This window comes from Rhodopseudomonas sp. AAP120, from assembly GCF_001295845.1.
In the GTDB taxonomy this organism is placed as follows: domain Bacteria; phylum Pseudomonadota; class Alphaproteobacteria; order Rhizobiales; family Xanthobacteraceae; genus Rhodopseudomonas.
The window spans coordinates 1-44,631 of the sequence record NZ_LJIC01000119.1 but is presented as its reverse complement, the minus strand read 5'-3'; the positions used below and the strand labels follow the sequence as shown (position 1 = coordinate 44,631).

Annotated in this window: 40 protein-coding genes and 1 tRNA gene; 33 read left to right on the top strand and 8 right to left on the bottom strand. The window is 66.3% G+C overall.

Annotated elements, in window-relative coordinates; translation table 11 throughout:
• Both IP86_RS18465 and lipB read right to left on the bottom strand, forming a co-directional pair.
• Positions 1–2,581, bottom strand: a 2,581-nt coding sequence (locus tag IP86_RS18465; protein WP_054163887.1) for an EAL domain-containing protein, incomplete at its 3' end; no start/stop codon positions are given.
• Between the two features lie 257 nt (positions 2,582–2,838).
• A complete protein-coding gene (gene lipB, locus IP86_RS18460; protein ID WP_054163886.1) occupies positions 2,839–3,582 on the bottom strand; it encodes a lipoyl(octanoyl) transferase LipB in 744 nt (247 codons plus the stop codon).
• A gap of 64 nt (positions 3,583–3,646) precedes the next feature.
• Between lipB and IP86_RS18455 the strand changes: the two genes are divergently transcribed.
• The 22 genes from IP86_RS18455 (at position 3,647) to IP86_RS18350 (ending at position 29,564) form a co-directional block, all read left to right on the top strand.
• Positions 3,647–3,889: a FliM/FliN family flagellar motor switch protein gene (locus tag IP86_RS18455; protein WP_011503482.1), complete on the top strand. Its 243-nt coding sequence runs from the start codon at positions 3,647–3,649 to the stop codon at positions 3,887–3,889.
• 78 nt (positions 3,890–3,967) lie between these two features.
• Positions 3,968–4,052, top strand: a tRNA-Leu gene (locus IP86_RS18450).
• 412 nt (positions 4,053–4,464) lie between these two features.
• Positions 4,465–5,433 (top strand): helix-turn-helix transcriptional regulator, encoded by a 969-nt coding sequence (locus IP86_RS18445; RefSeq protein ID WP_054163885.1) that lies wholly within the window; start codon positions 4,465–4,467, stop codon positions 5,431–5,433.
• Between the two features lie 455 nt (positions 5,434–5,888).
• On the top strand, positions 5,889–6,674 hold the full coding sequence (locus IP86_RS18440; protein ID WP_054163884.1) for an ABC transporter permease: 786 nt from the start codon (positions 5,889–5,891) through the stop codon (positions 6,672–6,674).
• 37 nt (positions 6,675–6,711) lie between these two features.
• On the top strand, positions 6,712–7,707 hold the full coding sequence (locus tag IP86_RS18435) for an ABC transporter substrate-binding protein (RefSeq protein WP_054163895.1): 996 nt from the start codon (positions 6,712–6,714) through the stop codon (positions 7,705–7,707).
• On the top strand, positions 7,704–8,534 hold the full coding sequence (locus tag IP86_RS18430; RefSeq protein ID WP_054163883.1) for an ABC transporter ATP-binding protein: 831 nt from the start codon (positions 7,704–7,706) through the stop codon (positions 8,532–8,534). The genes IP86_RS18435 and IP86_RS18430 overlap by 4 nt, the downstream gene beginning before the upstream one ends.
• A 60-nt stretch (positions 8,535–8,594) precedes the next feature.
• Complete coding sequence (locus IP86_RS18425; RefSeq protein ID WP_054163882.1) at positions 8,595–10,268, top strand: carbon-nitrogen hydrolase family protein; 1,674 nt, start codon at positions 8,595–8,597, stop codon at positions 10,266–10,268.
• A gap of 78 nt (positions 10,269–10,346) precedes the next feature.
• The gene (locus tag IP86_RS18420) at positions 10,347–11,288 is read left to right on the top strand and encodes a LysR family transcriptional regulator (RefSeq protein WP_054163894.1); all 942 of its coding nucleotides are present in this window, start codon (positions 10,347–10,349) and stop codon (positions 11,286–11,288) included.
• A 169-nt stretch (positions 11,289–11,457) separates the two neighbouring features.
• Positions 11,458–12,720: an ABC transporter substrate-binding protein gene (locus IP86_RS18415; protein WP_054163881.1), complete on the top strand. Its 1,263-nt coding sequence runs from the start codon at positions 11,458–11,460 to the stop codon at positions 12,718–12,720.
• A gap of 20 nt (positions 12,721–12,740) precedes the next feature.
• A complete protein-coding gene (locus IP86_RS18410; protein ID WP_054163880.1) occupies positions 12,741–13,463 on the top strand; it encodes an ABC transporter ATP-binding protein in 723 nt (240 codons plus the stop codon).
• The gene (locus IP86_RS18405; protein WP_054163879.1) at positions 13,460–14,161 is read left to right on the top strand and encodes an ABC transporter ATP-binding protein; all 702 of its coding nucleotides are present in this window, start codon (positions 13,460–13,462) and stop codon (positions 14,159–14,161) included. The genes IP86_RS18410 and IP86_RS18405 overlap by 4 nt, the downstream gene beginning before the upstream one ends.
• A complete protein-coding gene (locus IP86_RS18400) occupies positions 14,161–15,087 on the top strand; it encodes a branched-chain amino acid ABC transporter permease (RefSeq protein ID WP_054163878.1) in 927 nt (308 codons plus the stop codon). The genes IP86_RS18405 and IP86_RS18400 overlap by 1 nt, the downstream gene beginning before the upstream one ends.
• A gap of 3 nt (positions 15,088–15,090) precedes the next feature.
• Positions 15,091–16,623 (top strand): branched-chain amino acid ABC transporter permease, encoded by a 1,533-nt coding sequence (locus IP86_RS18395; RefSeq protein WP_082364081.1) that lies wholly within the window; start codon positions 15,091–15,093, stop codon positions 16,621–16,623.
• 10 nt (positions 16,624–16,633) lie between these two features.
• A complete protein-coding gene (locus IP86_RS18390; RefSeq protein WP_054163877.1) occupies positions 16,634–18,949 on the top strand; it encodes a N,N-dimethylformamidase beta subunit family domain-containing protein in 2,316 nt (771 codons plus the stop codon).
• A 22-nt stretch (positions 18,950–18,971) separates the two neighbouring features.
• The gene (locus IP86_RS18385) at positions 18,972–20,414 is read left to right on the top strand and encodes an APC family permease (RefSeq protein WP_054163876.1); all 1,443 of its coding nucleotides are present in this window, start codon (positions 18,972–18,974) and stop codon (positions 20,412–20,414) included.
• A gap of 230 nt (positions 20,415–20,644) precedes the next feature.
• Positions 20,645–21,658 (top strand): phosphonate dehydrogenase, encoded by a 1,014-nt coding sequence (locus IP86_RS18380; protein WP_054163875.1) that lies wholly within the window; start codon positions 20,645–20,647, stop codon positions 21,656–21,658.
• 26 nt (positions 21,659–21,684) lie between these two features.
• Positions 21,685–23,175 (top strand): NADH-ubiquinone oxidoreductase-F iron-sulfur binding region domain-containing protein, encoded by a 1,491-nt coding sequence (locus tag IP86_RS18375; RefSeq protein ID WP_054163874.1) that lies wholly within the window; start codon positions 21,685–21,687, stop codon positions 23,173–23,175.
• Between the two features lie 32 nt (positions 23,176–23,207).
• On the top strand, positions 23,208–25,904 hold the full coding sequence (gene fdhF / locus IP86_RS18370) for a formate dehydrogenase subunit alpha (protein WP_082364083.1): 2,697 nt from the start codon (positions 23,208–23,210) through the stop codon (positions 25,902–25,904).
• A 75-nt stretch (positions 25,905–25,979) separates the two neighbouring features.
• Positions 25,980–26,870: a phosphate/phosphite/phosphonate ABC transporter substrate-binding protein gene (locus IP86_RS18365; RefSeq protein ID WP_054163872.1), complete on the top strand. Its 891-nt coding sequence runs from the start codon at positions 25,980–25,982 to the stop codon at positions 26,868–26,870.
• Positions 26,871–26,988: 118 nt separating this feature from the next.
• Complete coding sequence (gene phnE, locus IP86_RS18360; protein WP_245290661.1) at positions 26,989–27,801, top strand: phosphonate ABC transporter, permease protein PhnE; 813 nt, start codon at positions 26,989–26,991, stop codon at positions 27,799–27,801.
• Entirely contained in the window at positions 27,794–28,612 is an 819-nt protein-coding gene (gene phnC / locus IP86_RS18355; protein ID WP_197279879.1) for a phosphonate ABC transporter ATP-binding protein, read from the top strand. The genes phnE and phnC overlap by 8 nt, the downstream gene beginning before the upstream one ends.
• 91 nt (positions 28,613–28,703) lie before the next feature.
• On the top strand, positions 28,704–29,564 hold the full coding sequence (locus IP86_RS18350; protein WP_082364080.1) for a LysR substrate-binding domain-containing protein: 861 nt from the start codon (positions 28,704–28,706) through the stop codon (positions 29,562–29,564).
• A 48-nt stretch (positions 29,565–29,612) separates the two neighbouring features.
• Here IP86_RS18350 and IP86_RS18345 read toward each other — a convergent pair whose 3' ends face one another.
• The gene (locus IP86_RS18345) at positions 29,613–30,902 is read right to left on the bottom strand and encodes a polysaccharide deacetylase family protein (protein ID WP_054163870.1); all 1,290 of its coding nucleotides are present in this window, start codon (positions 30,900–30,902) and stop codon (positions 29,613–29,615) included.
• Positions 30,903–31,017: 115 nt separating this feature from the next.
• The gene (locus tag IP86_RS18340; RefSeq protein WP_054163890.1) at positions 31,018–31,839 is read right to left on the bottom strand and encodes a polysaccharide deacetylase family protein; all 822 of its coding nucleotides are present in this window, start codon (positions 31,837–31,839) and stop codon (positions 31,018–31,020) included.
• Positions 31,840–32,012: 173 nt separating this feature from the next.
• On the opposite strand from IP86_RS18340, the gene mgtE reads away from it, so the two are divergent.
• The 3 genes from mgtE (at position 32,013) to IP86_RS18325 (ending at position 35,250) form a co-directional block, all read left to right on the top strand.
• Positions 32,013–33,434, top strand: a complete 1,422-nt coding sequence (gene mgtE, locus IP86_RS18335) for a magnesium transporter (protein WP_054163889.1) — start codon at positions 32,013–32,015, stop codon at positions 33,432–33,434.
• 128 nt (positions 33,435–33,562) lie between these two features.
• Positions 33,563–34,381 carry an aldo/keto reductase gene (locus tag IP86_RS18330; RefSeq protein WP_054163869.1) on the top strand — a complete coding sequence of 273 codons (819 nt, stop codon included), beginning with the start codon at positions 33,563–33,565 and terminating at the stop codon, positions 34,379–34,381.
• Between the two features lie 74 nt (positions 34,382–34,455).
• Positions 34,456–35,250, top strand: a complete 795-nt coding sequence (locus tag IP86_RS18325) for a YdcF family protein (RefSeq protein ID WP_054163868.1) — start codon at positions 34,456–34,458, stop codon at positions 35,248–35,250.
• A 15-nt stretch (positions 35,251–35,265) separates the two neighbouring features.
• Here the strand turns inward: IP86_RS18325 and IP86_RS18320 are convergent, their stop codons facing one another.
• Together IP86_RS18320 and IP86_RS18315 are read right to left on the bottom strand one after the other, a co-directional pair.
• Positions 35,266–35,691: a GFA family protein gene (locus tag IP86_RS18320; protein WP_054163888.1), complete on the bottom strand. Its 426-nt coding sequence runs from the start codon at positions 35,689–35,691 to the stop codon at positions 35,266–35,268.
• Positions 35,692–35,790: 99 nt separating this feature from the next.
• Positions 35,791–36,066 carry a DUF3253 domain-containing protein gene (locus IP86_RS18315; protein WP_054163867.1) on the bottom strand — a complete coding sequence of 92 codons (276 nt, stop codon included), beginning with the start codon at positions 36,064–36,066 and terminating at the stop codon, positions 35,791–35,793.
• A gap of 116 nt (positions 36,067–36,182) precedes the next feature.
• Between IP86_RS18315 and IP86_RS18310 the strand changes: the two genes are divergently transcribed.
• From IP86_RS18310 to IP86_RS18295, 4 genes are all read left to right on the top strand, one after another.
• Positions 36,183–36,839: a glutathione S-transferase family protein gene (locus IP86_RS18310; RefSeq protein WP_054163866.1), complete on the top strand. Its 657-nt coding sequence runs from the start codon at positions 36,183–36,185 to the stop codon at positions 36,837–36,839.
• 211 nt (positions 36,840–37,050) lie between these two features.
• Complete coding sequence (locus tag IP86_RS18305) at positions 37,051–37,242, top strand: hypothetical protein (RefSeq protein ID WP_054163865.1); 192 nt, start codon at positions 37,051–37,053, stop codon at positions 37,240–37,242.
• A 137-nt stretch (positions 37,243–37,379) separates the two neighbouring features.
• The gene (locus IP86_RS18300; protein WP_054163864.1) at positions 37,380–38,372 is read left to right on the top strand and encodes a hypothetical protein; all 993 of its coding nucleotides are present in this window, start codon (positions 37,380–37,382) and stop codon (positions 38,370–38,372) included.
• A gap of 35 nt (positions 38,373–38,407) precedes the next feature.
• The gene (locus IP86_RS18295) at positions 38,408–38,845 is read left to right on the top strand and encodes a DUF1489 family protein (protein WP_054163863.1); all 438 of its coding nucleotides are present in this window, start codon (positions 38,408–38,410) and stop codon (positions 38,843–38,845) included.
• A gap of 58 nt (positions 38,846–38,903) precedes the next feature.
• Here the strand turns inward: IP86_RS18295 and panC are convergent, their stop codons facing one another.
• A complete protein-coding gene (gene panC, locus IP86_RS18290) occupies positions 38,904–39,755 on the bottom strand; it encodes a pantoate--beta-alanine ligase (RefSeq protein ID WP_054163862.1) in 852 nt (283 codons plus the stop codon).
• A gap of 229 nt (positions 39,756–39,984) precedes the next feature.
• Between panC and IP86_RS18285 the strand changes: the two genes are divergently transcribed.
• From IP86_RS18285 to IP86_RS18270, 4 genes are all read left to right on the top strand, one after another.
• Positions 39,985–40,908: a division plane positioning ATPase MipZ gene (locus IP86_RS18285; protein ID WP_054163861.1), complete on the top strand. Its 924-nt coding sequence runs from the start codon at positions 39,985–39,987 to the stop codon at positions 40,906–40,908.
• Positions 40,909–41,191: 283 nt separating this feature from the next.
• On the top strand, positions 41,192–42,022 hold the full coding sequence (locus IP86_RS18280; protein WP_054163860.1) for an alpha/beta fold hydrolase: 831 nt from the start codon (positions 41,192–41,194) through the stop codon (positions 42,020–42,022).
• Between the two features lie 110 nt (positions 42,023–42,132).
• The gene (locus tag IP86_RS18275) at positions 42,133–42,873 is read left to right on the top strand and encodes a vWA domain-containing protein (RefSeq protein ID WP_054163859.1); all 741 of its coding nucleotides are present in this window, start codon (positions 42,133–42,135) and stop codon (positions 42,871–42,873) included.
• Positions 42,874–42,934: 61 nt separating this feature from the next.
• The gene (locus IP86_RS18270; protein ID WP_054163858.1) at positions 42,935–43,663 is read left to right on the top strand and encodes a DnaJ domain-containing protein; all 729 of its coding nucleotides are present in this window, start codon (positions 42,935–42,937) and stop codon (positions 43,661–43,663) included.
• A 358-nt stretch (positions 43,664–44,021) separates the two neighbouring features.
• Here IP86_RS18270 and IP86_RS18265 read toward each other — a convergent pair.
• Positions 44,022–44,631: SPOR domain-containing protein (locus tag IP86_RS18265; protein ID WP_197279877.1), on the bottom strand; the 610-nt coding region annotated here is incomplete at its 5' end.

Below are 44,631 nucleotides of genomic sequence, written 5' to 3'. Positions count from 1 at the left end.
CGGGCGCCGCGGCCCGGCCGAGCCGCCGCGCCAGAGCGCTGGCGCGCTGCGCCGTATAGTCGAGCAGCCAGTGCTCCAGTTCGCAGGGCCGCAGCGCCGGCGCATAGAGAAAGCCCTGGACCACGTCGCAGCCGAGCTCGGTGAGCAATGCGAGCTGGCCCTCGGTCTCGACGCCCTCGGCGATCACCGTCAGCCGCAGGCTCTGGCCGACCCGCACCACGGTGGTGACGATCGCGAGCGTGCTGGCGTTGGTCTCGATATCGCGCATGAAGCCGCGGTCGATCTTGAGTTCGCGGATCGGCAGTTGCGCCAAACGGCTGAGGCTGGAATAGCCGGTGCCGAAATCGTCGAGCGACAGGCCGACGCCGAGCGCCCGCAGCACGTTCATCGTCGCCAGCGCGCCCGAGCGTTCGTTCTCCACGACGCCCTCGGTGACCTCGAGCATCAGCACGTCGGGCGGCAGCCCGTGCTCGGCGAGGCTGTCGGCCACCACGGAGGGCAGGTTCGCGTTCTGGAAATTGATCGGCGACAGATTCACGGAGATGCAGGGAATATCCAGCCCCTGATTGCGCCACAGCAGCATCTGCCGGCAGGCCGCGCGGATCGACCACAGCGCGATCTGTTCGATCAGTCCGCAATCCTCGGCGAGGGGGATGAATTTGGACGGGGAGATCTCGCCCAGCAGCGGATCGCACCAGCGCGCCAGCGCCTCGACGCCGTGGATGGCGCCGTCGGCGGTGCTGATCTGCGGCTGATAGCGCAGCTCAAGTCCATCCTGCGCGACGGCGCGACGCAGCGCCGCCGTATAGGCCATCCGCTCCTCGGCCAGGCCGTTCATCTCGGCGCTGAAGAACCGGTAGGTCGACCGGCCGGCGCGCTTGGCCTGGTACATCGCGGTGTCGGCCTGCCGGATCAGCGTGTCGAGATCGGTGGCGTTGTCGGGATACAGGCTGATGCCGATGCTTGCCGACATCGGCACCTGCCGGGTGCCGATCCGAAGCGGCATCGTCAAGGCTTCGGAGAGACGCTCGGCGATCCGTCCGGCCGCGGCCGCGTCGCGGTTGGGCATCACGACGACGAACTCGTCGCCGCCGAGCCGGCCGAGCATGTCGCCGGGCTGCACCTGATCGCGCAGGCGCGTCGCGAACTCGACCAGGAATTCATCGCCGGCCGAATGGCCCAGCGTGTCGTTGACGTCCTTGAAATTATCGACGTCGAGAAACGCCAGCGCGACGTGCTGGTCGGCCGCGCAGGCCTCGGTCGCCTCGGCGATCAGGTCGCGCAGCCGCGCCCGGTTGGGCAGGCCCGTCAGCATGTCGTGATAAGCGAGCCTGGCGATCTGCGCGCTGGATTCCTTGCGCTCGATCGCCAGCGCGCCGAGATCGACGCAGGCCTCGATGATGCGCTGATGCCAGCGGCTCGGCGCGCGGGATTCGCGGAAGTAGAAGGCGAAGGTGCCGATCACCCGGCCGTCCTTGGACTTGATCGGCGACGACCAGCAGGCGCGCAGACCGATCGCGAGCGGGCGCGCCTTAAAAGGCTGCCAGCGTGGATCGGTGTCGATGTCGATCGCCAGCACCGGCGTGCCGTAATAGGCGGAGCTGCCGCACGAGCCGACCTCGGGACCGATCGCAACGCCATCCAGCGCCTGCGAGTAGTCCGCCGGCAGGCTCGGTCCGCCGAGCGGGTGAATGAGGCCCGCGGAATCGATGTGGAGCAGGGAGGAGACGACGTCGGGCGCGATCGTCTCGACCTGCCGGCACAGCCGATCGGCGATCTCCGCGATCTCGACCTCGTCGGCCAGCGCGGCCAGCGTCAGTTGCTGCAGCGAGCGGAGCTGTTTGGATTCCGAGATGTCGGTCAGCATGGCGAAGCCGTGCCGGATCTGTCCTCTCGGATTGCGCAGCGCCTTGACCTCGGCCTGCACCCAGATCTCGTCGCCGTTCTTGTCGTAGAGCAGGATCTCCCGCTCGCCGCCATTGTCGTCCCGGCTCCAGGCTTTCACGTTCTCCTGCGCCGCCTGGTCGGTGTAACGGCCGGTGAGCAACTCGCTGGCGTCGCGTCCTTTCGCTTCCTCGGACGAGTAGCCGAACAGCGCGGTGAAGGCCGCGTTGGAGTAGACGATGTTCTGATGGTGGTCGGTGACGACGACCGCGCGGCTGGTGCGGTCGGAGATCGCGGTGAGCAGCGCCATCTCTTCGCGGCGTTCGACTTCGCGGGTGATGTCGCGCACGAACGCGATGGTGCAACCCTCGCAGCCGAACTGCATGTGCGACACCGACATCGTCGCGCGGATATGGCTGCCGTCCTTGCGGCCGATCTCGACCTCGGAGTTGCGGTTGCAGGCCGCTTCGCACGGCGTCCGCGGCGCGTGACCCGGCGCTTTCAGTTCGCCCAGGCCGAGCGAGTCGACGTTGCGCCCCAGCACTTCGGAGCGAGCGACGCCCCAGACCGACTCGGCCGCTTCGTTGAAGTAGCGAACGTGACGTCGGCTGTCGACGATGACGACGGCTTCGCTCGACCGTTCGAGCGCCGCCAGACGGATCGCCGGATCCTCGTTGAAGTCATCGCTACTGCTCATCGTTGGTCCTGGTACCAGGGATATTTACGAGGTTCCGCGAGGAACTCTGCTAAGCTCCAACTACGCGCCGAAAGTGAGCAAAGCGTTGTTAGTTGCCGGGCGCCACCCGGGCGGCCATTCATCCTTAGGAATCCGTTGCCGGATGCACGCGAGATTGCGACAGTCGCGCGCGGTCCGATCGATGGATCGCACCGGTCGCCCTCTGCCGACGCATCGCGAGCGGCGCGGCGCCGCTCTGGCGACGTCGCGCAGGGGCGTCAGGCGGATGCTGCGGCGCGCGCGGCGTCGGTCGTCGGACCGAAGATGTCGGTGAAGGCTGCGCGCAGCGCGAGGTCGACGTCGGGCATCGTCACCGGCAGGCCGAGATCGACCAGGCTGGTGACGCCGTAGCGCGGATCGCTGATGCCGCACGGCACGATCGCCTGAAAGTGGGAGAGGTCGGGCTCGACATTGATGGCGATGCCGTGCAGCGACACCCAGCGCTTCAGCCGGACGCCGATCGCCGCGATCTTGTCCTCGAAGCCGGCCCCCTTGTCGGGGCGGGCGACCCAGACGCCGACGCGGTCCTCGCGCCGCTCGCCGCGGACGTTGAAGGCATCCAGCGTGGCCATGATCCATTGCTCCAGCGCCGCCACATAGGCGCGCACGTCCGGCCGCCTGCGTTTGAGGTCGAGCATCACATAGGCCACCCGCTGGCCGGGGCCGTGATAGGTGAGCTGGCCGCCGCGGCCGGTGGCGAACAGCGGGAAGCGCGGATCGAGCAGGTCGGTGGCCTGGCCGCTGGTGCCGGAGGTGTAGAGCGGCGGGTGCTCGAGCAGCCAGACCAGCTCGGGCGATTCGCCGGCGGCGATCGCAGCGGCCCGCGATTCCATCGCCGCCACCGCCTCCGGATAGGGAATCGGGGCGTCCGAGATCAGCCATTCGGCCGGCGGGCTGCCGGCGCGCGGCGCAAACCCGGCCAGATTCAGCGTCTGGCGGGCGTTAACGGGGTCGTTAATCATTGGATAACCATAACATGGTCAGGTTCGCACACATTCGTTCCACAGCCTGCCAGTCCGGGTTCCAGTGCCAACACTCGATAAAGTCTCGGTCGACCTCATGGTGGTGCTCGGCACCACTTCGATGCCGATTCACCAAGTGCTTCGGCTGAGCCGCGGCGCCATCATCGAACTGGACGCCACCGAGGCCGACGAGGTCAAGATCCTCGCCAACAACATGCCGATCGCCAGCGGCGTGGTGCTGGTGGATCGCAACCGGATCGCCGTCGAGGTCAAACAAATGTTGACGCGGTCGCCTGATCGCCGATGACGGTCTTGTACCCCCATCATTGATTTGTTAAATGGGCGCCGTCGATCCGGTCGGGCGCTCAGCCCAGACTGATCCCAAGCGCTCGTGGCGGAATTGGTAGACGCGCTGCCTTGAGGTGGCAGTGAGTAAAATCGTGGGGGTTCGAGTCCCTCCGAGCGCACCACGGACTTTACCTTGGTTCGTGCGGGCAGCCCGAGAGCTTCCCCGAACTTCTGAAAGCACCCGAAAAACTGGCATTTTCGCACCATTGGCCGTGGGCAGCGGTCATGCGCGCGTTGGCGCGCCAATGATCGCCCGTGCCCCGCCGGGATGGTCGAGAGGCCCTTTGCCGGGGCCCGCCGTCGCGATGATGTCCGAATCGACAGCGCGGGAGGACGAATCGCATCGGCGAGCGGCGTCGGTCGCTCCGCGACGGTCGCGACATCGGCTCGCAAATCGCTGGACGTCGTTCCGTCCGCGGCGCAAGCTGGCGGAAAATGTCAAGTTGCCAAATCGTCATGGCACTAAAGTTGCATTAGTTGCACGGGTCTCGAACGAGCGGGCCGGGCAGCCGCCCGTTCTTCCTGGGAGCAGCGATGGGTGCAGTCACCGACGTCAGCGCCTTCAGCGATTTCGTGCTGCGGCTTCACGAGCGCAGCCGGAGCGAAGACCCGGCCGCGTTGCTGCATTGGAGTATCGCGGAGCTCGCGGACATCCTGCACGCCGATTGCGGCTGGGCCGGCTGGGCCGATCTGTGGAACGGCAACGATGTCGAGGTCTGTGGCGCCGTCGCTTACGGCCTGCCCGACGATTTCCAAAGCTTCTGGGACGGCATCCGCCGCGAGGATCTGCTCGCCCGCGATGTGATCGCGACCGGCAGTGCACACGCCTGCTACGATCGCCAGGGCAGGCGCCACACCGACGGCATGATCGCGCTGTCGGACCGCTACAACATCCGCAAGATGACGGTGGTCTGCGAGCTGCGCGCCGACGGCGAGCCGTCGCTGTTCATGTCGTTCTATCGCGGTGACCGCGGCGCGCGGCCGCTCGACGATGCGGAGACGCGGTTCGTGCGCTGCGCGATCGATCATCTGGCGCGATTGTCGGCACGACGCTGCGAGGCGGACAGCGGCCGCGCCGCGCTGCTGGTGAACGACGAAGGTCGGATCGTGTTCGCCCCGCCGGAGTCGCTGCGCTTCCTGCGCGAACGCTGGCCCGACGCGCGCGCCAACTATCTGCCGTTCGCCTTCACGTCGCCGTCCGCGGAGCCGACGCGCAGCGTCACCGACGGCGTCGTGGTGCAGAGCCGCCGGCTCGGCGGTTACTTCAGCCGGCCGTTCCACCTGGTCAATCTGCGGCCGGCAGCGGCGTTCGACACGCTGACGCCGCGCGAGCGGCAGGTCGCCGACGAGATCGCCAAGGGGCTCACGCACAAGGAGATCGCCCGGCTGCTGGCGATGTCGCCCAACACCGTGCGCAATCACACCCAGACCATCTTGGGCAAACTCGGACTCAGCAACCGCGCCATGCTGGCCTCGATGGCGACGAGCTCCGCGACCAGCTAGCAGGCGTCGTCGCTGGATCGAAGCCGCAGGGCTGCTCGGGCGCCGTCATGCCGAGTGTCGGGCCGAGAATTCAATCCGTGAAATGAGGCCGTGAACGTCGTCATGGCGAGGGACGAAGCGACGAAGCAATCCAGGAAAGAACCGGTTTGCGGCCTCTGGATTGCTTCGCTTCGCTCGCAACGGCGGAGCTGACGTAGCAAGCTCGCCCGTGTCACGCCCCGCCGTTTGGAGCACCTGCGTCCGCGCCGCGTCGCGTGAACGTCGCCCTCTGCAGCAAATCTGCGCGCATTGCTCACGAATTGGTCTTTGTATGATTACCAATTGATCGGGGCGCGGCAGCATTTCAATATGCAGGTTTGCACATTGTGTTGCACAATTGGGCGTTTTCACCCGGCAACAATGCGCGATGATGAGCGCACGAACTTGCTGCCGATTAGTACGGACATCGAAGCGCCATGCGGAATCCGATCTCGCAACTCACCACCAAGCGGCTGCGCCACGCGGGCGAACTCGCGTTCGGGCCGATCGCGCTGTTCGTGGTGTGGTGGCTCGCGGCGCGCGGCGGCTGGGTCAACAAGGATCTGCTGCCGCTGCCGACCGACACGCTGCGCGACACCGCGATCAATCTGTGGTCGGGCAGCATGAGCAAGGACATCGCGCACACGATGGTACGCGTCGGCTATTCGATCGCCATCGCGATCGTCGCCGGCGTGCCGATCGGCATCGTGCTCGGCGCCAAGGCGGCGGTGTATCGCTCGGTCGAGTTCATCGTCGACTTCTTCCGCTCGACGCCGGCGACCGCGATGTTTCCGCTGTTTTTGCTGCTGTTCGGGCTCGGCGATCTCGCCAAGATCGCAGTGGCGGCGTTCGCCGCCTGGCTGGTGATCGTGTTCAACGTCGCCTACGGCGTGATGAATGCGCGGCAGACGCGGGTGCTGGCCGCGCGCTCGATGGGCGCCTCGTCGCTACGCATCTTCCGCGACGTGATCTTCTTCGAGACGCTGCCGCAGACCTTCGTCGGCCTGCGCACCGCGGTGTCGCTGGCGCTGGTGGTGATCATCGTCGCCGAGATGTTCATCGGCGCCACCGACGGCATGGGCCACCGCATCATCGACGCGCAGATCTCGTACTCGCTGACCGACATGTACGGCTCGATCCTGATCGCCGGCGCGCTCGGCTACGGGCTGAACCTGGTGCTGCTGTTTCTCGAACGCTCGCTGATTCACTGGTCCGGCAAATAAGCCGCGCCGCTTGCCGTCACTCGAAGGAGACCTCGCGATGAAGACATCCGTTCTGTGCGCCGCTGCTATCGCCGCCGCCGTATCGGCGACGTCCGGCCAGGCCTCGGCCGCCTGCGCCAAGATGGACAAGGTGTCGGCAGCGTGGCTGCCGATCATGCAGACCACCGCGTACTACGTGGCGCTCGATCAGAAGCTGTTCGAGAAGGCATGCATCGAGATCGACTCCGCCAAGATGGAATCGCCGAACCAGATCATCGACGCGCTGATCGCCGGCCGCGCCGATTTCGGCCCGCCCGGCGCGGCGGCCGGCATCGCGATGATCGCGGAGGCGAAGTTTCCCGGCAAGCTGAAGATCTTCGGGCTGCAGGGCGGCGGCATCAAGGTCGACCGCATCAATGACGGGCTGATCGTCAAGCCGGACAGCGAGATCAAGAGCTTCGCGGATCTGAAGGGCAAGACGCTCGGCCATGTGCCGGGCATCCAGTGGCGGACGATCTCGCGCCACATGGTCAAGGCCGCCGGCCTCGATCCGGACAAGGACGTCAAGCTGGTCGATCTCGCGGTCGCCATGCAGGTCCCGGCGGTGGTCGGCGGCACGGTCGATGCGACGCTGTCGCTGGAGCCGGTCGGCTCAATCGCGGTGGCGTCCGGCAAGGCCAAGCGCGCGATGACCAACCCGGTCGCCAGCGTGATCGCCGATCCATTCTATTCGGGCGCGTCGGTGATGACCACGAAGTTCCTGACCGAGCGGCCCGACGTCGCTCGCCGCGTCGTCGCGGTGATCGATCAGGCGACCGATCTGGTGAACGCCGACTTCGCCAAGTACAAGGCCGTGCTGCCGGCCTACACGCCGATGAAGGCCGACCAGCTCGATCTGGTGGCGCAGCCTTATCTGCGCGGCTTCAAGGATCTGAGCGACACCGACATCAAGTCGTACCAGGCGCTGGTCGATGTCTTTATCAGCGAAGGTGTGGTGCAGGGGCCGATCAACGTCCGCGACAAGATGCTGACCAAGGCGGACCTCGGCGAATGAGCGCCCGCAGTGTCGTCCAGTTGCGGCCGGAGCCGATGACCGAACCTGCACCAGCCGCCGCCAAGTCCGCACGGCAGCGGAAGATGACGATCCGCGGCCTGCGCAAGACCTTCAACGATGCCGTCGTCTATGACGGCTTCGATCTGGATCTGCCGCTCGGCCAGTTCATCTCGGTGTTCGGACCCAACGGCTGCGGCAAGAGCACGCTGATCAACATGATCTCGGGCCTCATGCCGATGGACGCCGGCGAGGTGCTGTACGACGGCCAGCGCATCAGCGAAACGCGAATCTCTTACGTGTTCCAGAATTATCGCGAGGCGCTGTTTCCCTGGGTGAAGGCGATCGACAATATCCATTACCCGCTGAAGGTGATGGGCGTGCCGCGCGCCGAGCGCAAGCGCCGGATCGAGAAGCTGCTGGCGGAGTTCGAGATCCGCATCGACCTCAACGCCTATCCGTACACGCTGTCGGGCGGGCAGCAGCAGACGGTGTCGATCCTGCGCGCGCTGGTGACCGAGCCGGAGGTGCTGTTTCTCGACGAGCCGTTCTCGGCGCTCGACTACGAGATGACGATGTCGATGCGCGAGCAGCTGCAGAAGATCTTCATGAAGACGAAGACCACGATGCTGCTGGTGTCACACGATCTCGACGAGGCGATCGAGCAGGCCGACAAACTGGTGTTGCTGACGCGGCGGCCGACCCAGGTCGCGGAGATCGTCGAGATCGGCCTGCCGTGGCCTCGTGATCGCGCGGTGACCACCGGCGACGACTTCATGGCGATCAAGCGTCACTGCCTCGATCGCTTCTGGCAGGAAGTGAAGAAATGACGGGCGCCGGCTGAGCCGGGCCTGAAAGATCAGAACCAACTATAAAATCTGGAGACTGACATGACGAAGCGCCGGTTTCGCGCCGCTGCGGTGCAGACACTCGCCAAGTTGGGCGATTTCGACTTCAACATCGCGCTCGCGACGCGTTACGTTGAGGACGCCGTCCGCCAGGGGGCCGAACTGATCGTGTTCCCCGAATGCATGGACACCGGCTATCTCTTCGACTCGCCCGAGCATTGTCGCGAGCTCGCTGAGACGCTGACCGACGGCCCGTTCGTCAAGGCACTGGCGGCGCTGAGCCGCAAGCACGGCGTCTATATCGCCAGCGGCATCACCGAATGGGATCCGGCCAAAGAGAAGATCTTCAACACCGGCGTCATGTTCGACCGCAATGGCGAGGTGGCCTGCCACTATCACAAGCAGTTCCTCGCCACCCACGACCAGAACTGGTTCGCGTTCGGCGAGCGCGGCTGCCCGGTGGTCGATACTGATATCGGCAAAATCGGCCTGTTGATCTGCTTCGACGGTCGCATCCCGGAAATCTTCCGGTCGATGGCGATGCAGGGCGCCGAGGTGATCGTCGACATGGCCAATTTCTTTGCGATGGATCAGGCGGACATGTGGGGGCCGGCGCGCGCTTACGAGAATGGGCTGTGGCTGGTCGCCGCCACCAAGGCCGGCTACGAGCGTTCGATCTACTATCCGGGCGGCAGCATGATCGTCGATCCGAAGGGGCGGGTGCTGTCGAAGGTGCCGTACGACACTCACGGGATGTCGATCGCCACCATCGATCTCGACGAAGCCGCCGACAAGTCGATCTACACCGCCAACGACAAGATCGCCGACCGCCGCCCCGAGACATACGGCATCATGGCGCTGCCGTACGAGGAGACGCCGGTCAACGGCGTCGCCGATCGTCCGCTGATCCCGTCGAAGTCGGTGACCAAGGTCGCTGCCGTTCAGATGCACGTGACGTCGGAATGCAGCGTCGCGGAGGTGCTCGACATGGTCGACCACACCGCCAAGCTCGGCGCCAAGGTGATCGCGCTTCCCGAATACGCCTTCAGCGCGCACTACATCCTGACGCCGGCGGAAGCGGCGGCCGCCGCAGATCAGGCCGCGGCGAACCTTGCGGCGGTGGCCAAGATCGCCGGCCGTTACGGCTGCCTGATCGCCGCGCCGATCGTCGAACGCGCGGCGGCGGGGCTATATGTAACCACGGTGCTGATGGGGCCGGACGGCAAGGAGATCGGGCGCTATCGCAAGACGCATCTCACCGCCGAAGAGCGCAAATGGGCGGTGGCCGGGTTCGACTATCCGGTGTTCGACACGGTGTTCGGCCGCATCGGGGTTATGTCCGGCTATGACGCGGTGTTTCCGGAAACCTCGCGCTGCCTCGCGATCGGCGCGGCCGACATCATCCTGTGGCCGGCGGCGCTGCGCGAGCCGTTCGAACGCGAACTGCTGGCGGTGCCGCGCGCCGAGGACAACCGCGTCGCCGTCGTGCTCGCCAACCGGGTCGACAGCCCGTATCCGGGCGGCAGCGTGGTCATCCCGCCGACCGGCTTCCCGCAGTGGGACATCAACGTCGCGGCGCCGCGGGTGATGAAGCTCGGCGCGGTGATGCCCAAGCATATCGATCTCGCGGTGTGCCGGCAGAAGATGATGATCCCGAAGGTCGACATGTTTGCAAACCGGCTGGTGGAGACGTACGCTCCCATCGTCGCGGCGTAGTCCCGAAGGGTGGCTGTCCGCACACAGACGGAAGGCCGGCGCATCGGCGCCGGCCGTGCCGGGGAGACGGCGGCGGGCGTGGCGAAGACTCAGCGCACCATCAGGTACGACTGGAACGACGTCGTGTATTTTCTCGAGGTGGCGCGGCAGCGCAGCCTGGTCCGCGCCGCCGCCAAGCTGAAGGTCGACCACACCACGGTCAGCCGCCGCGTCCGCGAGCTGGAGCGCAGCCTCAATTCGACGCTGTTCAAGCGCAGCAAGTCGGGCTTCACCCTGACCGAGATCGGGATGAGGCTGCTGCAATATGCCGAGGGCATGGAAAGCCAGGCGAACTCCATCGTCGAGGCGCTCGGCACCGATACGGCGGATGCCGGCGGCGCGGTGCGGATCGCCGCGATGGAGGGCATCGGCAGCTTCTATCTGACCCGCTGCATCGCCGACTTCAACCGGATCTACCCGTCGATCCAGATCGAGCTGATCACCGATACCCGGCTGCTCGATCTCAGCCGGCGCGAGGCCGACATCTTCGTCAGCTTCTTCCGGCCGCAGGGCAAGCGGCTGTCGATCAAGAAACTCGGCGAGTTCCGGATCTCATTATATGCCACCGACGCGTATTTCGCCCAGCGCAGCCCGCCGACGACGGTGAAGGAGCTCGAAACCCACGCCTTCATCGATTTCATCGAGGACTACATCTACAGCAAGGAAAACCGCTGGCTGTCCGACGTGCTGCGGCCGCCGCACACCATCTTCCGCAGCACCAGCCTGGTGGCGCAGTCGATCGCGGTGGCCGAAGGGCAGGGCATCGCGATGCTGCCGTCTTATGTGGCCTCCGCCAACCCGGCGCTGCGGCCGGTGATGCCCGAGCTGTTCACCACCCGTGATATTTGGCTGTCCGTCCACGAAGACTTGCTCCACATTGCGCGGATCAAGGCGGTGACGACGTATCTCGAGAAGCGGATCGAGGCCGATCGGGCGTTTCTCACCGCGGTGCAGAACAAGCCGGGCCGCAAACGGCGCTGAGCTCACTTCCCTCGTTGCGCGAGGCCGCGTTGCAGCAAACGTCGCCTGATACGTAACAAACAGTTCCGAAGGATTAGCAAGCGCCCCGCCGGGGGATGCATTCGCATCATGGTCAGCCGCGAACGGCGTTGCTTATGATTTGCACCGTCAGTAAAGCGGAGGGCAGCGCATGAGCTCGGGTATCGGACGTCGGGAGTTACTTCTCGGGACAGCCAGCGCGATGCTGGCGGCGCCTTTCATTCGGCCGGCGCAGGCCGCGGACGACATCCTGATCGGCGTGCCGACGGCGCAGTCGTCGCCGGTCGGCGTCGGCGATCACAAGGACTGGCTCAACGGCAGCACGCTGGCGGTCGACGAGATCAACGCCGCCGGCGGCGTCAAGGGTCGCAAGCTCCGGCTCGAAGTCGTCGATATCGACGTGCTGTCGCCGGAGGGCACGGTGAGCGCGTTCCAGGCGCTGAACGGCCGCAAGGTCCACGCCATCACCTCGGCCTTCGTGCTGATCCCGCAGCCGGCGATGGATGCCGCCGCTGCAACCGGCGTGCCGTATCTGCACGGCAATACGGGGCAGGCGTCGCTCGACCTCGTCAAGGGCAACCCGACCAAGTACAAGAACATCTTCCAGATCGACGGGGCCGAGACCTGGTATGGCTACGGCTTCATCCGCTATCTCGACAAGCTGGTCGAGAGCGGCGCCTGGAAGCCGAAGAACAACAAGATCCACATCGTCCAGGAGCAGATCGCCTACACCCAGGTGATCTCCAAGGCGACCCAGCAGGCGATTGCCGAGTCCAAAGGCAAATGGGCCGTCGGCGCGGTCACCGATATCCAATATCCCGTCCAGGATTGGGCGCCGGTGCTGCGCGCGCTGCACGACACCGACGCCGGCGTGCTGTTCATCGATCACTGGGTGGCGGCGGAGCTGGCGGCGTTTGCGCAGCAGTTCTCCGGCGATCCGGTCAAGGGTTCGCTGGTCTATCTGCAATACGGCCCGAGCCAGCCGGAGTTTCTCAGCCTCGCCGGCGGCACCGCCGAAGGCATGGTGTGGGGCACGGTGATCGGCACCCACGCGACCGGCCCGGCCGCCACCTTCCGCACCGCCTACAAGAAGCGGTTCGGCGACAACATGGGCATCGTCTACACCGGCAGCGGCTACGACATGACCAAGATGCTGGCGCAGATCTGGGGGAGCGTCGATCCGAGCAATTTCGACGGCGTCGGCGCGGCGATCCGCAAGGCCAAGTACACCGGCGTGTGCGGCACCTACACGTTCGACCGGCCCGAACAGTGCCCTCTGGTGCATCCGTGGCAGACCGAGGACGCCAATGCCGGCATCAGCCATCTGCTGCTGCAGGTGCAAGACGGCAAGCACACCATCATCGCGCCGGACGGGCTCGCCGAGGCCAAGCTCAAGCCCGCGCCCTGGTTCTGAGCGGGCCGGCGGGCAGGGCGATGATCGAGGGCGCGCGGTTCGGCTGCGAAGGAGTCAGTCTGTCGCTCGGCGGCAGGCAGATCCTCAAGAACGTCGGGCTCGCGGTGCGGGGCGGCGAGATGCTGGGGCTGATCGGGCCGAACGGCGCCGGCAAGACGTCGCTGTTCGAAGTGCTGTCCGGCCGCTACGTGCCGCAGCGCGGCGAGGTGTTTCTCGATCAGCAGCCGCTCGGCAAGCTCGACATCTTCCAGCGCGCCCGCCGCGGCGTGGCGCGGACCTATCAGAGCCCGGTGGTGCCGAACTCGCTGACGGTCGGCGAAGTGTTCCGTGCCGCCCGCAAAGCGTATCGGCCCTATATGTCGGTGCACGACGCCGAATGGGCGGCGCGCCTCGTCGGCCTCGAAGTGTCGTGGTCGCGGCTCGCCGGCACGCTCGACACCTTCGATCGCCGCAAGCTGCTGCTCGCCTGCCTGATGATGCGCCGCCCGCAGGTGCTGCTGATGGACGAACCGGCGTCGGGGCTGATCAACACCGAGATCGCCGAACTCGACCTCCTCCTGCGCAAGCTGGTCGACGAGTATCACATCGCTGTCATCCTGATCGAACACCGGCTCGAACTGCTTGGTGCGATCGCCGACCGCATCGTCGTGCTCGATCTCGGCGCGGTGATCGCCGAGGGCGATCCGGAAACCGTGTTCAAGGACCCCAAGGTGCGTGCCGCCTATTTCGAGGGCGCGGCATGAGTAAGCACCTGCTGAAGATCGAAGGCCTGTCGGCCGGGTACGGGCCGCTGCGCGTGCTGCACGAGATCGACTTCGCGGTGGCCAAGGGCGAGCGGCTCGCCATCGTCGGGCTCAACGGCCACGGCAAGACCACGCTGTTCCGCGCCATCATGCATCTGGTCGGCTGGCAGCGCGGCTCGGTGCGGTTTGAGGAGGCCGAAATTGGCGGCTCGCGCTCGCTCGGCGAGGGGCGGCGCACGCCCGGCATCGTGCGGATGGGGATCGCGATGACGCCGCAGGGCGACGCGATCTTCCCGGGCCTGACTGTGCGCCAGCACCTCGATTGCGGCGCCTACACCAAAGACGCCTGGCACGGCCGCGACGCGCGGGCCGATAAGGTCTTCGACCTGTTTCCGCCGCTGCGCGAACTGCGCGACTCGCTGGTCGGCAAGTTGTCCGGCGGCGAGCGCCGCATGGTGTCGATCGGCCGCGCCCTGATGGCCGACGCCAAGCTGTATCTGATCGACGAACCGTCTCTCGGCCTCGCGCCGAAGATCTCGGAGCGCGTCGTCGATGCGCTGATGAACATTTCGCTCGACGGCAAGGCGATGGTGATCGCCGAGCAGAACGTCGAACTCCTGTCGGGCAAGGTCGATCGCATGATCGGCATGCACGCCGGCCGCCTGCGCGGCGAAGTCGGCCACGTGGATCTCGTCTGATGGATGCTGGGCTGGTTCTGTATGCGCTGTATCTCGGGGCGATCTACGGCCTGATGGCGATCGGCATCTCGCTGCTGTGGTCGAGCGTCGGCATGGTGAACATGGCGCACGGCGCGACCTTCGCCGTGTCCGGTTACGGCGCCTTCCTCGCCGCGCAATGGTTCACGCCGCTGGTCAAGGCGGCGATCACCACCACCGCGTGGTCGAACCCGGCGCTGGCGGTGCTGCTGGCGCTGACCGGCATCGTCGTCGGCGCGCTGTGCGGCGTGGTCATCTATCTGATCGCCTTCCTGCCGATCCACGACAAGCCGAACTTCGCGGTGCGCAGTCTGATCATCACCATGGCGATCAACCTCGCCACCGTGCAGGCGCTGCTGTGGTGGTTCGGGCCGCAGCAGAAGAGTCTGCCCAAGGTGTTCGGCATCGGCCGCACTGATATTCTCGGGATGTCGCTCCGGATCGATCAGATCGTCACCATCCTGACGACGATCGCGGTGCTCGGCCTGACGCTGCTGTGGCTGCGGCGCAGCCGGATGGGGCTCGAGATCCGCGCGGTGATGCAGAACATGGAGGGCGCGGCGCTGTCCGGCATCTCGGCGCGGCGCACCGCGCTGCCGATCATGATGCTGACCGGCGCCTTCGCCGGGCTCGCCGCGGTGCTGCTGTCGCAGACGGTGTTCGTCAGCCCGACCGCCGGCGCGATCCCGCTGGTGAAGGGCCTGACCATCGCGCTGCTCGGCGGCCTCGGCTCGGTGCCGGGCGCGGTGGCCGGCGCGGTGCTGATCGGCTTCGTCGAGGCGATCACCGGCATCGTCCCGTTCCTCGGGCAGCGCTACGTGCTGTTCGTCCAGTTCGCAGTCATCATCGCCGTCCTCGTCGCGCGCCCGCGCGGACTTGGCGGCCTGCTCGACGAAACGCGGGAGTAGGGCGTGGCCGATCAGACGCCGGATCGCACTTATTATCAGGTCGGACGCCGGCCGCACGAACTGACGCTGAAGCCGGCCGGAGCGGCGGCGTGGGAGCGCTGGCGCGTGCCGTTCACCAAGCGGCACTGGCTGGCGTGGCGCGGCCGGATCAACCCGCGTTCGCTGGTGCGCGAGCGCAGCCTCGACGACAAGCGGCCGCTGTGGTGGACGCTCGGCCTCGGCGCGCTGCTGGTGACGACGCCATTCCTCAGCGACCAGGGCATCACGGTGGCGTCGATCTTCTGCATCTATGCGGCGATCAACGTGATCTGGACGCTGATCATCGGCACCGCCGGCATCTTCTCGCTGGCGACGATGGCGGTGGTCGGGCTGTGCGGCTATGCGGCCGCCGCCGCCAACGTCTATCTCGGCGTGCCGTGGCCGCTGCTGATCCCGATCGGCGCGCTGGTCGGGCTCGTCATCGGCGCCATCCTGGCGCTGCCGTCGACCCGGCTCGACGGGCTGTACTACGCGCTGCTGACGCTCGGCGTCGCCGAGATCTGCCGCGTATTCGTGTCGCAGATCAAGGCGCTGGCGCCGTCGAACGGCAGCATCAATCAGGTCGCCTCGTTCATCCCGGCCGACTGGCTGCTGAAGCGACCGGGCCTGTTGCTCGGCTTCGCCGGCGCCTTCGTGCTGCTGCTGTGCGCGCTCTTGGTGTTCCGCCTCGTCAACAGCGAAAGGCTCGGCATCCTGCTGCAGTCGGCGCGCGAGGACGAGGCGTTCTCCGAGGCGGTCGGCATCGACTATCGCCGCGCGCGGCTGTGGGTGTTCATCATCTCGTCGGCGGCGCTGGGCGCGATCGGCGCATTCTACGCGATGTTCTATCGCTCGATCTCGCTCACCGTGTTTTCGCTCGATCAGCTCTTGGTGATGTTCGCCATGATCGTGATCGGCGGGCTCGGCCGCTCCGAAGGCGCGGTGGTCGGCACCGCGATCGTGGTGCTGATCGACAAGGGGCTGATCGACCTCGGGCCGCTGCGCATCATCCTGATCGCCGCCGTGATGGTGCTGGTCGCTACCACCGCGCACAACGGCCTGGTCGGCGTGCGCGGTCAGTTCCGCAGTTTCCGCAACCGCAAGAAGAGCGAGCGCCGCGCGGTGCGGACCGAGAAGGGGGGTGAAGTGATGCCCGAAGAAGCCACCGAGATCGCCGACAAACAGCAGGTCTATTACCGGCTGTTCGACAAGCGCATCCGCGACCAGCTCAAGACCATGATCACGCCGGAGCTGATCGCCGAGCACAAGATGAAGCCGCTCGGCCAGCATTCCGACGCGCTCGACCGCGTGCTGAACTACTTCCGCCGCGCCGACCTGGCGGACAAATACGCCATCATGCGGGTCGGGCCGTTCCGTAGCTGCTCCTACAAGGTGATGGCGTTCTCCGGCCGACCCGGCCATCCGCCGCGCGTGGTCGACGACAAGCTCTACGCCACGCTCGACGAGGTGTACCACGCGGTGTTCCTGCTCCGCGTCAACGATCTGCTCGAAAGCTGAAGGCCCGGCGATGGCGACGAAACGTATCCATGGTTATGCAGACCCGCTGTCGGTGAAGGCCGGCCAGACGGTCTCGTTCATGATCTCGGGCGAGGGCACCGACCACGTCGACGCGCAGCTCGTCCGCTTGCTGCACGGCGACGAAAGCCCGGAGGGGCCCGGCTTCGTCGAGCAGGAGGTCGTCAGCACGATCCCTGCGACGATCGCGGTGAAGCGGCAATTCACGCAGCTCGGCGGCCATGCCGTGGTCGACGACCCGCGGCAGCTGCTGATGCCGACCGGCGATTTCACGCTGTATGCGTTCGTGTATCCGACCAAGCCCGGCATCAAGCGGCAGGCCATCCTGTCGAAATGGGACGTCGTTGCGAGTAAGGGCTACGGCCTCGGCATCAGCGCCGAGGGGAAGCTGGAATTCTGGGTCGGCGACGGCGCGCAGATCGATCACGTCGCGGCCGAGATCCCGCTGGTCGAGCGGGTCTGGTATTTCGTCGCGGCGAGCTACAGCGCCGCAAGCGGCGAGGTGCGGCTGCATCAGGTCGGCGTCGTCAACCGTTACAATTCGCTGACCGGTCCGGTCGTGCCGCGTGACTACGACTCTCACGTCACCGAGACGCTCAAGGTGAAGCCGGCAGATCCGGGCGCCGCGATCCCGTTCCTGTGGGCCGGCGGCAGCGAGGAGAACGACCTGCGCGGCCGCTTCGTCAGCATCCTCTACAACGGCAAGATCGACCGCGCCGGCGTCGCGGGCGCGGTGCTGTCCGATGCCGACATTGCCGAGATCCTGCGCAGCGGAACGCCGCCCGCCGCGGTGCCGTGCATCGCGCATTGGGACACGACCGCTGGCTACACCGACAGCGGCATCGGCGACACCATCGTCGACACCGGCCCGAACGGGCTGCACGCGCAGGGTGTCAATCGCCCGGTGCGCGGCATGACCGGCTGGAACTGGGCCGGCCGCGACGATTGCTATCGGCTCAACCCGTCGCAGTATGGCGGCATCGCATTTCACGACGACGCGCTGACCGACGCCAAATGGCAGCCGACTGTCACGCTGACCATCCCGGATGATCTGAAGAGCGGTGTCTATGCGCTGCGGCTACGCGCCGGGGACGCCGAGGATCACATCCCGTTCTTCGTCGCCGCCGCCAAGCCGAAGGCGCCGCTGGCGGTGCTGATCGCGACGTTCTCGTATCTCGCCTACGCCAACGAGCAGCTCGCGTTCGGCTCGCCGGTCGCGCAGTCGATCGTGGCGCACACGCCGATCCTCAGCGAGGAGGACATCGAGAACTACAAGCTGCAGGAATTCGGCCTGTCGACCTACGACCACCATGGCGACGGCGCCGGCTGCTGCTACACCTCGTGGCGGCGACCGATCATCAACATGCGGCCGAAATTCCGCGCCGGCTCGATCGGGGTGCCATGGGCGCTGCCGGCCGACCTGTCGCTGATCTGGTGGCTCGATCATGCCGGCTATGATTTCGAGGTGCTGACCGATCACGATCTCCACGAAGGCGGCGCCGCCGCGCTGGCGCCGTATCGGACCGTCATCACCTGCACGCATCCGGAATACTATTCCGAAAAGATGCTGGACGGCACCGAGGACTACATGCGCGCCGGTGGCCGGCTGATGTATCTCGGCGGTAACGGCTATTACTGGGTCTGCGGGCTGCGCGAGGACGAGCCGCATTGCATGGAGGTGCGCAAGCTCGACACCGGCTCGCGCGCGTGGCAGGCCGATCCGGGAGAGGGCTATCTCGCCACCACGGGCGAACGCTCCGGCCTGTGGCGCTCGCGCGGCCGGCCGCCGCAGAAGATCGTCGGCGTCGGCTTCACCTCGGAGGGCATGGACGAGTCGCAGCCGTTCGAGCGGATGCCGGACTCGTTCCACCGCCGCGCCGCCTGGATGTTCGAGGGCATCGGGCCGCAGGAGAAGATCGGCGATTTCGGCCTCGGCCTCGGCGGCGCCGCCGGCCTCGAGATCGACCGCTACGACCTCGCGCTCGGTACGCCGCCGCATGCGCTGCTGCTGGCGGCGTCGCACGGCCATTCCGACAACTACCCGCTGGTCTCCGAAGAAGTCGCCTACGCCTTTCCGGGCCGCGGCGGCACGCAGGATCCGCAGGTCCGCGCCGACATCACTTACTTCACCACGGCGAACGACGGCGCCTGCCTGTCGATCGGCTCGATCGCCTGGAGCCAGGCGCTGCCGTGCAAGGGCGGCGACAACAACACCGCGACCTTTATGCGCAACGTGCTCGGCGCATTCCTGACGCCCGGCAAGCTGCCGGGGACGGAGTATTCCGGCGACGAGAAGCTGTGGCGGTGAGTGCTTTGACGGGGAGAGCAGGATGTCGGTGACGACTGGAGGCGAGGCGCGGCAGGATCTGCGCAAGGACGCGGTCGGCGTCGCCCACATCGTGTTCTTCGTGGTCGCGGCGGCGGCACCGCTGACCGCCGTGGTCGGCGCTTCGCCGGCTGCGTTCGCGTTCGGCAACGGCCCGGGCGTGCCGGGAACGTATCTGCTGGTCGGCGTGCTTTACGCCGTCTTCAGCGTCGGCTTCACCGCGATGAACCGCTTCGTCGGCAGCGCCGGCGGGTTCTACGCCTACATCGCCAACGGATTGGGGCGGCCGGCGGGGCTGGCCTGCGCCTTCGTCACGCTGGCAACGTACCTCGCGATCGAGATCGCCGTGGTCGGGCTGTTCGGCTTCTTCGGCAACACCATCATGGTGTCGGCAGGCGGGCCGGAGATTCATTGGTTCGTCTATGCGGTCGTGCTGATGGCGGCCGTCTATATCTGCGGCGCGCGCAACATCGAGTTCAGCGGCCGGGTGCTCGGTTTGTGCATGATCGCCGAGATCGCCATTCTCGGTCTGCTCGGCATCGCGGTGCTGATCGGCGGCGGCGGGCCCGAGGGCGTGTCGCTGAAGCCTTACGGGCCGAGCGCGGTGTTCTCGTCGGGCTTCGGCGTCGCGCTGGTGTTCGTAGTTGCGTCGTTCATCGGCTTCGAGGCCACCGTGATCTTCGGCGAGGAAGCGCGCGATCCGAAGCGCACCATCGCGCGCGCGACCTATTGGGCGGTGGGCATCATCGCGCTGTTCTACGCGTTCGCGAGCTGGACCGTCGCGGTGCATTACGGCCCGTCGCAGATCGCCCAGCAGGCGGCGGATCATGCCTCGACTCTGTATCTCACCGCGGTGCAGGCGCGGCTCGGCGCGGTCGCCGGGATCGTGATGAACGCGCTGCTGATCACCAGCCTGTTCGCCTGCACGCTGTCGTTCCACAACACCATCAACCGCTATCTGTTCGCGCTCGGCCGCGAGGGCATCGCGTCGGGTCACGTCGCGCGCACCCACGACGTGCACCAGTCGCCGTATGTCGCCGGCATCGTCCAGACCGCCGTGCTGTTCGTCGCCACGCTGCTGTTCGTGCTCGCCAAGGCGAGCCCCTACGATGTGGTGTTCGCCTGGATGAGCACCTTCGCCAGTCTCGGCATCCTGATGGTGCAGATCGTGGTGTCGGGCGCGGTGATCACGTTTTTCCGAAACAACCGCCGCGGCATCGGCCTGTGGCCGGCGTTGATCGCACCGGCGCTCAGCGCGCTCGGGCTCGCCGCCTGCCTGGTGACGATGATCGCCAATCTGGCGCTGGTCAGCGGCTCGGAGTCGCTGGCGATCGACGGCCTGCCGGTCGCGCTCGTGCTGATCGGCATCGCCGGCTATCTGTTCGCACTCTGGATCCGCCGTGCCCGGCCGGCGGTGTACGAAAATCTCGGCCGCTCGTTCGGCTAGCCGCGCAAAGCCGCTCACCAGAGGCACCATTCCTCAGGCGTCACTTCCGCGACCGCCCCCTCGAACGGCGGTGGCCATGCTGCCTACTCGCTTTTGAACTCAACAAGACCGGTGCCGGCGGGAGCACCGGATCCACGACTCGGTCGCTGAGGACGCGTCGGCACCCGTCACATGATTGAAAAATATAATCGATATTGGATGATGATCAGATTTTGCTGGTAGGGATCGTCATGAAACCGCGGATTCTCGTCACCAATTGGGTTCACAAGGAGGTCTTGGGGTTTCTTCAGACGTTCGGGGAGGTCGAGGCCAACGTTACCCGCGTGCCGTGGTCCCGCGAGGAGGTTGTGGTCCGCGCGCAGCACTGCGATGCGATGCTCGCCTTTATGACGGACCACGTCGACGAGCCGTTCCTGTCGCGATGCGCGCGCCTGAAGGTGATCGGCTGCGCGCTGAAGGGGGCGGACAACTACGACACTGAAGCTTGTCGCCGCCACGGTGTCGCGCTGAGCATCGTGCCAGACCTGTTGACTGTGCCCACCGCCGAGCTGACGGTCGGACTGATGATCATGCTGGGTCGCCATCTGCTGGAGGGCGATCGACTAGTACGCACCACGCCGTTCAACGGCTGGCGACCGATCCTGTTCGGCAAGGGGCTCGACGGCGCGATGGTCGGCATTCTCGGGATGGGAGCGGTGGGGCAGGCGATCGCTCACCGGCTTCGCGCTTTCCGCTGCCAGATCTCCTACGCGGACGATCGTCCGCTCGCGCCGGCCAAGGAGGACGCCTTGTGCCTGTTGCGGAGCGAGTTGCCGCGACTGCTGGCCGAGTCGGACTATCTGGTGCTGGCTCTGCCGCTGTCGCCGGCTTCGCATCACATCATCGACGCCGATGCGCTGGCGCAGATGAAGTCCGGCGCTTTGCTGATCAATCCGGCGCGCGGCTCGCTCGTCGATGAAGCCGCCGTGGCCGATGCGCTCGAGCGCGGCGGCCTCGGCGGTTACGCGGCAGATGTATTCGAAACCGAGGACTGGGCGCTCCCGGATCGGCCTGCGGCGATCGATGCGCGGCTGCTGAATCATCCGCGCACCGTGCTGACGCCGCATCTCGGCTCGGCCGTCGATACGATCCGGCGCGAGATCGCGATGGCGGCTGCGCGCGACATCCGGCGGTTCTTCGAGGGTCAGCCGCTGCATGGCGGTCTGGTCGGGCGGCAGCCGATCCAACCTGTTGTTCTGGCCTGACGCCAGTCGCGTCGACGAGGATCTCCATGTTGACCGTCACGCCTCCCGCGGCCGCCGACTTGATCGGGCGCCGTGAGCCTCGCCATCGCCTGATCGAGACGATGCACCGCATCGTGGACAGCTGCGGTGCTCTCGACCGGACCGCTCTCGCGCAGATCGCCTTGGACCACGGATTGAAGATCGCCGAGGTGTACGAGGTCGCGTCCTCCTATAAGCGCTTTGCCGAGTCCACAGCCGAGCTGCGCCTCTGCAACGGCCCGGCCTGCCGCATGGCCCAGGCGGAGGGGCTTGTTGATCTCGATGAGGTCGAGAGCACGGCGTGCCTCGGCGGTTGTGATCAGGCGCCGGTCGCGATGGTGAACGGTCAGCGGCGCGTTCGTTTTGCGAGGCAAAGCGACCATCATCGCGCTGCTTCAAGCTATGCGGCGGCCGAGCCGATCGCTCCCGTCTCCGACTTGCCATCCGTGCTCGCCACTCTCGACGAGTCCGCGCTGGGCGGCATGGGCGGGGCACGGTTTCCGGTGTCGCATAAATGGGGGCTGGTCGCTGCGGGGAAAGGCCCGCGCCACGTAGTCGTCAATGCTGATGAGTCCGAACCGGGATCGTTCAAGGATCGCCATCTGCTCGACACCAGCCCGGCGCAGGTGCTGACTGGCGCGCTGGTGGCTGCGCGGGTCGTCGGCGCCGAGGTGATCCACGTGTATCTGCGCAGCCATCACCACGAACTGATGCCTCGGCTTCAGGCGACCGCAGAGGCGCTGGCGTCGGCGTGGCCGGACATCAGCTTCGAATGGCGGCGCTCCGGTGGCTCGTATATTTGCGGCGAAGAGACAACGCTGATCGAATGTCTGGAGGGCAGGGCGGGACGGCCGAAGCACAAGCCGCCATTTCCCGCACAGTCCGGGCTATTCGGGCGGCCGACGCTGATCCACAACGTCGAGACGTATTTCTGGGTCAACGAAATTCTCGCCCGCGGCGCGGCGTGGTTTTGCAGCCACGGCGCTGGTGTGGTGCGTGGCTTGCGTCACTACTCGTTGTCCGGGCGTGTGCGACGTCCCGGCGTTCATGTCGCTCCCTACGGCATCTCGCTGACCGATCTCATCGACAGCTACGGGGGCGGCATGGCCGAGGGGCATGAACTGGCGGCATTTTGTCCGGGGGGCGCCTCGGGCGGCATCCTGCCCGCGTCGCTTGCCGCGCTTCCGCTCGACGATGCGGCCCTCGGTGCGCATGGGGCTGTAGTCGGCGCGGGAGCGGTGATCGTGTTCTCGCAGGCGGACGATCCGGCCGCGATCGTGCGCGATCTGATGGCATTCTTCGCCGAGGAAAGCTGCGGCCAATGCGCGCCCTGTCGTCTCGGCACCTCCGCAGCTGTCGAAGCGCTGCGCGCCGGTGTCGCCGACGATCATGCGGCTGTCGCCGACGTGCTGATGCAGGGCTCGATCTGTGGACTCGGGCAGGGCGCGGGGCGACTGCTGTCGTCATTCGATCGACATTTCCTGCGGGCCGAGCCGTGAGCCAAGCCGTGAGCCAAGCCGTGAGCCGAGCCATGAACCAAGCCCCGACCGATGCGGTGGTGTCCTTCAATCTCGACGGAGAAGCCGTCGAGGCACGGCCGGGCGAGAGGATCATCGACACCGCACTGCGACTCGGGCACTCGATTCCGCATCAATGCTGTCAGCCGATGAGCGATCTGCCGCGGCCCGGCCGCTGCCGCTCCTGCCTGGTCGAAGTCGAAGGCGAGCGCCAGTTCAAGGCGTCGTGCCGTGAATTGCCGCGCGCCGGCCAAAGCATACTGACCGAAAGCCCTCGGCTGACCTCCTACCGGCAGACGCTCGCAGCGCTGCAGCCGGAGGCAATTGCCGTCGCCAAGGACGACAGTCATGCGGCGATCGGGTTCGATCCCGACCAATGCATCGCCTGCGGGCTCTGCGTGACGGCGTGCCGCGATGTGCAGTGCCATGAAGTGATCGGTCTCGCCGGGCGCGGGGCCGATATTCACATCGTGTTTGATTACGAGGCCACGCTCGGCGCCAGCAGTTGCGCGAGCTGCGGACAATGCGTGCAGGCCTGCCCTACCGGCGCGCTCTCCAATCGTGCGTATCGGCCAATCGCGGCTGCGCCGTTGCGCGCGGAGGAACGCGTCACCGAAGCGGTTTGTCCGTATTGCTGCGTGGGGTGCCGGATCGAAGTGCATGCCCGTGACGAACGTGTCGTCGAGATCCGGGCGCTGGACGGACCGACCAACCACTCGCGGCTGTGCGTGAAAGGAAGGTTCGGGCAGGACTTCATCCACCACGCCGATCGGCTGACGACGCCGCTGATCCGTTTGGCTGGGGCGCCCAAGGGCGAGCTCAGCGCCGACTGGCGCGCAAGCTTTCGCGCCGCGAGCTGGGACGAGGCGGCGGATTTTGCAGCGTCCGGATTGCGCCGTGCCCACGCAGCGCACGGGTCGGGCAGCCTCGCGTTCTTCGGCTCGCTGAAGACCTGCAACGAAGACAGCTATCTGTTTCAGAAGCTGGCCCGCGCCGCGTTCGGCACCAACAATGTCGATCATCCCACGCGGCTCTGTCACGCCTCGTCGACCGCGGCGCTGCTCGAAAGCGTCGGCACGGGGGCGCCGTCGTCCCAGATCGGCGAATGCGCCAATGCAGACGTGATCTTCGTGATCGGAGCGAACCCGTCGACTAGCCACCCTGTCGCAGGTTCGCTGCTGCGCAACGCTGTGCGGAACGGTGCCAAGCTGATCGTGGTCGATCCGCGCGGCCAGCCGCTCGATCGGTTCGCCTCCCACGTCGTGCGATTCAAACCGGGTACCGACGTCGTGCTGCTCGGCGCGATGTTGGGCGTCATCATCACGGAGCAACGCTACAACCGCGATTTTATCGCGGCGCGGGTCGACGGGTTCGAGGAGATTGAGCGCATGGCGTCGCAGTTTCCGCTGCCGCTGGCGGCGGCGATCTGCGGCGTGCCGCCCGAACTGATCGCGGAGGTGGCGCGAGTCTATGCCGGCGCATCGGCGGCGATGACGATCTGGGGCATGGGGATGACCCAGCACAGCCACGGCACCGACAACATCCGCTGCCTGATCGCGATGGCGCTGATTTGCGGGCAGGTGGGACGTCCCGGAACCGGCCTGTATCCGATCCGCGGCCACAACAACGCGCAAGGCGCACCGGATTCGGGCATGCTGCCGAACTACTTCCCCGATTATCAGCCGGCGGATGCCGCAGACGTGCGTGAGAAATTTGCCGCGCTGTGGGGCGTTCCGATCTCCGACACGCCGGGCCTCACCATGATCGAAGTCGTCGATGCTGTTCACGCCGGCAGCGTCCGCGCACTGTACGCCCACGGGGCCAATCCGGCGATGTGCATGCCCGGTTCGGGGCACGTCCGTGAAGCGCTGGCGCGGCTCGATCATCTCGTGGTGCAGGACATCTTTCCCACCGAGACGGCCGCTTATGCGGACGTGATCCTTCCCGCAGCGGCTCTGCTCGAAAAGGAAGGCACGCTCACGAATATCGACCGGCGGATCCAGCATACCCGGGCTGCCGTGCGGCCACCTGGAGAAGCCAAGCCCGATTGGTGGATCGTGCAAGAAATTGCGCGGCGCTGCGGACAGCATTGGGACTACGCGGGGCCCGCTGAGATTTTCGACGAGATGCGCAGGTCGATGCCCTCGATCGGCGGGATCACTTGGGATCGGCTTCTGCAGACCGGCGCGGTCCAGTACCCGTGCCGCGCCGAGGGGGATCCGGAAACCGCGCTACTGTTCAGCGAGCGCTTTCACACTACCAATGGCCGCGCCTGCCTGGTGCCGCCAGAGACCGCAGCGCCGGCGTCGATCACGTCGGCCGAATTTCCGTTGGTGATGACGACGGGGCGTTTGCTCGAGCACCATACAGGACCGATGTCACGCCGTGCCGGCGTGCTCAGCGCAATCGAGCCCGACCCGTTCGTCGGCATGAATCCGGTGGACATGGAGCGGCTGTCGCTGCGCTCGGGCGACGCCGTCACGGTCCGTTCGCGCGAGGGAGCGATCGATACTTACGTGCGCGCCGACGACGCGCTGCCGGAGGGCCTGGTATTCGCGCCGTACTGCTTCACCGAAGGTCCGGCCAATGCACTGGTTACTCCGTTGATGGATCCGATCAGTAAGACCGCCGACATGAAAGTCTCGGCGGTGGTCGTGTCGAGGCGTTGCTCGCATCCGTCGCTTCATACGCCGGTCGCACTGACGATCTAGAAAACGGATGGATGTGGCAGGATGATTTAGTAATTAGATCGCTGCCACATCGTGTCACTCTTACAAGGACCGATCATGATGGGCTTCAAATCCCGGATATTCCGTTCGCTCGCGCTCGCTGCGGCCGTCGCGGCGTCTTGCTTCGCGGCGCCGTCTGCGGACGCGCAACAAATGAAGGACGGAAAGCTGCATCTGCGCTTTGCCATCGCTCCGCTGCGGCCGACGCCGGCGCAGACCGTCAAGGAGTTCGAGCCGCTGTTCAAGTACGTTGCCGATCAGCTCGGTGCGACCTACGAACTGGTTTCTCCGGAGAGCTGGGCTGCGATCTCCGTCGCCATGACCAACGGCCACGTCGACATCGGTTGGCTCGGCCCGTGGGGTTACGTGCTGGCGAACAAGAAGTCGGGCGCCGAAGTGATCGCGACCGCGAAGTATCGCGGCAAGCCGGTATATCACGCCATCATCGAAGGCCGGGCGGATCTCAAGATCAAGAAATGGCCGGACGACGCTAAAGGCATGCGGCTGTCGCTGTCCGACCAGGGCAATACCTCGGGTTGGCTGATTCCGATGGCTTACTTCGTGAACCAAGGCGTCGATCCGAAGACGTTCTTCCAGTATCGCGAAGGTGCCACCTTCGGCAACAACGTGATGATGATCCAGCAGGGCGTCCTCGATCTCGGATCGGACATGGATCGCGGCCGTTACGGCATGATCGAAGCCGGAGAGATGGATCCCAAGAAGGTGAAGATTTTCTGGACCTCCAACCCGCTGCCCAACGACGCTATCACCGTTCCGAAGGGCTTCGATCCGACGCTGAAGAAGAAGATCCAGGACGTGCTGGTGGGCCTGAGCGAAGACAAGGCGCAGTCACTGATGGGCGCCGGCTACAACGGCTTCGTCAAGGCCAGCCACGACGACTACGAAGTCATCGAAGAAGCCGGCCGCGTAACCGGCAAGCTGCAGTAACAACAATCCCAATGATCGGGGGGCGCCTGTTGCGCCCCCTCGATCTGATCCGGAAGAGGAACTTATGATAGAGTCGGTGCGATATATCGAGCCGCCACGTTCCTGGCGTGATGCGAATGTGCTCCGCCGAAATTTTGCGTTGCTGATGGCGGTGGTGCTGATCGTCGTATTCGCGCGCGCGTCGCACGTCGATCTGCAGAAATTGTGGGCCGGCATTCCGCGCGTGATGTCGTGGGTACCCTCGATGTTTCCGCCGGACCTGCGCACGATCAACGAGATTCTCTACGCGGCGTTCGAGACGTTGGCGATGGCGTCAATCGGGACGTTGATCGCGCTGGCCTTCGCTTTCCCGCTCGGGTTCCTGGCGGCGCGCAACACGACACCTCATCCGCTGGTGTCTCTCGCCGCGCGGGCGGTGCTGAACGTCACCCGAGGCACTGAGACTCTGGTGTTCGCGCTGATCTTCGTTGCGGCGATCGGTTTCGGACCTTTCACCGGCGTGCTGGCAATCGCCTTCCACATGATGGGCGCGATCGGCAAGGCCTTCGCCGAGGCGATCGAGCCTGCCGACAGGGGACCGATGGACGCGGTCGCGCTCACCGGTGCGAGCCGCGTGAAGGTGATCCGCTATGCGCTGATCCCCGACGTCGCACCCAATCTGATCGCGGCGACGCTTTATATGTGGGAGTACACAGTACGGTCGTCGACCGTTCTGGGGATCGTCGGCGCCGGAGGCATCGGTCAGACCCTCAAGGACACCATCGATCTGCTCGACTTCCCGAAAATGGTCACGGTGCTGACCGTCATCCTGCTGATGGTGTGGATGATCGACAGCCTCAGCGCCTATCTGCGCGGCGCCATTCTCGAATCGCCGCGCGCAGATCCAGGTCGCGTGCCGCGACGAAACCTTGCGGGGAAATTTGATGCCTGACGACGTCGCCGCGACCACCGAACAGCCGATCATGCTTGCGATCCGCAATCTGAAGAAGGCCTATGGCGAGCATCGCGTGCTCGATGGGATCGATCTCGATCTGCGTCAGGGTGAGTTCGTTGTTATTCTCGGGCCAAGCGGCACGGGCAAGTCGACGTTGTTTCGATGCATCACGCGCCTCGCCGAGCCAGATGCCGGGACGATCAGTTTCGACGGGCGCGATGTCACCGGCTTGAAGAGCGACGCGCTGGTGGCGATGCGCCGCCGTTGCGGCTTCGTGTTTCAGCAGTTCAATTTGGTGCGCCGGCTGTCGGCTATCGACAACGTGCTGGCCGGCCGGCTCGGTTACGTCTCGCTGTGGCGTGCGATGCTGGGGGCGTTCTCCACGCAGGACCGCCAGCTCGCGCTAGCGAGCCTCGATGCGGTGGGGATGCTCGACCATGCCTACAGGCGTGTCGATGGTCTGTCGGGCGGGCAGCAGCAGCGCGTCGCCATCGCCCGGACCCTGGCGCAGCAGAGCCACCTGATCATTGCCGACGAACCGATCGCCAGCCTCGATCCGGAATCCGCCCGAACGGTGCTCGGGATTTTGCGCAAAGTGGCGAAGGAGAACGGGATATCGGTGCTGTGCAGCCTGCATCAGGTCGAGCAGGCGCTCGCGGTCGGCGACCGCATCGTCGGATTCCGGAATGGACGGATTGTCGTCGATTGCCGGTCCCGGGACTTCACCGACGAGGATTGTGTCCGCATCTACGGCTCGGAGGCTGCGCAGGCGGAGGAAACTCCCGAGCAGCCTGCCTGCGCGGCGTGATCCTTCTGCCTCCCGGGACCCGACGATTGGACGGCCGTGTCGCCGGCGACATTCGTGAGATAGTTTGGCGGCACTGTCCGCGGGAATCGTGATGAACCTTGAGCATATCCGGACCTATTTGACGGTCCTACACAGCGGCGGTTTTCGCGATGCCGCACGCCAGCTCGGCATCTCTCAGCCGACCGTGACGCTGCACATCAAGAAGCTGGAGGACAGCGTCGGCCAGACGCTGATCGTGCGCGAGCGCGCCGGGTGCTTTCCGGCGCCGGGCAGCGAAGCCTTCGTCCGCTACGCCGAGGGACTGGTTCGTTTGGCGGAGCGCGCGCGTCTGTCGCTGCAGCAGCCGCATCTCACCATCGGCGCCGCCGGCAACCTCGGCATCTATCTGCTGCAGCCGTATTTCCGGTCTTTCGCCGATCAGCAACGCGAGGTCGCGCGGCTCGACATGGTGATCGATCGTAACGACCGTATCCTGGACAAGCTGGAGAGCGGCGAGGTTGACGTTGCCGCGCTGGAGTGGTGGGACGATCGCAGAGGTTTTGTCGCGACCGTCTGGCGCGAAGAGCCGGCGGTGGTGATCGTGCCCAGCGACCATCCGTGGGCTGGTCTGGCATCGATCCGTCCCGTCGACCTCGTCGGCGAGCCGATGATCGGCGGGGAGGCGCATACCGGCACGGGACGGATGTTGCGCAACTGTCTCGGCGACATCGCCGAGCGATTGACGATCCGCTGCAACCTCGGAAGTACCGAGGCGGTCAAATCGGCGGTCCGCGCCGGGCTCGGCATTTCGATCGTGCTGGAAGCCAGCGTCAGGGACGAACTCGCGGCGAAGCACCTCGTCAGCGTGCCGCTTAACGGCGTGCGCCTCGCCAAGCGGCTTTACGTGGCGCGCTCCTCGAGCCTTCCGAGCAACGGTCTTGCGGCGCGGTTCGCTCAGCACCTGGAACGGTAAACCCCAGAGAGCGTACGGCTCTGTATGCCGCGTGGCGACGGCCTTGGTTCAGTGGTTCAGCGGCCGCGGCCTAGCGGAAACGCCGATCGGGCCCCGCTGCAGGCCCGCAGGGGCGATCGCGGCACTGCCGGAGATCTGGCGGACCGGCGCGGCCGACGCCAGAGCATCGACGGGGGCCGACGTCGCGTCGTTGGTGGCATGGCGGGATGGCACAAGGACGGTCGCGCGGATCGCCGGCTCCGTCTTCTCCGGGATGCTGAACACCGCCTGCGATGGCACCGGAAAGGCGATCGGATTTGCCGAACTCTCGGCCGGGATCTGCCGTGGCCACGGTGCCGCCATCGGCATCGGCACGCCGCGCGCGGGGTGGCGGAAGGTTGCCTGCGCGCCGCCGAGATCGAGATTGAGATCCGCGACGGACGGCCCCGGCAGCATTTCGGCGTGAGCGAAGCTGAAGCCCGGCACCTTGGGCCAATGCGAGATCGCGACCTGTTCGGTGATCGGATGCAGCCGCCACTGCGACGGCTCGGTCGGAGTCTTCGGCAGATCCTTGCTGGCCGGCACGACGTGGACGATGCGATAGCCGCGCGCCTTCAGCTCGTGGAGTATCCGCGGCAGTGCCGCGACGGTGCGGGCCTGAATGTCGTGCAGCAGCAGGATGCCGCGGCCCTTGGCCTGCAGCCGGCTCATCGCCAGCCCGTAAACGGCCTCTGGCGAGATATGGCGCCAGTCGTCGGCGGGGAAATCGGCGCTCCAGGCCTGAATGCCCTGCGAGGCGAGATAGCCTTCGACCGCCTCGGCGCGCAGCAGGCCGGGAATCCGGAAGAACGGCGCCACTGCGGCGCGATCGCCGAGCGCGGCGGCAACCGAGTCGATGCCTTCATCGACCTCCTGCCGGGCCTGTTCGACCGACATCCGGTTGAAGCTCAGCGGATGGTTCTGGCTGTGGGTGCCGATGGTGTGACCGGCATCACGCAGCTTGCGGACGCCTTGCGGATAACCCTGGGCCATCCGGCCGACGATGAAGAACGTCGCCTTGACGCATTCCTTGGCGAGAATATCCAGCACGGCGTTGCTGTGGCGCGGCAACGGTCCGTCGTCGAAGGTCAGCACTACCTCGTGGTCCTGCAACGGCAGCGTCTCGGCGTATTGCATCGTGCCGATCCGCGGGTGTTCGCGCGGGTCCACAACCAGCGTGCGCGAGGTGCCGAGGGCGTCCGGGTTGCCGGGGCAGTCCGCCGCGAAAGCTGAGGTCACGGAAAGGGCGAGGGCTGCGGTCGCACAGGCGAGGCCGAGCCGCGACCTGGTCCGCCGCCCTTGTCGAAAATGTTCACCCATCACGCGACCACGCACCTCGGATCTCAGATCAGCCCGCAAGACTGTAGAATGCCAGCCTGAACGGCGGCTTAATCATGGTTCTGATCACGGTTTGCCGGCGTGCACCAGCGCGGAATTAGCGGGTCGCGTGTGCACCGGTGGCAACGGCCGGATTGGCTGCGGGCGGCACGACGTGGACCACGCGATAATTGTTCTCTCGCAGAAAACGCAGGAAAGCCGGGATCATCGCGGCGGTCTGTGCCCGCGGGTCATGAAACAGGATGATGCCCTTGCGGGCGGCGGTGAGCCGGTCGCTGATCAGCTTGAGCTGCTCCTCGGGCGTCATCGGATTCCAGTCGCTGGCCCACAGATCCGCTCCCCAGACGACGATGCCGCGCGACTGCAGATTGTCGAGCAGGGCGGGCGTCGATTCGAAATACGGGAAACGGAAGAACTTCGTCTCCGACAGCGGCGCGCCGTGGCCGCGCAGCATCGACTCGTCGGCGGCGATGCCGCGGTCGATCTCGGCCAGCGCGTCGGCATTGCTCAGATGCGCGAGATGGGCGTGCGTGTAGGTGTGGTGGCCAACGGTGTGGCCCTCGGCGGCGATGCGCCGGACGAGTGCCGGCATCTCCAGGCCGGGCTTGCCGACCAGGAAGAACGTCGCCTTGACGCATTCGTCGGCCAGCGCCTTGAGCACCTTCGGCGTGGTTGCCGCCGGGCCGTCGTCGAAGGTCAGCACGACCTCGTGATCCTCGAGCGGCAGCGTCTCCGGAAAGCTCTTGGTGCCGATCCGCGGATATTTGGTGGCATCGATGGTGAGCGTGCGCGCCGTGCCCAGCGTATCGGGGCGTGGGCAGTCGGCGGCCTGCGCGGCGGAGCCCAGCACCGCCAGCGTGACGGCTGCTGCGGCGGCTTTCCTGACGCCCGCCACGGCGGCGCGCTTCGCTTTCCTCATGACACCCTCCGGGCGGACTGATCGTTCGTGGATGTCGTGAATTTCATTGCGCCGCGTGTCACCGATTGAGTATTGCCAACGAGCATTCGATCCGCCGATCGACACCGCATCTTGCGCGACGGCGCGCGAAATCTGCAACCGATAAAACCCACAGACAGACCATGGGGTGCGCGATGGCCGACGAACTCGATGCGGTCGTGCGAGACGGCCAGTCCGTGCCCGACCAGCTTTCGATGCGGGACGAGGACGGCGAAATCAGGGCCGAATTCGTTCAAGTCATTTCGGAAGCCATCGCCGCGGAGAACGCTCAGTTCCTACGCGAGGTGGTGTCCGACCTGCACGAGGCCGATCTCGGCGACCTGATCGGCACGCTGGAGCCCGACGAGCGGGTCCGGCTGGTGGAACTGACCGGCGCCGATTTCGACTTCTCGGCGCTGAACGAGGTCGATGAGACCGTCCGCGAAGAAATCCTCGACGAGCTCGAACCGCAGACCGTGGCCGAGGGTGTCCGCGAACTGGATTCCGACGATGCGGTCGAACTGCTGCAGGTGCTCGACGAGGACGAGCAGGAGGAGATCCTCGACAAGCTGCCGCAGTCCGAGCGCGATGCGCTGGAGCGCAGCCTCGACTATCCGGAAAACTCCGCCGGCCGGCGGATGCAAACCGAGTTCATCGCCGTGCCACGCGACTGGAACGTCGGTCAGGCAATCGATCACATGCGGGACACCGCGGACCTGCCGGACCGCTTCTACGAGATCTACGTGGTCGACGGCGGCAATCTTTGGCAGGGCGCGGTGGCGCTCGACGCGCTGCTGCGCTCGCACCGCAACGTGCCGCTCGCCGACCTGATCGACGAGGACCGCCGCAAGGTCTCGGTGCTGGACGATCAGGAGGAGGTCGCCCGGCTGTTCGGCAAGTACAACCTCGTCGCCGCGCCGGTGGTCGATCCCGACAACCGGCTGGTGGGCGTCATCACCATCGACGACGTGGTCGACGTCATCGAGGAGGAGGCCGACGAAGACCTCAAGGCGCTCGGCGGCGTCACTAGCGACGAAGAGCTGTCCGACCGGGTCTGGACCATCGCCCGTGGCCGCTTCAACTGGCTGCTGGTCAATCTCGCCACCGCGTTCCTGGCGTCCTCGGTGCTCGGGCTGTTCGAGGGCCAGCTGCAGCAGATGGTGGCGCTGGCGGTGCTGGCGCCGATCGTCGCCAGCCAGGGCGGCAACGCCGCGACCCAGACCATGACGGTGGCGGTGCGGGCGCTGGCGACCCGCGAGCTCGGGCCGTGGAACGCGATGCGGGTGGTGATGCGCGAGGCGACGGTCGGCCTCGTCAACGGCGTCGGCTTCGCGGTGATCACCGGGCTGGCCGCCTATGCCTGGTTCGGCATCGCCGGGCTCGGCGTGGTGATCGCACTGGCGATGGTGTGCAATCTGGTTGCCGGCGCGCTCGGCGGGATCCTGATCCCGATGGCGCTCGACCGCGTCCGCGCCGACCCGGCGGTCGCGTCGGGAACCTTTGTTACCACGGTCACCGACGTCGTCGGCTTCTTCTCCTTCCTCGGGATCGCCACGCTGTGGTTCGGGCTCAAGTAATCGGCTTATCGCGGTATTAACATCGCCGGGTGGAACCCGGCGCCTCGTAATCGCGGACGATTGGCATCGGCTCGGCCAGAGCGCATACTCCGCGCCGATGGGTTTGCGTTGCCGACTGCGAGGCCGACATGCAGTTCGTGGAAGCTCATGGCGCCAAGATACCCGCGATCGGACTCGGCACCGGCGAGCTGAGCGGCCACGCCTGCGCCCGGATCGTCGAACAGGCGCTGCGGATGGGCTATCGCCACATCGACACCGCGCAGGTCTACAACAACGAGCGCGACGTCGGCGAAGGCATCCGCAACGCGCATCTGCGGCGCAGCGAGCTGTTCGTCGTCACCAAGGTCTGGACCACCCACTTCGCGCCCAACGATCTGCTGCGCTCCACCAAAGAGAGCCTGCACAAGATGCGGCTGTCGGAGCTCGATCTGCTGCTGCTGCACTGGCCGAATCCGCAGGTGCCGCTGGCGGAGACGCTGGGCGGCCTCGCGCACGCGCAGGAGCTCGGCATGACGCGGCATATCGGCGTGTCGAACTTCACCGCGGCGCTGCTGAAGCAGGCGGTGGCGGCGAGCCCCGCGCCCCTGGTGTGCAATCAGGTCGAGTACCACCCGTTTCTCGATCAGACCAATGTGCGCGCCACCTGCGCCGACCTCGGCATCGCGATGGTCGCCTACAGCCCGATCGCCAAGGGGCAGGCCAAGCAGAACGAGGTGCTGGCGCGAATCGGCGCGACACACGGCAAGACCGCCGCGCAGGTCTGTCTGCGTTGGCTGGTGCAGCAGAATGTCCCGGCGATCCCGCGCAGCTCGCGCATCGAGCGGTTGTCGCAGAACATCGACGTGTTCGACTTCGAACTCAGTGCCGCCGAAATGCAGCAGATTTTCACGCTGCATCACCCCGAGGGGCGGCTGGTGCACAGCGCGACCGAGCCGGAGTGGGACTGAGGCGACATCGCACCGGATTGACCCCGCTTGCGGAATCCCGCCACCTCGCAGGCCTCGGCTGTCGCGGGTGATCGATGTTCTTCGTCCTGTCCAAAGTTGTCGGCTTCTTCATCCATCCCTCCAACCTGATCGCGGTGATCTGCGCGATGGGAGTATTGTTGCTGCTGACGCGGTGGCGGCGGGCAGGGGCGCGCGTGCTCGCCGCCGGCGTCGTACTGCTGCTGATCGCCGGCTATTCGCCACTCGGCAGCGTGATGCTGCTGACGCTGTCGGAGCGGTTTCCGCCCTGGCAGTACGCCGGCAAGGCGCCGGACGGCATCATCGTGCTCGGCGGCGCGCTCGACTCGGACGTGAGTGCCGCGCGCAATTCCGTGGAGCTGGATTCCTCGGCCGAGCGCGTGGTCGCGGCGCTGGAGCTGGCGCGCGACTATCCGCAGGCGCGGATCGTCTACAGCGGCGGCAGCGGCAATCTGCTCGGCGACTCGATACCCGAGGCGCCGATCGCCGCCGAGCTGTTCGAGCGGTTCGGCGTGGCCAAGGAGCGGATCCTGCTGGAGCGCCGATCGCGCACCACGGCGGAGAATGCGCGCTTCACCCGCGAACTGGTGTCACCGAAGCCCGGCGAACTGTGGCTGCTGGTGACCTCGGCGTTCCATATGCCGCGGTCGATCGAGGTGTTTCGCGCTGCCGGCTTCGACGTCGTGGCCTATCCGGTGGATTGGCGCACCCGCGGCTGGCGGGACGCGGCGCAGCCGTTCAATCGCCTCAGCAGCGGGCTGGCGCGGATGGACGTCGCCGCGCATGAGTGGGCGGGACTGCTGGCGTACTGGCTGCATCACCGCAGCGAGAAACTGGTGCCGACGCCTTAGCGGGCGGCGCCGCCCTCAGTCGGCCGGGATGAAGCGCAGTGTGCCGGCGCGGCGGGTCGGCTGACCGGTGTCGTTAGTGTGATTGACGCCGTCCATCACCGGGACTTCGGCGAAGTCGAACGGGCTGACGCCGTCGAGGCAGGCGACGTTGACGGCAAACAGGTTCGTGTTCGAGCGGCGCTGGTGATGGGTGTAGATGCCGCAGCGGGAGCAGAAGAAGTGCTGCGCCGTGCCGGTGTGAAAGCGATAGGTCGTCAGTGCGTCCTCGCCCTGCAGGATCCGGATCCCGCCCATTTCCGCCATCGCCACCACGGCGCCGCGCATCCGGCAGTACGAGCAGGTGCAGCGCCGGATCGAGTCGAAGCCATCGCTCAGCGTCGCTTCGAACCGCACTGCGCCGCAATGACAGCCGCCGCTGCAAACCATCGTCTTGTCGGTCATCTTGCTCACGCGTCCCTGACAGTCTCGCGTGCTGGTATCCGGCAACATCGATCCGGGCAACCGACAGGAGGTGCTGGCTGCCGTGCAGAGTTGCCCGATCTAGTCGTGGCGCGGCAGCCCGAGCCGGTAGACGCCGCGGAAGTCGTTCGGATCGGCCGGTTTGCCCTTGCGATAGATCACCAGCCGCCCGGCCAGCGCCAGCTCGACGGCGGCGCGACGGATCGGCATCAGCAGGCCGTGCCAGTCACCCTCGGGCGCGATCGCGTGCGCGATCTCCGGCGCGCTCAGCGTGGCGGAGCCGGCGGTGGTCAGGACCGAGAGCAGGGCGTCCTGCAACGAGGCAGGCGTGAGGGCGGGCGAATCCGGCGTGTTCATCGCTCACACCTGCCGCATCGCGACGCTCACCGCAACCGCCACCAATTGACAGCGCGGCCGGCGGCACGATTGAGTAACACCAAGGCCGCAGTGAATCGGCTGCTGGGAGTTCATCGATGGCGCGCACGCTGGTGATCGGCAACAAGAACTACTCGTCCTGGTCGATGCGGCCGTGGATCGCCCTGAAGGCGACCGGCATCGCGTTCGACGAGGTGATGATCCCGCTCTACACCGGTGATGCCGACAAGCGCCGCATCCTCGCCTTCACGGACTCGGGGAAGGTGCCGGTGCTGGTCGACGGCGACGTCACCATCTGGGACTCGCTGGCGATCATCGAATACGCCGCCGAGCGCTTTCCGAAGGCGCAGCTCTGGCCGGATGACGTCGCGGCGCGCGCCCACGCGCGCTCGGTATCGGCCGAAATGCACTCCGGCTTCGCGGCCCTGCGCAGCGAATGCGGCATGAACATCCATCGGCCGGTCGGCCCCAAGCCGCTGTCCGACGCCGCCAGGGCTGACATCGCCCGCATCCAGCAGATCTGGAACGATTGCCGCCAGCGCTATGGCCGCTCCGGGCCATACCTGTTCGGCGGCTTCAGCGCGGCGGACGCGATGTTTGCCCCGGTGGTGCAGCGTTTCCGGACCTATGCGATCGAACTGGACCCGATTTCGCAGGGCTATGTGGCGGTGATGCAGGCGCTGCCGGCGATGCGCGAATGGACCGAGGCGGCGCTCGCCGAGACCCTGGTGATCCCGCGATTCGAGACCGACTGAGCCGGGTTCCGGCAGCCGCTCGGACAGGTCCACGCAGGCCCCGGGAATTTACGCCTATCACGCTGAAAAATCTGCAAATTCGGGTCGGAGCCATGCCCTCTATTCACTGGTCAGTGGAGGGCTCCGCGTGCTATACGCCCGGCGGGGTTTCAGCCGGTCGCTCTGGGGATTTATCGGCAGCCGGCGTTCTCGTGGCGCATGGAGTAGAGCGTTGAAGCACAAGTTCGTGGTTGGTGAGAACGTATATTTTACCGCCAGCAATATTGCCCGTCCGGCCGCGGGCGGAATCTACGAGATCATCCGACTGCTTCCCACTGACGGTGCCGATTGTCAGTACCGGATCAAGAGCACCTCCGAAGCTTTCGAACGCGTGGCCAAAGAAAGCCAGCTCACCGTCTGCTGACGGCCGCCGCGCGGCCGTTCCATCCGGCGCCCGCCGGGACGACGGAACCCAAGCTTCCATATCGCGCTGAGCTTGCGCGCATTTTCGTCGCAAATCCGTGTTGATTTGAGCCGGATACGCGCAAGGGGACAACGCGCATGGATTGGGCTTCCGGGGCGGCCACGGCCGACCACATTCTGCATTCGCCGAACCTGCCGATCTGGTCCGCGATCGCCGCCGCCGCGGTTTTCGCGCTGATTCTGATCATCGCGCTGCTGCGCGCCGACCGCTCCGTCGCCAACGGCGTGCTCGGCATCATCACGCTGCTCGCGGTGAGCGTGGCGGGCTTTGCATCTTGGCGGATGTTCGTCGACAGCGCCGCGCCTTCGCTGCGCAGCACCGATGCGAGCCGCTCGATCAGCGCAATGCCGGCGCTCGCCTGCGTCGACGACCTTGCCGGGGACGCCGTGCAGGCGGCGTGCGAGCGCGCGCTGTTCGGTGCGCCGGAGACCATCGCGGCCGCGGTGTCGTACGCCTCGACGCGACTGGCGCAATTGACCGCGCTCGGTGACGTCGCCGCCGCCAACAAGCGGATGACCCCTGAGATCGACCGGCTGCGCCGCTCGATCGAGCGTGATCGGTACGGCCTGATCGCCTATGTGCTGAATGCCCAGGAGCGCTGCGTGCCGGACGAGTGCGCCGCCTATCGCTCGCTGACCGATCACAGCCGCATCGCCGCCAACATGAACGAGCACGCCTACGAGATGGCGGTGACCCGCGCCTCGGCGTCCTGGCAGGGCGCGACGGGCGGGGCGCTCGCCGCCGCTGCGCCGCCCGCGCCCGAAGCGCCGAGCGGCAAGCCGGTGAATATCGATTACGCGACGTCGGCATCGATCCCGCCGATCTCGATCATGACCGAGCCGTCCCAGCCCGCGCCGAAGCCTGCAGCGGCGCCAGCAGCCGCCACCGCACCCACAGCGGCGCCGCACGCCAAGCGTCCGCCGGCGGCCGCCAATGCCCAGGCGCAGGGCAGTGCGCCCGCGCAGGCCACCGGCCAGGCGCCCGCGCCGGTCAAGCGCGCTCCGCCGAAACCGAAGCCGGCCCCTGCGCCAGTGCAGCTTGCGCCGACGGAGCCGAATTCGGATAACTGATCGCAGCTTTCCCTGCCTCAGGACGTTCCGGAACCATGGCGCTGCATATGATCAAGCTGGCGGTCGGCTGCGACTCCGTGAAGGAGCTGACCAGCCGGGTCGCCGAGCGCGCCCGGCTGGCGAAAGCTCAGGGCCTGCCGCGCCAGCACTTCCACGTTACCCGGATGGTGCCCAAGCGCGACGCCGAGTTGCTCGACGGCGGCTCGCTGTATTGGGTGATCCGCGGCGAGATCGCCGCGCGCACCCGGCTGATCGGCATCGAGCCGTTCCGCGACGGCGAGGGTATCGCGCGCTGCCGGCTGATCATGGAGCCCAAAGTGGTGCCGGTGAGCCCGCGGCCGATGCGGCCGTTCCAGGGTTGGCGCTACCTCACCGCGGCCGACGCGCCGCCCGACCTCGGCAAAGCCGCCGAGAGCATCGCCGCGATGCCGGAGCCGATGCGGCGGGAGCTGCGCGAACTGGGGCTGCTGTAAACGCCGCAAAAGTCACAAGCCCGGCCATGACGGCGTGGAGAGGTTGCGCGTTCGCAGCTCACACCGCGATGTTGTCGATCAGCCGCGTGGTGCCGATCTTGGCGGCGACCAGCAGGCGGATCGGGCCGTCTTTGCGGGAGCGGACCGGGGCCAGCGTCTCGGCGTGGCGGGCTTCCAGATAATCCAGCGCGAAGCCGGCGCTGGTGATCATTTCGGTGCCGACCTTGAGCGACGCATCGACGGTCTTGCCGGCTTTCAGCAGCTTGGCGACCTGCTTCATCGCGCGGTACAGCGTCGGCGCGACCTCGCGCTGTTCCGGCGACAGATAGACGTTGCGTGACGACATCGCGAGGCCGTCGCGTTCGCGCACCGTCGGCGCGCCGATCACCTTGACGCCGGTGTCGAGATCGGCCGCCATCCGTGTCACCACGCGCAGCTGCTGATAGTCCTTCGAGCCGAAGATCGCGACGTCCGGCCGGACCTGGATGAACAGCTTGCCGACCACGGTGGCGACGCCGCCGAAAAAGTGCGGGCGAAAGCGATCCTCGAGGCCGGCCACGGCCGGACCATCGACGCCGATATGGCTGGCGAAGCCATCCGGGTACATCGCCTTGACGTCCGGATTCCAGATCAGGTCGACGTTCTCCGCCGCGAGCTTGGCGGCGTCGGCCTTCCAGGTCCGCGGATAGGAGCCGAAGTCCTCGTTCGGTGCGAACTGCGTCGGATTGACGAACACCGACACCACGACCTTGTCGGCGCGGCGCTTGGCGAGACGCACCAGCGAGATGTGCCCGTCGTGCAGCGCCCCCATGGTCGGCACCAGCGCCACCGTGGCGTTGCGGCGCCGCAGCTCGCCGATGGCGCGGCGGAGGGCAGGGAGAGTGCGGGCGACGACGGGAGGACGGGACATGGCAACTCGCAGGCGATGATCGGAAGGGCGGCTCGCGCCGTCAGGACTTCGATCTTATCGCACGAAGCGTTCCGCCGCCAAGCCGGACGCGCCGTTGAAGGTCCGGACGGACCGTCCGACAGCGTTACGATTCATGATGAAAGCCGAACGGGATTGATCCGGCGGCGCCTGCACGCAAATTGCTTGACCGCGGATCAGGCCGCTTTGAAGATATCGGCGAGGGAGATCGATGCTGGCTCAGGCGACCCAGACGGCGGCAGGTTCGGCACGGGTCGTCGTTCTCGGCAACGAGAAGGGCGGCTCGGGCAAGTCGACGCTGGCGCTGCATATCGCGGTGGCGCTGCTCAAGGCCGGCCAACGCGTCGCGACCATCGATCTCGACTGCCGCCAGCAGAGCTTCACCCGCACCCTCGACAATCGCCGGCAATGGGCACGCCATATCGGAGCCGATCTCGAACTGCCGCATCATTGCTGCATCAGGCTCGGCGAGACGATGCAGATCGCCGACAACGAGCAGGCGGAGTTCGTGCAGTTCGCCGAGGCGGTCGCCGCGGTCGAACAGGGCTATGACTTCATCGTCATCGATACGCCGGGCTCGGACAGCTATCTGATGCGGCTGGCGCATTCGATGGCCGACACGCTGGTGACGCCGATCAACGACAGTTTCCTCGATTTCGACGTGCTCGGCCGTCTCGATCCGGCGACGCTGGCGGTGACCGGCCCCAGTCACTACGCGGCGATGGTGCAGGATGCACGGCGCAAGCGGCGTCAGCTCGACGGCGTCGATACCGACTGGATCGTGGTGCGCAACCGGCTGTCGACCACGGCTTCACGTAATACGCGGCTGATCGCCGCCAGCCTCAAGGACCTGGCGATGCAGATCGGCTTTCGTCCGCTCGACGGTTTCGCAGAGCGCGGAGTGTATCGCGAGTTCTTCCCGCGCGGGCTGACCGCGCTCGACGATCTCACCGAGGCGACGCTCGGCACGCGGCCGAGCATGGGCCACGTCACTGCGCGAGAGGAAGTCGGCGCGCTGCTGCGACAATTGCGGCTGCCGCTCGACGAACGCGGCCGGCGGCGGGCAGCCAATCGCGCCGAATGGTTCGCTCAGCTCGACAAGCCGCTCGAACTACACGACATCGTCGGCGCGTAGCATACCCTCGGTTATCCCCCGCGATCTCTCGTGCTTTGGTAGTCATCCGTCTCGATGGGCGAGAAGTCCCTGCTGCGCAACGGTTGAGCAGAGTGAGCAGATTCTCGCCAAGGCCGTCCGGACGGGGAAAATCATCCGCTTTGTCGACGCATTGTGCAGTTGCACAATGACGGAGCGGTATTCTCCTAATGTTTGATCTTCCTGTCATATCGCGGTGATTTATAGTTACCTCATCGGCCTCCGACGCCTCGGGCATGGGGTTTCGCGCCGACATAGGTGGACCATGACGCGCGGAATTGTCGTTCTGCTCGCGCTGTGCCTCGTCTCGGCCGCAGCGTATTTCACCGCTTCGAAGTGGGCGATACGTCATCAGACGTTGACCTTCTTCGACACCGTCCGCAATCGCCCGGTCGCGGTCGATATCGCGGTCCGCCGCGACAAGGAGCTGCAGGCCGAAGCCGGCTTGACCGAGCTGCCGGTCGCGATCCTCAACCACGGCAACACCGTCCGCTTCACCGAGTACTCGTTCCTCGCCAACCTGTTCGCCGCGCGCGGCTACATGGCGGTCAGCATCCAGCACGATCTCGACAGCGATGCGCCGCTGGTCACCAAGGTCGGCGAACTCTATGTCGGTCGCCTGCCGGTGTACGAGCGCGGCACCGCCAACATCGACTTCGCCGTCAAACAGCTCGCCAAGCTGCAGCCGAATGCCGATTATGATCATCTCACCATGGTCGGTCATTCCAATGGCGGCGACATCTCGATGTACTACGCCAGGCTGCATCCCGACCGGATCCGCAAGGTGGTGACGCTCGACAATCTGCGGGTGCCGTTCATGATCGACGGCAAGTTCCGCATCCTGTCATTCCGCTCCCACGATCCGGTGTTCAAGCCCGACCCCGGCGTGGTGCCCGATCAGGCGGTGTGCGACAAGGCCGGCATCACCGTGGTCAACACCGGCTTCCAGCACACCGACATGAGCGACCGCGGCCCTGACGACGTCAAGGAATCGATCAGCACCGCGCTGGACAAGTTTCTCGACAGTGACGCGGTTCGTCCTGTACCGGTGCGGACTCGCGACAGCTCTCCGGGCGTGATGGCGCAGGCGCGCTGAGCGCGCAGCTTCGCCGCAGCCGTTCGCAGCGGCTGCGGATCGGCACGTGACGGCATTGACCCTCCGGCAGGCCGACGCCACATAGGCCGCGTCACACGGCGCGAGCTTCGATGTCTCAGGATCCACCAAGGGCGAGCCGGCAAACCCCGGCCGAGTCCGCCGACCGGGCGCTGCACCCGAGCAGCACGTCGGACGAGATCGCCGCCTTCGTCGCCAAGGCACGGGCGATGGCGCCGGGAGCCGCCGGCGGGCGCGGCCGCTTGCTGTTCGCGCTCGACGCCACGATGAGCCGCCAGCCGACTTGGGACATGGCCTGTGCGCTGCAGGCCGACATGTTCCGCGAGGCGGCCGCGATCGGCAGCCTCGACATCCGTCTGGTGTATTATCGCGGCATCAACGAATGCCGGGCCAGCGGCTGGATCTCATCCAGCGACGAACTGGCGCGGCTGATGGGCAAGATCGACTGCCGCGGCGGTTACACCCAGATCGGCCGGGTGCTGGCGGATGCGCGCAAGGAAGCGATCGCCGCCGGCGTCCGGGCGATCGTGTTTGTCGGCGATGCGATGGAAGAATCGGTCGACGAACTGTGTGCCAAGGCCGGCGAGCTGGGCATGCTCAAGGTCCCCGTTTTCATCTTTCAGGAAGGCGTCGACCCGGAAGCCGAATCGGCCTTCCGCGAGATCGCACGGCTGACCGGCGGCGCCTGGTGCCGATTCGATCCCGGTGCGGCGGCGCAGCTGCGCGAGCTGCTGCGGGCGGCCGCGGCCTATGCGGCGGGCGGGCGTGAGGCGCTGCAGCGGTTGGCGCAGCGCGGCGGCGGCGCGGCTTTGTTGCTTGGCCAGCTGAAATAGCCGCAGCATCAGGACCTTGCCGAGCGGTGCATTTCGCGCGCGGTCTGCCTATATTGGCTCCATGCCTACGCTGATCGCCGGCGTCATCGCCGTGTTTGCCGTCTACTCGCTGCTGCAGATGTTTCGCTCGGCGAATCCCGCCGTGCTGGCCCGGGCCCTGAAGGTCTCGGGCGGCATCGTGACGCTCGCGACCGCGCTGTTCATGGGCGTGCGCGGCCAGCTCGCGGTGGCGATCCCGCTCGGCCTGTTCGGCGCCGGGCTGCTCGGCTGGGCGCCGATGGGCAAGATCGGATTCGGCAATCTCGGTGGGCTGTTCGGATCGGGCGGCCTGCGCTCGCGCGGGCAATCGTCGCAGGTTCGTTCGGCCGACCTCGAGATGACGCTCGACCACGAGAGCGGCGCGATGAGCGGCCGCATTATCAAGGGACCGTATGCCGGGCGTTCGCTGGGCGAGTTCGATCTGCCCGAGCTCGCCGCGATGATGTCCGGCTTCGACGCGGAAAGCTGCGCGCTACTTGAAGCTTATCTGGACCGCCGGTTTCCCGCCTGGCGTCAGCACGCGCAGGGACGTGCGGCAGGGGGGCAGGGCAGCCAGTCGTTTGGCGGCAAAATGACGGCCGAGGAAGCCTATCAGATCCTTGGCCTGAAGCCGGGCGCGGGGCCGGACGAGATCGGGCGTGCTCATCGCACCCTGATGAAGAAACTCCATCCCGACCAAGGGGGGTCGACGTACTTGGCCGCCCGTGTAAACGCGGCCAAGGATACCTTGCTTCGCACGCATCGCAGCTGACTCCGGCAACGCAACTCTACGCTACAAACTGCGAGGGCTTTTCTGATCTCTGAATGACGCTCGATGGCCCGCCATTCGGCGTGGCTGTTGTTCCGATTTTTATCGCGCAATGATTGACGAGTGGTTTCAACCGTCGGCGGCTCCCCACCTCACAAACAAAAACGCGGTCGGAAGCCCGACCGCGTTTTTGTATAAGTTCGAAGCCCATCCCCGTCATGTCGAGGAGCACCCGGATCGGCGCTTCGCGCCGTCCGGGCACAGGCTCCGCGACGAAGCAATCCAGATCAGTGCACTAGGCTCTGGATTGCTTCGCTTCGCTCGCCATGACGGGGGAGGGTCTCTGCCTGTCGGCTGAACGTCAGTTCTTGATAGTGAAGCAGGAAATGTCGGAGCGCTTCAGCTTCTTGCAGACCGCTTCGGCTTCGTCGCGATCGAGCCCGGCGAAGCGGGCGCGGTAGAGCCTGCGATCGCCTTTGGACACCACCGTTTCGGTGAACGGATCGGCCTTGCCGAGCATGCCCCGGGCCTGGTCGCGAGCGGCTTCGAGGCGGGCCTTGGCTTCGCTCTCGCTCTGCAGCGCGCCGACCTGGATGATCCAGCCGCTGTGGGTGACCGGCTTGATGGCGCCGCTCTGCTGCACCGCAGGGGCAGACGCGGTCGGCTCGGCCGAAGCCATCGCCTGCGCGTTGGCAGGCGTCACCCGCGAGGCGGGCAGCACGCCGAGAATGCCGTTGCCGGTGCCGTGATTGGCGGGCTGCGGGATCATCTCGGCTTTGGCGACGGCGGCGTTCGAGGTTTCGGCGACATCGCGGCGCGGCGCGGGGATCGTGTTGGTCACCGGCGGCGCGGCGACCGCCGAGGCCAGCTTGATCGGCGCGGACTTGACCTGGACGGTCTTGATTCGGACCGGCTTCATCGGCTCGGACGAGCCGGGGCCGGGGACCAGCGCCATCGGCTTGTCGAGCGAG

What these genes read in the sequence shown, in the direction of transcription:
- lipB (WP_054163886.1), bottom strand. Translation starts at nt 3,582, where the DNA reads ATGATTAACGACCCCGTTAACGCCCGCCAGACGCTGAATCTGGCCGGG.
- IP86_RS18445 (WP_054163885.1), top strand. Translation starts at nt 4,465, where the DNA reads ATGGGTGCAGTCACCGACGTCAGCGCCTTCAGCGATTTCGTGCTGCGG.
- IP86_RS18440 (WP_054163884.1), top strand. Translation starts at nt 5,889, where the DNA reads ATGCGGAATCCGATCTCGCAACTCACCACCAAGCGGCTGCGCCACGCG.
- IP86_RS18435 (WP_054163895.1), top strand. Translation starts at nt 6,712, where the DNA reads ATGAAGACATCCGTTCTGTGCGCCGCTGCTATCGCCGCCGCCGTATCG.
- IP86_RS18430 (WP_054163883.1), top strand. Translation starts at nt 7,704, where the DNA reads ATGAGCGCCCGCAGTGTCGTCCAGTTGCGGCCGGAGCCGATGACCGAA.
- IP86_RS18425 (WP_054163882.1), top strand. Translation starts at nt 8,595, where the DNA reads ATGACGAAGCGCCGGTTTCGCGCCGCTGCGGTGCAGACACTCGCCAAG.
- IP86_RS18415 (WP_054163881.1), top strand. Translation starts at nt 11,458, where the DNA reads ATGAGCTCGGGTATCGGACGTCGGGAGTTACTTCTCGGGACAGCCAGC.
- IP86_RS18410 (WP_054163880.1), top strand. Translation starts at nt 12,741, where the DNA reads ATGATCGAGGGCGCGCGGTTCGGCTGCGAAGGAGTCAGTCTGTCGCTC.
- IP86_RS18405 (WP_054163879.1), top strand. Translation starts at nt 13,460, where the DNA reads ATGAGTAAGCACCTGCTGAAGATCGAAGGCCTGTCGGCCGGGTACGGG.
- IP86_RS18400 (WP_054163878.1), top strand. Translation starts at nt 14,161, where the DNA reads ATGGATGCTGGGCTGGTTCTGTATGCGCTGTATCTCGGGGCGATCTAC.
- IP86_RS18390 (WP_054163877.1), top strand. Translation starts at nt 16,634, where the DNA reads ATGGCGACGAAACGTATCCATGGTTATGCAGACCCGCTGTCGGTGAAG.
- IP86_RS18385 (WP_054163876.1), top strand. Translation starts at nt 18,972, where the DNA reads ATGTCGGTGACGACTGGAGGCGAGGCGCGGCAGGATCTGCGCAAGGAC.
- IP86_RS18380 (WP_054163875.1), top strand. Translation starts at nt 20,645, where the DNA reads ATGAAACCGCGGATTCTCGTCACCAATTGGGTTCACAAGGAGGTCTTG.
- IP86_RS18375 (WP_054163874.1), top strand. Translation starts at nt 21,685, where the DNA reads ATGTTGACCGTCACGCCTCCCGCGGCCGCCGACTTGATCGGGCGCCGT.
- fdhF (WP_082364083.1), top strand. Translation starts at nt 23,208, where the DNA reads ATGAACCAAGCCCCGACCGATGCGGTGGTGTCCTTCAATCTCGACGGA.
- IP86_RS18365 (WP_054163872.1), top strand. Translation starts at nt 25,980, where the DNA reads ATGATGGGCTTCAAATCCCGGATATTCCGTTCGCTCGCGCTCGCTGCG.
- phnC (WP_197279879.1), top strand. Translation starts at nt 27,794, where the DNA reads ATGCCTGACGACGTCGCCGCGACCACCGAACAGCCGATCATGCTTGCG.
- IP86_RS18350 (WP_082364080.1), top strand. Translation starts at nt 28,704, where the DNA reads ATGAACCTTGAGCATATCCGGACCTATTTGACGGTCCTACACAGCGGC.
- IP86_RS18345 (WP_054163870.1), bottom strand. Translation starts at nt 30,902, where the DNA reads ATGGGTGAACATTTTCGACAAGGGCGGCGGACCAGGTCGCGGCTCGGC.
- IP86_RS18340 (WP_054163890.1), bottom strand. Translation starts at nt 31,839, where the DNA reads ATGAGGAAAGCGAAGCGCGCCGCCGTGGCGGGCGTCAGGAAAGCCGCC.
- mgtE (WP_054163889.1), top strand. Translation starts at nt 32,013, where the DNA reads ATGGCCGACGAACTCGATGCGGTCGTGCGAGACGGCCAGTCCGTGCCC.
- IP86_RS18330 (WP_054163869.1), top strand. Translation starts at nt 33,563, where the DNA reads ATGCAGTTCGTGGAAGCTCATGGCGCCAAGATACCCGCGATCGGACTC.
- IP86_RS18325 (WP_054163868.1), top strand. Translation starts at nt 34,456, where the DNA reads ATGTTCTTCGTCCTGTCCAAAGTTGTCGGCTTCTTCATCCATCCCTCC.
- IP86_RS18320 (WP_054163888.1), bottom strand. Translation starts at nt 35,691, where the DNA reads ATGACCGACAAGACGATGGTTTGCAGCGGCGGCTGTCATTGCGGCGCA.
- IP86_RS18315 (WP_054163867.1), bottom strand. Translation starts at nt 36,066, where the DNA reads ATGAACACGCCGGATTCGCCCGCCCTCACGCCTGCCTCGTTGCAGGAC.
- IP86_RS18310 (WP_054163866.1), top strand. Translation starts at nt 36,183, where the DNA reads ATGGCGCGCACGCTGGTGATCGGCAACAAGAACTACTCGTCCTGGTCG.
- IP86_RS18300 (WP_054163864.1), top strand. Translation starts at nt 37,380, where the DNA reads ATGGATTGGGCTTCCGGGGCGGCCACGGCCGACCACATTCTGCATTCG.
- IP86_RS18295 (WP_054163863.1), top strand. Translation starts at nt 38,408, where the DNA reads ATGGCGCTGCATATGATCAAGCTGGCGGTCGGCTGCGACTCCGTGAAG.
- panC (WP_054163862.1), bottom strand. Translation starts at nt 39,755, where the DNA reads ATGTCCCGTCCTCCCGTCGTCGCCCGCACTCTCCCTGCCCTCCGCCGC.
- IP86_RS18285 (WP_054163861.1), top strand. Translation starts at nt 39,985, where the DNA reads ATGCTGGCTCAGGCGACCCAGACGGCGGCAGGTTCGGCACGGGTCGTC.
- IP86_RS18280 (WP_054163860.1), top strand. Translation starts at nt 41,192, where the DNA reads ATGACGCGCGGAATTGTCGTTCTGCTCGCGCTGTGCCTCGTCTCGGCC.
- IP86_RS18275 (WP_054163859.1), top strand. Translation starts at nt 42,133, where the DNA reads ATGTCTCAGGATCCACCAAGGGCGAGCCGGCAAACCCCGGCCGAGTCC.
- IP86_RS18270 (WP_054163858.1), top strand. Translation starts at nt 42,935, where the DNA reads ATGCCTACGCTGATCGCCGGCGTCATCGCCGTGTTTGCCGTCTACTCG.